Raw genomic sequence first — 56,256 nt, 5'->3', positions numbered from 1 at the left:
CTGTTGGGCCATCGGTTCGCCTCCGTAACTTGATTCACTATTCGACGAGCATCGCCCGCCGGCTTGCAAGGCGCGATCGTACCATTCCTGTCCCAAATTTACCGTGCGACAGGCCTTCCCCGGCATTTTTAGCATCCCGCAAACGCCCGCCCATCAAAGCGGCCGGCGCCCGGCCAACACGTGGCATGATCCCTTCACGCTCAAGCTGGCCGCCATTTGATCCGATAAGATGTTGTCCGGCCTCAAGCGTTGCCGAGCCCCGTTCTACTCACCCCACTCGTCCCACTCGTCCCACTAGTCACATTCACACGCGCAGACCAACATCATGTTCGAACTGTTCCTGACTCGTGTTTGTGCAGCCGATCTGACCGGGCAGGCTCTCCGTTGTTGCATGGCGGCGCTGGCAGTGTTGCCCGCACGGCTCGTGCCGTTCATCGTGCGCGCGTTTTCGCTATTCGTCATGGGAGGTGTTGCACTAGCCGGCATGGCCGTGCCGACCGGTAACACCTGTCGTCTCCCGGCAGCAGCGTCCTGATGCGGCGTGCACTCGGGAAGCCTCCCCCGCAAGCCGCGTTCGACGGCATCGCGCTCTATTCGCACTTCCAGCCGATCTACAGCTTGCCCCACCAGCGCCAGGTCGGCTATGAGGCTTTGTTGCGCGGCGTTGCATCGGCGGGCGACTTGCTGGCGCCGCTCGACCTGTTCGCGAAGGCGATTGTGGCGAGCTCGACCGGCGCACTCGACCGCCTGAGTCACGTCACCCATTTGCACAACGCCGCCAGATGGTTGCCCGGCCAGACCTGGCTGTTCCTGAACGTGACACCGGCAAATTTCATCGACCCCGGCTATGCGCGGCAACTCGCCGAACTCGCGCGTGAATCGGGCGTGCGGCCGGAAGAAATCGTGATCGAGCTGCTGGAGTCGGGTGGCAACGACGTCTGCGCGTTCGCCCATGCGACCCAGGCATTCCGGTCACAAGGCTTTCTGGTGGCAGTGGACGACTTCGGCGCCGGGCACTCGAATCTGGATCGGTTGCTGACCTTGCGGCCGGACATCGTGAAACTGGATCGCAGCCTCATCCACGCGCATCAGCCGGACTTGCGCGAGTCGGTCATGCCGAAGCTGGTGAGCCTGTTGCACGAGGCAGGCATGCTGGTGGTTGCCGAAGGCATCGAGAGCGAGGAGGACTTGCTGCTGGCGGCGCGCTCGGGTGTGGACTTCGTGCAGGGTTTCCTGTTTGGCCAGCCAGGTCCCGGGCGCTCGCCCGAGGAAGCCGCGACGCAGCAGATCGAAACCGTCTTCGATACCCTCGCCCACACGCGCCAGACCCGCGAGCTTGCCATCGACTTGCTGCTGATGCCGTATCGGACGCGCTTTGCGGAGGCGGCTGAACGAATGTGGGCCGGCGCGTTGCCGGAGCGTGCCTGCGAGGATCTGCGAGCGCTGCCATGCACGGTAAGTTGCTTTTTCCTCGATCAGGGCGGCCGCGAGTGTATCCCGATGATCGAAGGCGCCGGCACGGCCCCGATCGCTGCGCGCCTCGCCCCGCTGAGCAAACCGTCGATCGGCCGCTGGGACAACCGGCCGTATTTCGTCGATGCCCTCGCGCATCCGCAGCGGCTGATGGTGAGTGCTCCGTATTTATCGGCGACCGGGACCGGGCTCTGCGTGACGCTGTCCATCTTCATCATCTATCGCGGCGACCCGCTCGTGTTTGGCGCGGATCTGGACTGGGAGCGTCTCGCCGTATCGGCGGACGGATTGCTGCCGCCTTCAGCCTAGCTTGAGGTTGGCGCCGGGGTTGGCGTCGGCGTTGGCTTCGCGGCCAGCGTTCGCGCTAGATACTCGCCGCCGGCTTTCAACGCTGTCACGTTGCCGGGTTCGAAGGTCCAGTGACCCGCGGCATCGACAATGGATAGCTGCGCGCCCGGCCATACGTCGGCGAGGGCCTGCGCCTGATCGGCGGGGCACACCATGTCGAAGCGTCCATGAACAAGCGCGCACGGCAGATGCGCAATCCTGGCAATACGCGGCAACAACGGCTCCGGCGGCAACTCATGCGCCATGTAGTGATGCTCCAGCAGCGACATGGAGATCGCCGCGGCGTTGGCCTCGCGGGTGGCTTCGGGGGTCGCTGGCTCAGCTTGAGTCGGATCAGCCTGGGGCGCTTCGGGCATCGTGGCGTTGGTTTGCGCGACATCGGTTTGAGCTGCTATGACCGGGGCCTCGCCTTTCACGTCGCCTTTCGATTCGTCGTCTTTTGGTTGGTCCTTGAGCGTTTGGTCAGTGCCCTTTTTCGACGCCGGTTTGTTCACCACCGATAACGTCGCCTCGAAGCCCGACCACGCACGGGCGAGCTTGATGCCCGCGTCATCGAAACGAGCGAGCGGCGCGCCGGTCAGCGCCAGAATCTCGGCGACGCTGCGCGGGCGCTGGCCGCTCGCGGTCTCGATGGCATCCAGGAACGCCCGGTGTGCATCCGGAAACACGCGCTGTACGTCCCACAGGAACCAGTCGATGTCCTCCTTGCGCGCGAGGAAAATCCCGCGCAGCAAAAAGCCGAGACAGCGTTCGGGATGCGTCACGCCGTAGCTGAGCGCGAGCGTCGTGCCCCACGAGCCGCCGAACAGCGCCCATTTCTCGATGCCGAGCGCGACCCGGAGCTTCTCCATATCGTCGATAAGATCATTCGTGCCGTTGTGCTCTAGCTTGCCGAACGGCGTGGATTTGCCGCAGCCGCGTTGATCGAAGAAAACCATGCGCCACTTCGACGCATCGAGCACATCCGCCCACTTCAGGTTCATCGCACCGCCGGGACCGCCGTGGACGATCAGCATCACAGGGGCGTCCTTGGGACCTTGCGCACGCCAGTACATGGCGTGGCCATCGCCGACGTCCAGCATTCCGTCCTCGAACGCAGGCGCCGGCTCATCGACTGGCTTGGCACCCTCTCCATTCGTCAACTCGCCCTTCACTTCGCTGTTTGCTTCGTCCGTCATTGCAACTCCGTTAAAGAGAGACCGGTGCCTCTCTGATTGTCATCGGGCGGGTAGCATGGAGGCGCGCTCAGGGCTGCACCCGGGACCGTGCCCAGGACTGAGTTTGGGACATGAGCCGCCGCACACGCTATCCTTCGGGTTTCGCATGTCGCGCTCAAACGTCGGGCCGGTCACCGTACCCCAGGACGCTTTGCAACCCGCCGCACCCCTTTCGCCCCATTTTTACCATCATCCATTTTTTAATGCATCGAACCTTCGTCAAGTGGCTATTCGCGACCTACCTGCTTGGCAGCGGTACGGTGTGGTCGATCCTGATTCTGCCTCTGTTTCCGTTCGTCGGCCGCAGCGGGCGTTATTGGCTCGCCAAACAATGGTGCCGCGCGATGGTCAAAATGATGCGCGTGATCACGGGCGTATCGTGTTCAGTCGAAGGGCTGGAGAATCTGCCGAATGAGCCGTTCATCATGCTGTGCCGGCACGAGTCGACATGGGAAACGCTCGCATTCATGGCGCTGTTTCCGCGCCGCATCAGCTTCGTATTCAAGAGCGACCTCAAGCGCATCCCGTTCTTCGGCTGGGTGCTGAAGGGCCTGGACATGGTCAGCCTGGATCGCGGTTCGCCTCGTCAGGCGCATCAGGCCGTCACGCGCGAATGCGCCGAAAAGCTCGCGCTGGGCGACGTGGTGGTGATCTTTCCCGAAGGCACGCGAGTGGCGCACGACGCCCCGCTCAAGCTGGCATCGGGCGGCGTGAGGCTTGCGTGTTCCACGCAAGTGCCCGCCGTGCCGGTCGTGCACAACGCCGGCAAATACTGGCCGGCGAAAGGCTGGCCCGATCAACCCGGGCATATCCGCGTGATCGTGCTGCCGCCGTTGCCCGCCGATTGCGTGGTGCCTCAAGAGTTGAACCGGCTTGCGCAAGACCGGATGGAGAAGGAGCTGGCGCGGCTCGCCTGAGCCAAGCGCGGCTATGGGCAATGAGCGCGGTAAGTGCAGTAAGTGCAATAAGTGCGGTAACGCCGCCGGGCAGGCAAAACCGCAGCGCGCGGGATCAGAACGGGCGGCGGCGCTTCGCGGCGCACAGGCGGTCCACCGCTGACAACAACGCTTCCGTCTCGACGGGCTTCTGTAAATAACCGTCGTAGTGAACGAAAGCCGGCGGGTGCGGATGGCCCGAGATCATCAGGAAGGGAATGTGTGCGAAGGCCGAGTTGGTCTTCATGGTCTGGCACAACAACGCGCCGCCTAGCCCCGGCATCATCCAGTCGGATACCACGATATCCACGCTGTGCTCGCCCAATAATGCAAGCGCGCCGTTACCGTCGAACGCAGACAACACGTTGCAGTCCGCAGACTGCATGCACAAAGTCCAGGCTTCGAGGGTGGCGGGGTCGTCGTCGACGAGCAATACGGTTTTCATTTTGCTGGCGGCTTTGATGAGCGTCCCAGTGATTGAAGAGTTGCGGAGTCAGACAGCACGAAGCGAACTTTGGTTGCACGCAAATTCTGTTGCGCTTGCTTACAGTATGGTTGTTTGCAGCGCTCACACGGTGCTAGCGTGGTCCGCTTTGAGTAAGCTTCAAGCCGGCTTTTCGCGGCAGCATTGCGCGTGCCTTGAACGCTGCGTGGCCCAGCCTCGCCCACTTATATAGCTTTTGTCGCACGTATGCTAATGGGGTTTTGCCGATCCCACATTTGCGGTAACAAGTGCCTGCGGCAAGCCTCCATACAAGCTATTTCATACCGATACGAACCGCCTCGCGCTGCCTTCCGGCCTCCCGGATTGCATCGATCAGACTGTCCAGTGCAGGCGATCGCACGCGGTCATGACGGAGTATCAGGCCGATGGGTTCATCGGCGCTCGCGAAGGGCATTGGCAAGCGGGCAAGCAGCTTCAATTCGATGTCATGTTCAACCACGCTCGACGGGACGAACCATACCGCGTCGTTGTGCAATGCAAGAGCGCGCCCAAGCGACACCGACAAGGTTTCAATCAGCGAACTGAGCGCCTGCGCGCCGAACGCCGTCAACACGCTTTCAGCGGACTGGCGAATCAGTGTTCCAAACGGCGGTACGACCACCGGAAAGCGGGCAAGCACCGACGCCGTGATATTGCTTTCGTGCACGAGTGGGTGATCGCCGCGCACGACGACCGTCAACGGCTCACGGTACAACTGCTCGAAGGTCATCCCCACCATGGCTTCAGGTTCGGACAGACGGCCGATGACCAGGTCGGCATCGGCGGATTTCAGGCGTTCGAGCAACTGCGAGTTCGACCCGGTCCATACCCGCACGGAGACATCCGGCCAGTGCGCCCGAAACGCGACAAGCGTGGGCGGCAGCAACGCGGGCGCGACCGTCGGCAGGACGCCCAGCGCGACCGTGCCGGGCATCTCGACGCCATGCCGCGACAACTCATCCACGCCTTCCCGCAAAGCCCCTACGCAGGCTGCAGCGTGCGGCGCGAACAGTCGGCCTTCGCGCGTGGGCGCGGCGCCTCGGCGGCCGCGTTCGAACAGCCGGACGCCCAGAATGGATTCCAGCTCGCCTATAGTCTTCGATACCGCCGGCTGCGTGATCGAGAGGCTGTCGGCGGCGCGCTGCACACTGCCGAATTGCGTCACCGCCAGGAAGCACTGCAGATGGCGGAACTTGATCCGGCCGCTGGTCAGGTTGGCGAGCGGCATGACGGGCTTATTCAGCTTGTTCGGCGTCCCCGCCAAGACGGGCGAGACAGGATTTTTAGCCATGACGATCAGTTATGTCTGAATGCATAAAACGTCATTTTCCATAACTTCACGGCTTCGATAAAGTGTTGATTCACATTTTAAAAGTCGGAGACAGAAAAAGTGACTACCCCCGTGACTTCCCCCTCCCTCATCCTGACGCCGCGCGACTGGGATTCCCACCCGCCGTATTGCCACCCGGGCTACAAGTCCTCCGTGCTGCGCAGCCCGTCGCGCCCGCTGATCCCGCTGAAAGAGAACCTGAAGGACCGACGCGTGCCGGTATATGGCGCTGACGATCTCGGCAAGCTCGATCATGACCTCACGCGCAACGCGGCGAAGAACGGCGAGCCGCTGGGCGAACGCATCATCGTGACGGGGCGCGTGCTCGACGAAGGCGGCCGGCCGGTGCGCAATACGCTGGTTGAGATCTGGCAAGCGAACGCGGCTGGGCGTTATGTGCACAAAGCCGATCAGCACGCGGCTCCGCTCGACCCGAATTTCCTGGGCGCCGGCCGTTGCCTGACTGACAACGAAGGGCGGTATCGCTTTCTCACGATCAAGCCGGGCGCGTACCCGTGGGGCAATCATTCGAACGCCTGGCGTCCCAATCACATCCACTTCTCGCTGTTCGGCGACTACTTCGGCTCGCGTCTTGTCACGCAAATGTACTTCCCCGGCGACCCGCTGCTCGATCTCGATCCGATTTTCCAGGGCACGCCGGAACATGCGCGCAGCCGGATGATTTCGCGCTTTTCCATCGATACGACCGAGGAAAGCTATGCGCTCGGTTACGAGTTCGACATTGTGCTGCGCGGCGCAAACCAGACCCCGACGGAGGCTTGAACATGACCACCTACAAACAAACGCCGTCGCAAACGGTCGGACCGTATTTCGCTTATGGCCTGTGTCCCGAGCAGTACAACTTCGACCTGAAGAGCTTGTTCACGCCGTCGATTGCGGATCGGGAATCGGTGGGGCAGCACATCAGTATCGTGGGGCAAGTGTTCGACGGGGAAGAGAAAGTGGTCGGTGACGCGGTCATCGAGATGATTCAGGCCGATTCCATCGGCCGCTATGTGAGCACGCCGGAAGAGGCGCGCAAGTCGGGTTTTCGCGGTTTCGCGCGGGTGGGCACGGGAACGGACCCGGAGTTGCGCTTCGTCGTGGACACGGTCAAGCCGGGCAGCGCGGGGGGTGATTCGGCGCCGCATATTGATGTGATCGTGTTGATGCGCGGCATGTTGCTGCACGCCTATACGCGCATTTATTTCGACGATGAAGCCGAGGCCAATGCACGCGATGACGTCCTCGCGCAGGTTCCTGCCGAGCGGCGCGCAACGCTGGTCGCCAAGCGTGAAGCGGGCACGTCGAATACGATTTATCGCTTCGATATTCATCTGCAAGGACCGAAGGAAACCGTTTTCTTCGATCTTTGAGCGGTTGCTGGCAGCCAGGCAGAGCGTCCGGCGCGATGGTTTATGATGTCGGACGCTCGAACTTGCCTGTGATTACCTATGAAAGACGCTCAGTCCGCTAGTCCGCTGTATCTCAAACTTTTCGCCGAAACCGCGCAGATCGAATGGTCTGAACTGCAGCGGTTTTTTGCGCGCGGCGTGTTGTTGAAAGTGGCTCGCGATATTGATCTGGTGAGTGTGGCCGAAGCCGTTGCCAGCGATGACACGAAGCAGGTCACCGAGTGGTTGTCGGCCGGGTTGCTCGAGCGTGTGGAGCCCGCGGTGGCCGAGGATCTTGCTGCGCGGAATCCCGAACTGTGGGCTGTGGTGGTGTCGCCTTGGGTTTGCGTGCAGGAGCGTGGGTGAGGGTTTGCTGAAACACGCTCACCTCCCAACGCATTGAACAACGTCGCATCGAACCTGTAGACATCTTGCGTGATGCGGCAGCCGGCAATTATTGACCATCGCTGCTTGAACCCGTGGCGGATTCAAGCCCGCCCGATCCATCTCCGTCAGCACGGAATTCAGCGCGTGAGCAACTGCACTGAACGGCAAATACCAATGCGCAGGAAGACCCGTGACATCAGTCGCGAATACTCCGCGAAGCCGATCCAGTCGCGGCCAGATGCCCGGGAACCGATCACCGAGACGTTTCACATAATCGGCAAGCCGTCGAACGCTATCAAGATCAATGGGAAGTAAATGCGATGTCATCGTGATGGTTGCTCCCGTGGAACTTCATTCGCCGCTACAAGCTCCTGACCAACGAGATCGAACTTGAGGGGGACATTCGCCGATAACGATTTCCTCGGCACCACGCGGCGCCAGTCTCGATCGTTTTTCGGGTTGCGGAAGAATCCCACGATCGCTATGTATTCCGTGTCCGGCCGCATGGGTTGCGATAGGCTCGCAGCGCTACCGGGGTTGACGACTACTCCTGTTGTGTCTTGAAGGTCCGCGCTCAAAACAGCTCGCTCGTTTTTCAACAGGTCGTCATAGGACGCTCCATCGAACGATTTACGATCCTTTAGCTGATACACGCGAACGGCTATGAGCCGCTGCAACTGCGGAATCTGAGCAGCCACGCTTTCCGGTTCGAAGTCCTTCATTGACTTGAAGCCCAGCGCTACGCTCGATCCTGGGTTATCTCCTTCCAGGGCATTTTCCAGATCCACCTCAATCTTCGGATTCAGCTCAGCGAGAACCGCATCAAAGTTGCTCTTATTGACGTCGATCCTTTTCCTCTCGGCGAGTGCATCGCTCGCCTGTCCCGCGCTGTAGTCACCCATGACGAGAAGTTTGAGAGGCAGTTCAACTCGCTCCAGCGAGCCGCCAGTGTGCAGGTCCACGGAGATGGAAATTCGGGCCTTGGGAATTTCCCGTTCAAAGTTATCAGACATGACTTCGTGGCCCTGTATTTATGACTGTGCAGCCCGCGTATAACGCTAACCACGAACTAAGGAAAAGGAGAACGCGGACTACGCGAGCACGGCTGAAGTGATGAAACGTCTGGCCCTACTCGTCAAAACCCGCTTTGAATCGACGCATGGTTGTCTTTTATTACAACAGGCTATTCAAACGTTAGTCAACCGGTTAGGTATCCGATTCGATCTAAACGACCGATCAAATTTTTATAAAAAATAAAATCCCCTTTAAACTCAATGCACATGGGAAGACATGTGAAATTTCAACACCGACCAATTCCAACAAGGTCGTACAGGTACAGCGCCACCACCTGAAACGCAGTTTCAATTTAATCCGTTCGTTGTGCAGGCTATCTCTTTAATAGACGGAACCGCGTAGTTCGTGTTTAGAATGCTTCCCCCAATAAGCCAACAAAAAATTAATCGCTATGCGGACTTTCAAACCGCTCTGGCATGAAGGTCTGATACTCACGCCGCAGCATTTTCAACAGCAAGAACAGTGGCTTAATTTCTCGCACCGTCAGTTCGCCTCGCTCGCCGTGGCTGAACCACTCAGCGCGAACCCGACGGGGTTTCAATGCGCGCACTGCTGCGCGATACCGCTCTCGAAGTCTCACTGCTTTCGCAAGACACTACCGAGCATTCCGCCTTCGAGTTACGGAAACGCTGCCTGCAAGTTGTAGATGATTTCGATCGGGCGCTGCAAGCGAAGCAGTTTCCTCATGACGTGCGGGAAGACGCTGTTTATGCGCAATGCGGGCTGCTGGACGAGACCGCGTTGAGATGTCTACCAGAGGACGAGCGGTCGAAATGGGACGCTCAACCACTGCAGGTTGAACGTTTTGGGAATCATGACGCTGGCGAACGGATTTACGAACGAATTGCCGTTCGCGTCCGGGAGATGCCACCTAACGTAGCACTCCTGGAGTGCTACGCATCGGTCCTTGGCCTCGGGTTCCTCGGCCGCTACGCGCACGACAGTGAACACAAGCGCACTGAATTGGTGAACCTGCTGAACGAGCGCATCCTGAGAGCGCGGCCACAACGCGGTGGCTTCGTCATTGACACCGTTAGCGGCTCCCGCCTTGATTGGTTACGTCGGCTTTCGCCCTGGACCATCGCTGGAATCGTATCCGTCACAGCGGCCCTGGTCTGGTTCGTACTAGGGCAGTCGCTCGACATGCAATTGGCTAACCTACCCCGCCTCAAGCCATGACGAAATCCGGGCCTTCCCTTTACGACATGCTGCTTGGCCATATCAACGGCGACGCACTTGATGACCACGACGACAACACGCTCGAGATCCTGAGCGTACTGGAGAACCTCAGGCGCATCCTGAATACGCGCGCGGGAACGCTCAAACACCTTCCAAATTATGGGCTCCCCGATCTGACCACCGTCTACAGGAATCTGCCCGTGTCAGCGCATCAGCTCAAGGCCCAGATGGAAGCCACGTTGCTGATCTACGAGCCGCGCATCCGTTCAATAGACGTGGAATTGATGCCAGCGCAACCAGGGATGGTGGTCAGCTACGAAATGACCTGCCACCTGAAAAAGCGCGGTCTCGTGCGCTTTGGAACGCACTACCAGCCAGAAGGACGGACCCTTCTCGCGTGGCTGCCACCCACTACGAGCAACACTTAGGTCGCGCTGCTGCAGGCATCTTCATCCCGCCAGCGGCAGCGCTTGTGCTGCCTCAATGCATCTGGTCAATGCACCCAGTCATTCCAAAGCACGACCAAAATCGTCATCAGCGCCGGTCCGATAAACAATCCCACCAACCCGAACGTTTCCGCTCCACCCAGAATCCCGAACAGCACCAGTAAAAACGGCAATCTTGTCGCGCCGCCGATCAGCGCCGGCCGCACAGCGTGCTCGGCCACCAACACGACCACAAATCCGAACACTGCAACACAAGCCGCCGCTATCATCGCGCCCTGCGAAACCAGCCACAAGGCCGCTCCGACGAAAACAATCGGCGCACAAAACGGCAGCATCGCAGCGATGGCGGTCAGCATGCCAAGCAACGTGGCATGCGGCACACCGGTCACGGCATAGGCCACGCCAAGCAACGCACCCTCACCCAGACCCACCACCACCAGCCCGGTCACGGTGCTGCGAACCGATTCAGCCATACGCCGCGCGAGCGATGCACCGTCCGAACCGAACCCGCGTCTCGACGCTTCGAGCAACTGTTCACCGAGTTTCGACCCCGCCTTGAACAGGAAAAACAGCGTGACGAGCATGAAGGCGAACACGACCAGCCCGTGCGCCACCCGACCACCGAAGTGCCGGGTCATGGCGACCACCGTTGCGCTATGAAAATGCTTCGCCGCTGGCGATGAACCAAGCGGCGTAGCAAGATTGTCCTGCCACCATGCCGATATCTGTTTTGACCCCGCCGGCAGATGATTGACGAGATCAGGCATGGGAATGCCCGTGCTCAGCGATTCGTGGAACCAGCGGATCAGATCGCGGGCTTCGCTTCCCGCCTGTGCCGCGACCAAAATAAACGGCACCACGAATACCAGGCCGGTCACCACGGTCAAACTCACCGCGAGCCAGGTGCGATGCGCCTTGAACATCGGCCGTTGTTCCAGCCAGGTCAGCGCCGGCCATAACGCAATGGCGATCACCGCGGCCCACACCACCGCTGGAATGAAGTCGCGGATCATCCAGATCGCGACGGCGACGAGCACCGCGTAGAGCAACCCCGACGCGGTTCGTTGCAGACGCCGCGTGCGGTCCTTTTTGTCCGCAGAGGTTTGATCGCGTGGAATCATATAAAACGCCCTTGTTATTTCTTCTTTAAGTGAAAGCACACAAACCTACTTCAAACCAGTCTTTCCGAGTCTTCCAACTGGTGCCAACCCTGCATTGTAAGTCGGGCCGGTATCGGCCAGAATCAAGGCGAGAGCGCTTTCAACCGGCTTTCCAGGTGTTGTTCTAATTTCACACTCGGCCATTTCGGTTTCCCTATAATCGGAACCCGCCCAGGCATCCGTTCAAGAGACATGCAGTGAAAGCTATCCAAACGATTGTGAACGCGTGTGCAACCACGGCCTTGCTGGCCGGCTGCGCTTCCGGCCTGAATCGGTCAAAGGAAGAAGCACTCAACCAGAAGGTCGGCATCGTCGTCCATCCGGTGCGCGAGGGCGTGGAGCTGCGTCTTCAGGAATCAGCGCTATTCGACTTCGACGAGGCCTCCATGCGCCCCGAAAGTATCGCCGTGCTCAATCGTGCAGCCATTCTGCTCAAGCGCAGCACGCGCCCGATCATGGTCGAAGGGCACACGGACAACGTCGGCCCGTTCGACTACAACCAGACACTGTCCACGGCGCGTGCCAATGCCGTGGGCGATGCGCTAGTCGCACGCGGCGTTCCTGCCGCGCGGATCAAGACAAAAGGGATCGCATTCTTGCAACCGATCGCGACCAACGACACGCCCGAAGGGCGTGCGTTGAACCGGCGCGTGGAGATTATTGTGAAGACGGAAACTGAAGACACACTGCTGGGGAGTTTGAAAACGAAATAACGCGCAGCGTTATTTCGTGGGCTGCACTTCCATGACCAATAGCTGGGCGCCATCGGTAACCTGATCACCAACGCTAAACAGGATCTCGCCGACCGTGCCGCCCGCTGGCGCAACAATGGTGTGCTCCATCTTCATGGCTTCCATCACCAACAACGGCGCGCCCTTCTCGACCACCGCGCCCACGTCCACCAGCACCGCGATCACTTTGCCCGGCATCGGCGCCGTCAGGCGGCCTTCGCCATGCTCGGCATCGGCCGCATGAGCCAGCAGGTTCTGCCATTCGAACGCGAGCGACGCTCCGGCGTAGAACACGTGAAACACATCGCCGTCGATAAACACGCGCCCCTTGATCCGCTTATCGCCGATCAGCACGACAAATGCATGCGGCTCATCCCCATGCGACCAGTCAAACGTGAGGGTTTCGCCGAATAATTCGAGTTGTTTGTTATCGGCGCGGCCTGACGTTGAATCGCGTGTAAAAACGGCCAGAATTTCATCGTCCGAACCGACCAGACGCCAGTTCAACGCCTGCGTGTAACCGCCGCTCATGCGCCAATGAGACAACGCATCCCACGGCGACACGCCATGCGCCTCGCCGCCTTCACGCGTGAGCAGCGCGGCGCAAGCCAACGCGAGCGCCTGCGTTTTTGGCACTGTCGACGGCGCGAACAACGTATCGTGATGACGTTCGATCAGGCCCGTATCAAGATCGGCCGCCGAGAAGGGCTCACTGACAACAATCCGATGCAGGAACTCGATATTCGTCGATGGCCCCACCACCTCGCATTCTTTCAATGCCAGCGCCATGCGCAGCAGCGCATCGTCACGATCGCGGCCATGCACAATCAGCTTGGCGATCATCGGATCATAAAACGGGGTGATGGTATCGCCTTCACGCACGCCGCTATCAATGCGCACGTTGCCATTCAACTGGAATTCGACCGCTTCAGGCAAACGCATATGCTTGAGCGTTCCCGTCGATGGCAAGAATCCGCGCGATGGATTTTCCGCGTAAATACGCGCTTCGATCGCGTGGCCGCTCACCTTCAACTGATCCTGCAACAACGGCAACGGTTCACCACTCGCCACGCGTAGTTGCCACTCGACCAGATCGAGGCCCGTCACCATTTCGGTCACCGGATGTTCCACCTGCAGCCGCGTGTTCATCTCCATGAAATAGAACTGGCCGTCCCCGGTCATGATGAACTCGACCGTTCCCGCGCCCACGTAATTCACCGCGCGTGCGGCGGCGACCGCGGCTTCGCCCATGGCCTTACGCACCTCATCCGAGAGGCCAGGAGCCGGCGCTTCTTCCAGCACCTTTTGATGCCGGCGCTGGACCGAGCAATCGCGATCGAAGAGATACACAGCGTTGTTATGCTGATCTGCGAATACCTGGACTTCCACATGCCGCGGACGCAGCAGATATTTTTCGATCAACACACGATCGTTGCCAAAACTGCTCGCGGCTTCACGCTTGCATGACAAAAGCGCTGACGCGAAATCCGCGCTTTTCTCGACCACGCGCATACCCTTGCCGCCGCCGCCCGCGCTTGCTTTCAGCAGCACGGGGTAGCCAATGCCATCGGCTTCCTTTTGCAGCAGCGCAGGGTCCTGGCTGTCGCCGTGATAACCCGGCACCAACGGCACAGACGCCGATTGCATCAGCGCCTTGGCCGCCGCCTTCGATCCCATCGCGGAAATGGCCTCGACTGGCGGTCCTATGAACACCAGCCCGACTTTCTCGCAAGCCCGAGCAAAGTCCTCGTTCTCCGACAAGAACCCATACCCCGGATGCACGGCCTGCGCACCGGTTTCCAACGCGGCGTTGATGATCTTTTCAATCCGCAGATAACTCTCAGATGCAGCCGCACCACCCACGTGCACGGCTTCATCGCAGATGGCAACATGCTTCGCCTGGGCATCGGCGTCTGAATAAACAGCCACGCTGCCCACGCCTAATCGTTTGCAGGTTGCGGCCACACGGCACGCAATCTCGCCGCGATTCGCAATCAGTATTTTGTTGAACATGACGAAGCCTGAAAGTAGAGATCAGTTTGCAAGGGCGCGCTCTGCATGCTCACATCCGGAACACGCCGAAACGCGTGTCCTCGATAGGCGCATTCATGGAAGCCGCCAGCCCAAGCCCAAGCACATCGCGGGTCTGCGCCGGGTCGATCACGCCGTCGTCCCACAGGCGTGCGCTCGCGTAGTACGGATGCCCCTGTACTTCGTACTGCTCGCGAATCGGCGACTTGAAAGCCTCCTCCTCTTCCTTCGACCACGTGCCGCCCTTGCCCTCAATACCATCACGGCGCACCGTCGCGAGCACGGACGCCGCCTGCTCGCCACCCATCACGGAGATGCGCGCGTTCGGCCACATCCAGAGAAAACGGGGTGAATACGCGCGGCCGCACATGCCGTAATTTCCCGCACCAAACGAGCCGCCGATAATCACCGTGAACTTCGGCACCTTCGCCGTTGCAACGGCCGTCACCATCTTTGCGCCATTGCGCGCTATGCCCTCGTTTTCGTACTTGCGCCCGACCATGAAGCCCGTGATGTTCTGCAGGAACACGAGCGGAATCTTGCGCTGGCAGCACAGTTCAATGAAGTGCGTCCCCTTTAACGCGGACTCCGAAAAGAGAATGCCATTGTTCGCGATGATGCCAACCGGATGGCCCCAGATATGCGCAAATCCGCACACCAACGTCGTGCCATAACGAGCCTTGAATTCATCGAAAGCGGAGTCATCGACAATGCGCGCGATCACTTCGCGAATGTCGAACGGCTTGCGGGTGTCGGCGGGAATCACGCCGTAGAGACTATGCGGATCATGACGCGGCGGCAGCGGTTCCCGCAAAGCCACCGGCGATACCTTCACGCGATTCAGATTGCCGACAATGCTCCGAGCAATTCCCAGCGCATGCGCATCGTTTTGAGCGAGGTGATCGACGACGCCCGACAACCGTGTATGCACGTCACCGCCTCCAAGATCTTCCGCGCTGACCTCTTCGCCGGTTGCCGCTTTCACGAGCGGCGGACCGCCCAGAAAAATCGTGCCCTGGTTCTTCACGATGATCGATTCATCGCTCATTGCAGGCACGTATGCGCCGCCCGCGGTGCACGATCCCATTACCACTGCGATCTGCGAAATGCCCTTCGCCGACATGTTCGCCTGGTTATAAAAGATGCGGCCGAAGTGATCGCGATCGGGAAATACATCGTCCTGATTCGGGAGATTCGCGCCGCCCGAATCGACGAGATACACGCACGGCAAGCGGTTTTCTTCCGCAATCTCTTGCGCTCGAAGATGCTTCTTAACCGTCACCGGATAGTACGTGCCGCCCTTCACGGTTGCGTCGTTACAGACGATCACGCATTCTTGCCCCGCGATCCTGCCAATGCCCGTAATCACGCCGGCACCGGGGGCGTCGTCGTTGTACATGCCGTAGGCGGCCAGTTGGGACAACTCGAGAAACGGTGTGCCCGGATCAAGCAATTGCGCGATGCGATCGCGGGGCAGCAGTTTGCCGCGCGACATGTGTTTGTCGCGAGCAGCTTGTCCGCCGCCCAACGCAATCTTCTCGACCTTTTCCTTCAGATCCGCGACAAGCGCTTCAAGCGCCGCCGCGTTCGCGCGGAATTCGTCGCTGCGTGGATTCAGTTTCGATTCGATAATCGGCATAGGTTTGTCCGCTCGCTCAAGCTGTTTCAGCGAACAGTTCGCGGCCAATCAGCATGCGGCGAATTTCACTGGTACCTGCGCCGATTTCATACAGCTTCGCATCGCGCCACAGGCGACCGACCGGGTACTCGTTGATATAGCCATTGCCACCGAGAATCTGAATCGCTTCGCCGGCCATCCACGTCGCTTTTTCAGCCGTGTAGAGAATCACACCCGCGCAATCCTTGCGGACCTGGCGGCCATGACCTGCACCGAGCGTATCGAGTTGACGTCCCACCGCGTAGAGATACGCGCGGCACGCCTGCAAGGTCGTATAAAGATCGGCGACCTTGCCTTGAATCAGCTGGAATTCGCCGATCGCCTGACCGAACTGCTTGCGGTCGTGGATGTACGGCACGACCGCGTCCATGCACGCGACCATGATGCCCGTCGGGCCGCCCGCGAGCACCGCGCGCTCATAGTCGAGACCGCTCATCAGCACCTTTACGCCGCCGTTCAATGCCCCAAGAATATTTTCCTTGGGCACTTCCACGTTCTCGAACACGAGTTCGCCGGTATGCGACCCGCGCATACCGAGCTTGTCGAGCTTCTGCGCGACAGAAAAGCCCTTCATGCCCTTCTCGACGATAAACGCCGTAATACCCTTCGCGCCGGCTTCGATATCCGTCTTCGCATAGACCACAAGCGTGTCGCAATCCGGCCCGTTGGTGATCCACATCTTCGTGCCGTTGAGCACGTAGTGATCGCCCTTTTCATCGGCGCGCAGCTTCATGCTGACCACGTCCGATCCGGCGTTCGGCTCGCTCATTGCCAGCGCGCCGATGTGCTCGCCCGACACCAGCCCCGGCAGATATTTGCACTTCTGCGCTTCAGTGCCGTTGCGATGAATCTGGTTCACGCACAAGTTGGAATGCGCGCCATACGACAAGCCCACCGACGCCGACGCCCGCGAAATCTCTTCCATCGCGACCATGTGCGCCGTATAGCCCATGTTCGCGCCGCCGTACTCTTCAGAGACCGTCATGCCGAGCACGCCGAGATCGCCGAATTTCTTCCAGAGGTCCATGGGAAACTGATCGGTTTTATCGATCTCAGCGGCGCGCGGAGCAATCTCCTTCGCGGCGAAATTGGCGAGCGAGTCGCGCAACATGTCGATGTCTTCGCCCAGGGCGAAATTCAGACCGGGTACGTCGTTCATGCGGGTCTCCTTCTTCGGGGTATCGGCTTGGGGGCGGCAGCGTGGTGTCGACAGGATCAAATGATTGATCAAACTATGAGCCGCACTCACACTCGGTAATTTCCATGATGGATGGCAGTTTCACGCCGAATGGCACTTCCCGTCAATAGGGATTTGAGCTACGCTCACATCTGGTTCATCATCGCGTACGCCTTTCTATGTCCTCCACTCCTGTCACCGGAAATCGCCGCACGCCCGCCGGCGTCAAGTCGCAGCAACGCGTGAAGGACATTCTTCAGGCCGGCCGCGACGTTTTCGCCGAAAAGGGCTACGACGCCGCCACCAGCGCCGAAATCGCCCAGCGTGCGGGAATTTCAGAGGCAACGGTGTTCAGCTACTTCAGCGGTAAAAGGGAGTTGTGCGCGAGGGTGATCGCGGATTGGTATGACGAGATCATCGAGGCATTCGAATCCGGCCTGCCCCGCGACGGCAGCGTGCGCCAGCAGTTTGCGTTTATCGTGAGGACGCATTTGCGGCTGATGCTAGTGAACGGAACGGGGTTGTGCGCGCTGGTTTTATCGGAGGGGCGGACGAAACATCATGACCTCGGCGACGCGCTCACCGACCTTCAACGCCGCTATACCGCGCCGCTAATGAACGTGCTCGCACATGGTCAGACAGTAGGCCAGGTTCGGGCAGACTTGCCGTTGCGGCTGATGCGCTCGCTGGTCTTCGGACCTATGGAACACGTGTTGTGGGACGCGGCGCTGGCGAAGCGACATCTGAGTCAGGCTCAGATCGATACGACCGCCGATGAACTTATCGACGTGCTGTGGACGGCGCTACAGCCCCCCGCTGCCAGCCTGACCGCGCTTGCGCAGTTCAGACAGGAGGTGGAAGACGCATCGCGACGGTTTGAAGCGGCGGCGAGCCGGGAGAAATGAGCGTGCTGACACTCGCGGACGCGGGTCGCGCAGACAGTTAGTTGCAAATCTGCCTTAAAGAATAATCCACTATCCCCGCCCATTCGCAGGGCCAAAACCGCCAGACAGTTAGTTGCTATTTGATAAATCGACGCGCAATCCGAGCGAGCCAAGGCACGGTCACGGGCCGCAAAAGACGGGCGTCGTAACCGCCCATGCGGCGTTCGTTTTCGGTCAGGCACAAATCAATCATCGCCCTCGCCGATATCCCGCCGCCCACCGAATCACCCACGTTCGCCGGGAAATTCATGTCCTGCGCGGCGCCGCTGGTGTCAATTCCCCGCGCCAGCGAAATACGATCGCGAATCAGCGAGAACCACACGCTGGTGGTTTTCGCGAAGAACCAGGGCCGGCGGTACCACGGCAAGCTGCGCCGGTACCACGCCACCCAGTTCGCAAAGAACAGGATATGGCGCGCCTCTTCCTGAATCACCGGTTCGAAGGTTTCAACCAGTTCTTCGGGGAAATAACCCGACTTGCGCGCAGCTTCGAATAAGCCAAACGCAAAGAAGCTATCGATACATTCGCTGTAACCCGTGAGCATCCAAGCGCGCAACGCGTCCTTCGGGGCGGGATACGGCGGCTCGGGTGCGAGTTCAATGCCGTATGCCTGAACCAGCCGAGACAGTACGACCTTGTGGCGCGCCTCCTCGGCACCGTTCATGGTAATGGCTTCACGCAGCAATGGATCTTTGATGCTGGCCGCAAAAGTCGACACGCGAATCGACGCGCGGCCTTCGGTCTGCACCGCAATATCCCAGATAGGCAGCGACGTGACGCGCTTGAGCACGGCAGGCGCCAGCATCGGCCAGTCGATGACCGCGGGCTTGTAGGGATTGTGAGTCGTGAGCAGCATCTCGCAGAACATGCGCTTATGTTGTGCGGAGCCAATCTTGATCTGGCCAGTGGATCGATACGTCCAGTGACGCATCGCGTAGTCGGCTTCGGCAGGCGTGAGCGTGTCGGACATGGCGTAACGGAAGAAGGAATCGCGTTATGCAGATTTTGGCATAACGCGCGATCTTCTGCCGCGATGCCTGGTCAAGCGCACCGGACCATAACGAGATCACGCACAGAGGCGTGATCTATATCTCAATGCGAAATTTGTTCCAGCGCCAAGTCCCGTGTTTTCGGTCCCATCAAGCCGATAGCCAGCATCACCACCACCATCGCGCCGGCAATAAACATAAACACCCCGGTCGTGCCGAACGCCTTCAACACACCCGCGATGAAGAACGACGTGAAGATGGCCGAAAAGCGGCTCCACGAATACACGAAGCCGACCGCACGCGCCCGGATGCTGGTGGGGAAAAGCTCGGTCTGATACGCATGGAAGCTATACGACATGATGTTGCTGGCGAGCGTCAAGCCCACGCCCATGCAGACCAACAGCGCTGCGCCCGAGACTTGGCTGAACACCAGCCCGCACACCACGATCGCACCCGCCATCACAACAATCACGCTCTTGCGCTCGAATTTATCGGCCATGAACAAGCCGATGATCGGGCCGACCGGTGCGGCAAGCGCAATGATCGTCGAGTACATCAGGCTGGTCGTGATCGTGATGCCCTGGTGAATCAGGAGCGTCGGCACCCAGTTGGCGAAACCGTAGAAACCCACCGTCTGGAAGATGTTGAAGATGATCATCATGGTCGCGCGCTTGCCGTAGGGCGCGACCCACATGTCACGGAACGATCCGCGTGTGCTGACCGGCTCAGGCGCTGCGGGCGGCGGCAACTGCCGGCCATATTCTTTCTCGACCTTCGCCTCCAGCGCTGTCATCACCGCGTCCGCTTCCGCGAGCCGCCCTTTTTGCGCCAGCCAGCGCGGGCTCTCAGGCAACGCGCGCCGGATGAACCAAACGAACAGCGCGCCATGCGCACCGATCAATACGACCCAGCGCCAGCCATCGAAACCGAAGGGCTTGTTCGGCACCAGCGCATAGGAGAGGAATGCGACGACCGGCACGGCCGCGAAACCAACCGCTTGCTCGCACGCGAAAGCGCGGCCTCGAATGTGTTTGGGCACCAGTTCGGAGATGTACGTGCCGATGGTTACCAACTCCACGCCGATGCCCAACCCCGCCATGAAGCGCCAGAAGTTGAGGCCGCCGGCCGAGTCCTGGAACGCCATGATTACGTTCGCGGCCGTGTACCAGAGCAGCGAGTAAGTGAAGATGGCGCGACGCCCGAAACGATCGGCGAGAAAACCGCAAGCAATCGTGCCGATGAACAAGCCAAGGAACAGCGACGCGATGAAACTCGCGACACCCGTCATGCCGAACAGGCCGACGGTGGTAGACGTCAGAATGCCGCTCTTGACCAGCCCCGGCGCAACGTAGCCTGAGTACAGCAGATCGTAGAGTTCGAAGAAAAACCCGAGGCTCAGCAAGACGACGAGCGTCCACATTGAACGGGTCGCCGGCAGGCGATCGAGTCGCGCGGAAATCGTGCCCGCGCTTAGCGAATCCGATGCACGAACGAAGTGGTCATGATCAGTTCGGGATTGAGCGAGGTCCTGAGCAGTTGTCATCGATTTATGTCTCCTTGTCGTGGGCAGCTTATGCGGCCGCTTGTCGTGCCGATGCCGACCGGCGACGCGCCCGTTTCGTCGAGCGGCCGAGCCGCTTCCCCGGCGCGCATTTTAACGGCGTATCGGCAGATTTGTTACAGACATCGGAACATTCTTCTTGAGCGTCATTAACAATGATTCTTATGGCGGTTCCGGGTTAAGCTGCTGTGGGTTCAGGCCGGGGTGCCAGGTTCTGGGGTTGGCGGTCGGAGTCAATGCCGGGTTGCTGCGTTCGGCGTTGGTGGTCTGCGAGAGTTGGATATTCTCTTTATCGCTATTAGCCGCGCGCAGTGGCTAATAGCGATAAATAAATTAGCTAACCTAAGCAGATCGATAAGCCAGAAAGCAGCAACCCGGCATTGACCCCGACCGCTAATCCCAGCCGCAAGAACCGCAACCCCGTCCACCGGCGCGAGCAAAAACCACCTCTCACACTGGCCCGACGCCGTGCATCAGCAACGCCACCGCATGCCGCGCGATCTGATCGCGCCTGGGCGCACAACCGCCGCTCTCCTCAGCCCATGTATAAGTCACCGCCAGCGGCAACACTGTCAGTCCGAATACCGACACAAACAGCAGCGACGGCTCCAGGTGCGGGTTGAGCTTGCCCTCCTTCTGCCACTGCGCAATCCGTGCGATCGATGCCTTCTTATTGGCATCGCCGAAACGCTCGGCAATGCGCTGGCGCAGCAATCCCCCTTCGCTGATCACCTCACGTACCCATAGCGTCGCAAACCACGGATGCCGCTCCGCCACAGCAACAAGACCCTCGGCGAATGCGCGCAATGCCTCCGCGGGCTCCGCGTCCGAATCGGCGAACGCCCGCCCAAGTTCAGCACGCAACGGCACGAATCGCTCATCGATCAACACATCCAGCAGTTGATCGCGCGTCTTGAAATAGTAATGAACCATGGCCGGCGTCACGCCCGCCTCTCGCGCGATCGCGCCGAGCGTGGTCTCCATGATTCCCTGACGCGCAAATAAAACCAGCGCGACGTCCAGAAGAAGCGCCCGCGGCTCGCCATGCTGCACGCCGGTCGGCCGCCCGGGCCGGCGGCCAGCCTTCGGCGACTCGACGGGGACGGAAGATTCGGAATGTTCAGAAGGATCGGTTACATCTTTAGTCATAGCGGCAATTGACCCCGGGAATGGCGTCGCCTAATATTAACTCCAACATTAATTTATCTCATCGGGCGGCTGAATGGAATCCCTGCAACCCTCTGTCTCACTTGCCGCCGTTGAAGAGCGACCTCCAATCCGGCTGCTCTTCACGGCGCTGCTGCTCGTCATGCTGCTCGGCGCGCTCGACCAGACTATCGTTTCCACGGCGCTGCCAACCATCGTAGGCGAGCTGGGCGGGCTCGAAAGCCTGTCGTGGGTCGTGACGTCATACTTGCTGACGTCGACTATCGTGGTGCCGCTGTACGGAAAATTCGGCGATCTGTTCGGCCGCAAAGTCGTCATTCAGGCGTCAATCCTCATCTTTCTTGCCGGCTCCATCCTGTGCGGCGTCGCGCAGGACATGACCCAGCTGATCGTGTTGCGCGCATTGCAGGGGCTCGGCGGCGGCGGTTTGATGGTCGTGACCATGGCCGCCATTGCCGACGTCATTCCACCCGCCGAACGCGGGCGCTACCAGGGCTTGTTCGGCGGCGTATTCGGACTCGCGACGGTCGTCGGACCGCTGCTGGGCGGGTTCATTGTCGAACATCTCTCTTGGCGCTGGATCTTCTACATCAACGTGCCGCTGGGCGTATTGGCGCTGATCGTGATCGGGCTCGTGTTCAAACCGCACGTGGCGCATGTGAAGCATAAAATCGATTACATGGGCGCCGCGTTCTTAGCTGCATCGCTCACTTGTATCATCCTTTTTACCAGCCAGGGCGGCACGCTGCTGCCGTGGAGCTCCCCGCAGCTTTGGTTCACGCTCGCGCTTGGATTCATTACGCTGGGCGGTTTTATCTACGAAGAGCGGCTCGCCGATGAACCAATTATGCCGCTTGAGCTGTTCAGGGAACGCACCTTCGTGCTGAGCGGGCTGATCGGTTTCATCGTCGGATTTTCGCTGTTCGGCGCCATCACCTTCCTGCCGCTGTATCTGCAAGTGGCGAAGGGGTCGACACCGTCGCAAGCCGGCCTGCAAGTCCTGCCGATGATGGCCGGCATATTGTCCAGCTCCATCATCAGTGGCCGTGTGATCAGCAAGATCGGCAAATACCGCTGGTTCCCGATCTGCGGCACCGCGCTGGTCGCCTGCGGCATGTTCCTGATGTCCACGCTGCAACTGGCCACCCCGCTTCACACCATGTACCTGTTCATGCTGCTGCTCGGACTGGGGCTCGGCATGGTCATGCAGGTGCTGGTGCTTGCCGTGCAGAACGCGGTGCCGTTCAAGAACATTGGCGTGGCGACGTCCGGCGCGACCCTGTTCCGGTCGATCGGCGGTTCTGTCGGGGTCGCGACGTTCGGCGCAATCTTCACGAACAATCTGCAATCGCGTCTGGCGGACGCCATGCCGCCGGGCGCCGAGTTACCGCATTCAATGCGGCCAACGATGGTCCAGCATCTTCCCGCCGCTTTCCGCGATACCTATCTCAATGCGTTCGCGGGCTCGATGCATGTGGTGTTTCTCGTGGCCGGTACGGTTGTGCTGCTTGCGTTCGCGTTGTCCTGGTTCATGCAGGACAAGCCGCTTCGCAGCAAGTGAGGGCGATGGGATCGAGTGCGTCAGCAGCGCTTTGGTTTAAGCTGACGCACTTTAACTTTGGAATGCCCGCGCAATGAAGCTTACGCACATCGTGATCGCCTCGACCCTCAGCACCTTCGCTTTTATCTCCACCGCCGCATTGGCGGACACTTATCACTTCGGCGAGGGACAGTCGTCCGTGTCGGGCGCCAGCAGCGCTTCGCGGCACGCGGCGCCACCCAAACATAAAAAGCACAAGAAGACGCGGCGTGCCGCCGACCAGGGTACGCATTCGAATCCGTAAGAGAAGAGCCTGGGCAGCATACGTCGCGTGCCGTCTTCGTCAAGCGCGTTTCAGCGCGTCAGCAGCTGGCGAACGCCAAGCGCCACGATCAACCCGCCGCAGACACGGTCGATCCATGCCCGGTAACCGCGATAGCCTGACGCAATCCCCGCGTGTGACAGGACGAGTGCGACGAAGCCGTACCACGTCGTTGCGACCACGGCGACCATGGCAAGCATTGCCGCGAACGTGACTGGCGACATATGCGCGGGCGTGGCGGAAGCAAAGATGGCGGCGAAAAACGCTACTGACTTCGGGTTCGTGATGTTGGTGGCGAAGCCTTGCACAAATGCTTTGCGCAGTCCGCCGGGCACGCTCACGGCGGCCATGCCCGACTCGCCGGCTCGCGCCTTGACGATCAGCCGGCAGCCGAACCACATGAGATACGCCGCGCCGCCAATCTTCACGACAAGCGCCATCCACGGAAATGCGGCGAACACGATTCCCACGCCGAGAATGGCGCAAGTCGCCCAGAACAGGCTGACCAGGACGATGCCCGCGACGACCGCCAGAGCCTCGGAGCGTGTCGATGAGGCCGCCTTGTGCGCAACCGCGACAAAATTCGGCCCGGGAATAACCACGCCTGCAATGTAGACAGACAAAACAGCCAAGACTGCGGATGAATCGACCACGCCGTCGCTCCCTCATAGATCGACGCGCGGGAAGGCGGCGTCGGTTGACGCATTATCGCTGAGGTCCGTTCACGCGATTTGAAACCCCTGCTGACGACTCCGTCTTGCCAGCCGCGCTACATGGCCTGCATGACTGGATTCGACCTGAGGCCCAAGTCACCCTCACAATGGCATCGCACAAAAATTAATTCAGTTGTCTGTACAAGCTGAAATGCCTAGACACACAAGGCTTTTGAGATTCGCTATCGGGACTTCCACCAACTCCCTTATTTTTTTGGCTTGGTAACCTGCTGCGGTTCTATAGCGGACACAATCTGCAGAATGTAAGCTGTCCGGCGTCGAGGGGCCTCACGCCGGACGAACCCGGGTACCGACCTATCCGGATGTACTGACCACCTATGGAGTAAAAACAGTGAAAAAACTGCTCGCGGCTTTGACGATTTCCTTGCTCGCCGTCACATCGATCACCTCCGTCACCGCCAATGCGAAGGATTACTCGACCATCCGTTTCGGCGTCGACGCCTCTTATGCCCCGTTCGAATCGAAAGGTCCGGATGGCAAGCTGGTCGGCTTCGATATCGACCTCGGCAATGAAATTTGCGCACGCCTGCATGCGAAGTGCGTATGGGTGGAAAACGATTTCGACGGCATGATCCCGGCCTTGAAGGCGAAGAAGTTCGACGGCGTGTTGTCGTCGATGTCCATGACGCCGCAACGCGCCGAACAAATTGCGTTCTCGAGCAAGCTGTTCAACACGCCGACCCGCCTGATCGCCAAGAAGGGCAGCGGCATTCTGCCGACACCTGAAGGCCTGAAGGGCAAGACGGTGGGTGTGGAACAAGGCACGATCCAGGAAACCTACGCCAAGACCTATTGGGCGCCGAAGGGTGTAACGGTTACGCCGTACCAGAACCAGGACGGCGTCTACGCCGACCTGCAAGCTGGACGCCTGGATGCAGCACTGCAAGATGCCGTGCAAGCGGACGTGGGCTTCCTGAAGACGCCGCGCGGTGCGGGTTACGAGTTCGTGGGTAAGGATCTGGTCGATCCGACAATCCTCGGCAACGGTGCGGGTATTGGCCTGCGCAAGGAAGACACCGACCTGAAAGCACAGATCGACAAGGCAATCGCCTCGATCATCAAGGACGGTACGTACAAGAAGCTTGAGAAGAAGTACTTCGACTTCGACGTGTACGGCAGCTAAGCAGCCCCTGAGCCTGAGTCCGGAACGCGTTCCGGGCACAGCTTGAAAGCTTGAGAAAACGGGCTCCGCGGTAAACGCGGAGCCCGTTTTGTTTTCGGCGTCTTTTTCGCGTCTTTCGCTCCCGGCGCGGCAATGCTGTGGTTTTCAGCTAAGATCGAGCGTCTGGGGCAGGCGGCGCCGCAGGTACTCGCAGGTAATAGCCGGCTCCCCCGGCACGCTGCAACCCGGAGGCCGTCGCGAACGCCCCGTCCAACTCTCCTGAACACGCCGACATTTTTCCCAAGCTCGACGCGTTTCCAGCGCGCCGTGCACCGACAATCATGCAAACCAAAACGCACACCCTGATTTCGCCGTCGATCGGCACCACCCGCAATATCTTGAGTTTTCACTACGGTCCGGGGGGCGGCGAAAAGATCTATATCCAGTCCTCGCTCCATGCCGACGAACTTCCCGGCATGCTGGTCGCCTGGCGTCTGCGGCGCCATTTGGCCGAGTTCGAAGCGGCGGGCAAGCTGCGCGGCGAAGTGGTGATCGTGCCGGTATCGAACCCGATCGGGTTGAACCAGAACATGCATGGCACGCTGCTCGGGCGTTTCGAGCTGAACAGCGGCCACAACTTCAATCGCAATTTCCACGACCTGGCCGCGCTGATCGCACCGCGTATAGAAGGCCGGCTGTCCGGGGACATCAGTGCGAACAAGCTTGCCGTGCGCCGCGCCATGCGCGAAGCGCTTGACGAGCAAAAACCGCAAACCGAGCTTGAGTCGCAACGCCTTGCATTGCAGAAGCTCTCTTACGATGCCGATGTCGTGCTCGACCTGCATTGCGACCTCGACGCGGCGCTGCACCTCTACACCAACCCGGATATCTGGGACGAAGTCGAGCCGCTTGCGCGATATCTGGATTCGAAGGCGTCGCTGCTGGCGTTGAATTCGGTGGGCAACCCGTTCGACGAGATTCACAGTTTCTGCTGGTCGGATCTGCGGGCCAAGTTTGGTGACCGTTTCCCAGTGCCGAATGGCGGCATTTCGGTGACGGTGGAACTGCGCAGCCAGCACGACGTCTCTTATGAATTCGCCGATGCTGACGCGCAGGGCATCATCAATTACCTGATTCATCGTGGCGTGATCGATGCGGCCGCGCCCGCCATGCCGGCGCTTGCCTATCCGGCAACGCCGCTTGCCGGTGCCGAGCCAATTGTTGCTCCTGCGAGCGGCGTGCTGGTGTTTCGCGCGAAGGTCGGGGCGCTGGTCAAAGCCGGCGATGCAATAGCCGATGTGGTCGATCCGCTGACGGACACCGTTACGCCATTGAATTGCACGACCACCGGTGTGTTGTATGCGCGGCAGATTGCACGGTTTGCCACCGCGGGGATGGAGGTGGCTCGGGTCGCTAGTGCGACCGCTTACAGGACGGGGTCGTTGTTGTCGGCGTAAGGTCAAAACCACAAGCAAAAGGGCTACCAACCTCGGTAGCCCCAAAAAATCCAACACCCCTTTAAAACCTTAAAAAACAGCAGCGGGTCCTGCGGCCACCCCATCGAATGATGGTCCTCGGGGCCACCGGTCCGCTTGCCGCCTAAGCAGCCTGTGCAATCAGGCTTTCTGTGCGCGGCTGTAACATCGCCGCGTGTTCGAGCACCGTCGGTTCCGGCACTTCGTTAGTCGATATCATGCTCAACTCCGCCAGCGCGGTCTCCAGGCTCGCCTGACGGGCGGCCGCCGCTTTCTTGGTCTTCCCCGCGCGTGACGGCGGCTGGCAGGCCCCGCACACCACGTTTTCTTGCAAATCATGTTTGTGCGCGATGAACTTTCCAGTGCAGCGGCAGCATTTCGTGAGCTGCAGCATGCCCGCATCGAAAAAGCGCACAAGGGTCCAGGCCCGCGTTAAATCAAGTACCGCCTCGACATCGCTATTCCTGCAATGTTCGAGATACAACCGATACCCCTTCGTCAGGGCATCGAGGTGCGAGCAACCCGCTTCTTTCTTCAGGAACGCATACGTGTTGTAGAAGAGCGAAGCATGGATGTTCGCAAGCCATGTCATATACCAGTCAGCCGAAAAAGGCAGCATGCCCTTCGGCGGCGATACGCCCTTCACCTCGCGATACAACCGGATCATCCGGTCACGCGACAGTGTCAGTTCACTTTCGAGCACCTGCATCCGCGCCCCGAGTTCGATCAATGCGATCGCGCGGAAAACTTCTTGTGCATCTTCGGTGAGGCTCTTCTTAAGCATGGCGCGCTCTCGTGCTTAGAGGAACTGTTCTGCTGGCTGACCGGCCAGCAAGATGGCTGCGTGCGTCGGCGCAATATCCGCATGCTTCGCGGGCGACGTGAGAGCGGCCAGCATGGTGTGATCGTTGAAACGGAAAAAACACAGCAACTGGTCTGAAGCCGCCAGTTTGACAACCTGCGCGAGCGTCAGCCCGGACAGAAGGTCGGCGAGTTCCTTAGACAAACCGAGTCGAAACATCCCGATAGCACGGTCCTCTCGCAACATGCGCTGCGCGAGCATGATGTACGACAAGTTGATTTCTCGAATCGAGTCCAGCGTTTCGCGACCGTTCATGATTTTCCTGCGTTCGATATAAACCCCGAGTACCCTGCCGGCATTTTTTGCCAGCTATCTTTTTTGCCTAGCCAAACGTTTGTTCTGTCGGCTACGTTTAAACTTTGTTTCAGCGAGTTACATCTTGTAACAACACTGTGAAACGGATTGTAAGTACCACGCAGCGGGAAATCAAGAACATCTCAATAATAAATTTCCATAAAACAACAGAGAGAAACGGTAACTTTTTCCCGAAGTTGTAACAAGAAAGTGTGACCGGTTTTTGGCGGCTATTTTGACGCGAGCCGGGCCGTGTCATTCGACAGAGGTTTTGCTTGGCGATTGATTTATTAGGGAAAAAACGGATGAAGCGGATAGCCGGTTGACATGCCCGACGAATTAATCGGATTGCGATGAATGGAGAAGTTGTAACAGGAGGTCAGTCGGTCCGCTGAATTGCCGCGAAGGAAAACCCTCGGGTAAAAGCTGCCGATTTGCTTTCACTTTTAATGCAGAAATTTGACGAATGGGACATCCGAATGGCCGCCGGATGGAACATGTTTCATCAAGTTGTAACAGCATTGCTCAAACTATGAAAAGTGACGCATCAATAGAGAACCCTTCTTCCAACCCACCGCTCGTCCGCGTCGATCGTTCATGCGGAAGACGGGCGGTGGGCCGCCGGTTTCGCACCGCTAGCGTTGCGGTATGCCGTCGCGCCATTCAATCCAGTGCGTTGCAATCTCCTGCACCAGCGGATTCCCCGCCCGATACAAATTTTCAATAGCCGGTGCAAAACCGCCTTGAGCGGCGTAATTGAGGAGATTATCGGAGGCTGATTGCCCGTCATAGGGCCGATCAAAATCCGAACCCGCACGCACGGCTGCCACCCGGTTCAAATCCACCCGATGCACACTCGCCGCACGCGACAACGCCTCGTAGGTCGCATTGTCTTCCTGCTGCGTCGTGCAATACACCCCCTTGCCGTCAGTCACGAGCTTCGTCCAGTCACGCGCCCGCTCGCCAATATCCTTCCCCGACCACCACGTATCGCTCGCCAGCGTGTCGCACTGGATCACCTTGGGCGGCTGGTTCGCCGGCGCATAGTTGAACTTGGCGCGCGCGGCCTGCGCTTCGGGGCTATCGGCGAGCATCACGTTCTTCGACAACGCATAAGCCGCATCGGCCAGATCCGGATTCAGCCGGAACACCTCGGTCTTGTAATCGAGCGGTGGTTTATCGGCCGGGCCTTTCGTATTGATGCCGAGATAACCGCTCGGCCAGCTATCCGGCTTTTCGCGCGCATCGAGCTCCCATTGAATGCCAAAGTCGACGAGATATTTTGCCCACGCAGCCGACCCGATCGTGCCTTGCATCGGGTCAATGCCCGCGATCCCCGCGATCATGAAATAGGTACGGCGCAGATCGAATTTATCGGAGAACGTGAGCGCCATCAGCGAAGCGGCGGCATTCGCATGACCCATGCCGGTGGTCATCACGCAGACCTGCTGCCGGTTGCAGTTCACAACGGGATAATCCGGCGAGAGTCCGGCTACATGCATGGCCTTCCAGGGGCCGAGCTTGTCGAGCCAAACCTGGCCTTCGGGACCGAACATGGAAACGATCATGACCTTGACGGGCTGGCTGCGGCCGGTGCCATTGCCGCTATGGGCGCCATCCGGGCCCTGCGCAAACGTTGGCTCACAAGCGCTGAACAAGAGCGCCGCCATCGCGGCCGCCAGGCTCAATGCGGGGATTCGTGAGGGGATGTGAGTAGGGATCTGGGTGACGACGCAGGTGCGGGTAGAACGAAGGAGCAGGTCGAGCGAGGAACGGACGATCGATTTCATCTGGGCGGCACCGTAAGTGGAAGGAGAACGCGAGGTGAAACACACGCCCGTCTCGTCAGTACCACCCGCCGGACGCTCGTGCGTGAGCGCATTATAGAAGGGCGACGGACGCTGCCGTAAGGAACATAAAATGCTCCGGTAACAGCCATCAAGCACTAGTCTTGCTGTTTCGCTTATTCGTTGTTTGTTCGTTGTTAAATCCCCTTGCCTGCAAGGCTCCCATGCCAGACACCGCCGCTTCACGAATGATCGATGCGTTTCACGCCAGCCATGTTGAGGACCATCAGCACATCGAGATGTGGCTCGAGGCGACCGGCGACTGCGCCGTCGCGCTCGAGGCATTGTGGTCTGAGGGGGAACATCATCGGGGACATGCACGCACGGCCATGGACCGGCTGATCGCGCTGGCGGACAGGCACGGGGTCATGCTTTCACTCGTGCCACGGCCGCTCACGCAGAAAGGCGAAGGCCCCGCCGTGCCCTCCGTTGATCACGGCGCACCCGATAGCGCCGCGCTGGAAGCGTTTTATGGCCGGCTGGGCTTCGAACGCTCAGGGGGCAAATTCGAAGGCGCGCCGGTGATGGTGCGCTCGCCGCGTTGATCGGCATGGGCGTTAGCATTGGCATTCACGTTGGCGTTCGCATTCGCATCGCTTGAAGAATCGTCACGCTGATCCCCCTTCAACGCCGCAGCCAACTCACCCGCATCACCGCCCTTCACGATCACGAAACTGCGCTGCGGATTCGCGATTTCAATGCCGCGTTCCGTGAAGCGGTCTAGAATGCGCCGATTGAATTCACGCTGCACCCCCCAGCGTGCGCTATCGCGGCACTGGATCTGGCCGGCGAGCGTGACCGTCGAACCATCTACAGCGTCCACGCCCCACAGGCTGAAGTCGGAGAGGATGCCGTCCTTGAACGCATCGTCTTCACGCAGCGATGCCCCGATCTCCTTGAGCGTATCCGCTGCCAGGTTCACGTCCTGTCCAAGTGCAATGCTCACGCGTACAGCAGCATTGCCAATGCCGCGATTCGTGTTGTTCACCGTCGATACCGAACTGAACGGCACGGTAAAGAGCGAGCCGTCGCTGCCCCGCAAACGCACCGTGCGGATCGACAGATATTCGACCGTCCCCGATACCCCCGCGAGCGTGACCCAGTCGCCCACTTGCATCGCGTTCTCCATCAACAAGAAGATGCCGGTGATCAAATCCTGCACGAGCTTTTGCGACCCGAAGCCAAGCGCCACGCCGAAGATACTCGCGCTCGCGAGCAGCGGCGCGGTGTTTACGCCGATCTCGCTTAGTCCGGTCAACACAACGACCATCGCGATCACGATGAAGAGCGCGCTGCGCATCATTGGCAGCAGCGTTCGAAGGCGTGCGGCCCGCAAACGGTCACCGCTCGTGGTCCAGTTTTCCAGCCGCTGTTCGACCATCACGTTGGCGCCCTCCCACACGATCACGGCGAACGCGGCGGCAACCCCGATGGTGATGAGCGCGGATGCAAGCCGATGCCCCACTCCGCCCGACGAGAACAGCGTCAGGACGTGAAGCCCCCAGACCTGCAGCAGCGTCAGCAAGGTGACCACAACGATTACTGTCTGCACTGCGCGCCGCAACAGCGGGTAATAGCGGTAAGCATGCTGATGCGCGATCGACTTGTTCGACAAGTCGTCGTCTCCGCCCGCCGTATGAAAAATGCGGCCGAGCGCACCGAACGCGACAATGGCAACCACGCGCGCCGCCACCAGCACGAGCACCGAGATGCCGAACAGATGAAATAGCGTGCGATACCCGTTGCGTACATCGAGCGCCCAGACGAACCACAGCGCCAGCACGAAAAACACCGCGAGGCCGGCCCAGACATCAGCGACCCAATTGCCCAGCAGTACGAACGACCGCCGTCCCTTGACGCTCTCGCGAATCCAGGCAGCAACCGGCACGCGGCACTTGAGAATTACGAGAGCAATCAGGACATGCACGACCAGCGCGACCGCCTTGAGGATCGCGTCGTGGGCGGTGTCGGTCATGCCCAGCGGCTCCGCTGCCTCGGCGAGCGCCGAGCCGGCGCCCGCCACGCACACAATGCGCACCAGCCAGTCGTGCGCGAAGCGCGCGGCGTCGTCGCTAATCTGGATCAGGCGCAAGCCTGGCGCGCGGGGCGCGATGAAGAAACCACTCGCGATCACAATGCCGCGGCACACCACGTACACGTCGATCAACGCGCCGACGGAACGGCCCTGCGGCGTGCTGTCGTCGATGAAAATGGACATCAGCACCGCCGCCACCACCATGAACACGATCAGCGGCGCCAACGCGAGCAAGCTGTGAAGAATGGCGCTTGGCAGCCGTTGCAACAGCGTCCAGTGACGCGCTGCATGGCGCACCCCGCGGGCGGTATCGGTCTTGCGTTCAGCGACCTCGATGGCCGCCTCGTTGCCCGAGCGCTCGGCCACGGCTTCAGCGTGCACCGCCGCCCGCTCGTCCTTCGCAAGTTCGGGCTGGGCGGCATCGACATCAACGATCCCGCGGGCCGCGATCCGCGCGCGCAGCCGGCGCAGCCATCGTGAGATCAGGTATTCCAGCAGCAGTGCGGGCAACAACGAGATAGAGATCGACCAGATCACCCGACCGAGCAGATCGCGACCGCTGGCGGTTGCGGTGCGCTGGCTCCACCACTGCATGACCGAGCCGTAGTCGAGCAGCGCCGTCATGGAACGGCGCAAGCCGCCACTGAGTTCCACGACCCAGTAACCCGCTTCATGCGAAATCTGCGATGCCAGCCCGTTGCTCGTGAGGGACTTCGCCAGTACGCTCGCCGCGCCCGAAGCACCGCTTGCAGCCGATGCGGTGGCCGGCGCCGAGCTGCCTGAGGCGGCCTGCACAGGCGTAGAGAGCGCTCCAGCGGCCGCGACTGCCCGCAGGGTGTCCTCGACCTGGCTGCGGCGTGCGGGGTCGTTCAGCACGGCTAGCGCGGCGCGCGCCTGTTCGGGGGTCAGCGTGACGGTTGATGCATTGGAGGCTGGCCTGGCTGCGCTGGAGGCCGCATTTGCGACAGATACAAACGTGCTGCTCAGGACGCTCAGAACAAAGAGAAAGATGACGAGAACAATTTTGCGCATAGGCGAGGATGAGGAACTCGGTTAGGGAAAACCGCCACGGATGCGCCCGGCCTGCAGCGCGATTGAACCTGCGGTGATCACTTTCAAGCTGGAATGGTTCGTGCATCAAACATCAGATCAAAACCACCGGATTCAGGCATGCACGTCCAAAATACGCGAACTATGCGATCCAGGCGAGTTGCCCTTTCCGTCGCCGCCGTGTTGTTGTCGGCGACCGGACTGCTGGTAGCACTTCTTGCGCCCGGGCGGGTATCTGCTGCCCAGCACGACGCAAACGCCGAGCGAGCCGCCAAGCCCATTGCGCCCTCGGCTGCCGCGGTTACCAAGCACGTAGACAGCGGCATGCCGTTGGACGAGGGCACCACGCTGCTTCCCGCCAGCGGCGACACCCAGCTTCCCGCAACACCCGATACCCCGCGACCGCACTACGTTCGTCCACCGGCGCATCTGCCTTGATTCCAGGGTCTTCCCAACGTCGTGCATATTAGTGGAAGCCGTGTTGGAAAGCTTATTACGCCCGTTCAGGCGCGCGCCTCGGCCACGCGGGGAATATCCGGCTCGAAGAAGACCCAGCGTGCTTCGGGAAACGCGCGCTGCAGGTCCGCTTCGATCACATTGATTGCATCGACCATTGCGCGGCCGCTGTCGTAGTCCACCATTTCCGCTTGCACGGCCACCACGATCTGCTTGCCCCATTGCAGCGTAATCAGGTTGATCACGCGGACAATTTCCGGGCGCGCGCGCAAGTGCGCATCGATTGCCCGGCGCACTTCCGGACTCGCCGATTCCCCGACGATCATCGACTTCACTTCACGGGCGACCAGGTACGCAATCACCATGAGCAGCACGCCAATGCCAATTGACCCGGCTGCGTCGTAGACAGGATTGCCGGTAACCATGGTCATCAGCACGGCGCAGAACGCAATGGCGAGACCCGCAAGCGCGGCGACATCTTCGCCCGTGACCACGATCAATTCGGACTCGCGCGTCTCGCGAAACCATCTCCAGAGAGACTTATTTCCTGATGTCTTGCGAATCTCGCGCAACGCGCCAGCCAAGGAAAACGACTCGAGCACGACCGATATTCCCAGTACGATAAGCGCGACAATCGGGTTACTGACCGCTTCGTGCCGGGCGATCCGGTGCACACCTTCATACACCGAAAACGCGCCGCCGACGAAGAACAGCAGAAGCGCGACGAGCATGGAATAGAAGTAGATCTCGCGGCCCGAGCCGAGCGGATGCAACACGTCGGCGGGAGCCTGTGAACGCTTGAGGCCGAACAGCAACAGGAGCTGATTGCCACAGTCGGCAGTCGAGTGGATGGCTTCGGCAAACATGGAGCCGGAGCCGGTGAACGCGGCCGCCCCAAACTTGCAGACGGCAATGCCAAAGTTGGCTGCGAGCGCGTAGAAAATGGCTTTCGGCGATTCTTCTTTCATCGTGCTCCTGGCGGAAGTGGGTCAGCGACGCTCTGGGGAATCTGACTGCGCACGCACGCGCTAGACGACTTCCACGCGGCCTTCGCCATCGATCATTTCTCCGATCACTGCAGCCTGATCGAAGCCGTCCGCGCGGAAGATGGCGAGCACTTCGTCAACCGCCTCGGGCGCACACGACACCAACAAGCCGCCCGAAGTCTGCGGATCGGTGAGCAGATTTCGGGCCACATCGTGCAATGACGACGCCAGCGTGATGTCGTGCCCGTATGCGGTCCAGTTGCGCCCGGACGCCCCGGTGACCACGCCCGCTTTCGCGAACGCTTCCACGCCGGGCAACCACGGCAAGTCGGCGTATCGCAGGCGTGCTGTCAGTCCAGCACCGCGGCTCAGCTCCAGCGTGTGGCCCAACAAGCCGAAGCCGGTCACGTCGGTGAGCGCGTGCACGGCGTCGAGTACGGCGAGATCCGCGCCCGGGCGGTTCAGCTTGGTCGTGGCGGCGATCATTGCGGCGTAGCCGGCGGTATCGAGTTGATCCTTCTTCAGCGCCGCCGACAACACGCCCACGCCGAGCGGCTTGCCGAGGATCAGCACGTCGCCTGGGCGAGCCGAGGCGTTACGCTTCACGCGCTTCGGATGCACGATGCCGATTGCCGCCAGGCCATAAATAGGCTCGACGGAATCAATGGAATGCCCACCCGCGACGGGGATGCCCGCCTCGGCGCAGATCGACTCGCCGCCCTTCAGCACGGCCGCGATCACCTCGTGCGGCAGCACGTTGATTGGCATGCCAACGAGCGCGAGCGCGAGGATTGGTTTGCCGCCCATGGCATAGACATCGGAGAGTGCGTTGGTCGCGGCGATACGGCCGAAGTCGAACGGGTCATCCACGATCGGCATGAAGAAGTCGGTGGTGGCGACAATCGCCTGCTCGTCGTTCAAACGATAAACCGCCGCGTCGTCGGCGGTGTCGTTGCCTACCAGCAAGTCGGGAAAGAACGGCAACGGCACGTTGCGTTTCAACAGGTCGGCGAGAACGCCCGGCGCGATCTTGCAGCCACAGCCGCCACCGTGGGACAGGCTGGTCAATCGGGGCGACGGGGTTGCGTTCAGCTTGATGTCAGTCATTCGCGGTCATCCGGCAAAGTTGCATGTAACCAACATTATGGTGGTTCCAGCGTCCGGGCGTGGCAATTACGGTCGAGCTTACCGCCCTTGTCACCACGGCGCGTAGTCCGTGCCGATGTGGAAAGGCTTCATGCGGGCTTCATGCAGGCTTCATGCGGGCTATCACTTGGTACACTTCGGGTCACGGTCTGATGCCGCCCTTCAACGCTACTTATCAACCGCCCTGTGCCCTCTCTCGCATGAAATCTTTACCTCTTGTTCTCGGCTTGATCCTCTGTGCATCGCTGTATCAACTCAGTCACGCTCAGGAATCGCCTGATCCCTCGCAGGAAGACTACGCTTACCTAACCCGCATGCACGTCCCTCAACCGGTGATCCGCTGCGTGGCAGCGTTCGACCGATGGGTCGCGTTGACGCCCAAGTACGACACGTTCATTGTTCCCGACCGGCGTGTGCTAAGTGCAAAGATCGATAACGACACCACTATCTTCAGCCCGGTCAACCCCATTCCCGTAGACGAAGTGATCGCCATGCGCGCCTTTGCCAAAGTTCGCGGAGGGTCGCAATGGACGCGCGTAGACAGCCGTTGCGGCGTGCGCGACGGCCGCGTGGTCGGCGTTTCGCTCAGCCCAAATGTAAGGCCCAAGATCGTTCGGTAACAGCGCCTGGGGGACACGCCTTCGTAGCCTTTGCCGAATATTTCAACACACACTTTTCCTTACAAACGCAAACGGCTTGTCATTTAGCTAATCGCTAAATTGATTTCACGGATTTCACTTGGAGAAACCGATGAAACGATTAGCGATTCTAGTCACGCTCGCAGTACTCCTCGGCAGCACCCTTGGTGGTTGTATCGTCGTGCCGGACGGTGGATACCACCATCACGACTACTACGGCGGCCGCTACTAAGCCCGGCTACCAAGTCCGCTCTAAGCCGTGGAATAAACCGAATAACAGCGCGAAGGAAACCAACATGTTGACAGTCAAAAAAGGCTTGGCAGCCGCATCGCTTGCGGTGGCGGCAGCAATGAGTCTCGGCTTCACGAACACCGCATCCGCCGACGACCACTTCCAACCCGGCTACGTTCATGTCGATAGCCGCGGCTGGCACGGCGACCGGTATTACGACGGGCATCGCTACTGGGAACGTCGTGAGTGGGAGCGCCATCACGCACACCACTATGACGGCCCTCCGCATCGCTACTATTGATCGGTCGGGAAGGCGTTAGAAACGAAAAAGCCAGGGACGTCCCTGGCTTTTTCGTTTCCTGCCGCGTCTAAGCAACTGCTGCAATGCGGCGCTTCGAAGCTTGATCACGCACCTGCAGTCTCGCGCCATTTGCGGGTGTCGCGTAATGGCGGCGCACCGAACAGGCGGCTGTACTCGCGGCTGAATTGCGACGCGCTCTCGTACCCCACGCGGTGCGCCGCTGTCGCTGCATCGGTCATGTCGATCAGCATCAGGCGGCGCGCTTCCTGAAGCCGCAACTGCTTCTGGTATTGCAGCGGGCTCATTGCCGTGACGGCTTTGAAATGATGGTGCAGCGACGAGACGCTCATATGCACGTCGCGCGCGATCGACTCCACGCGTAAAGGCTGATCGAAGTGCTGGCGCAGCAGCATGATCGCTTTCGCGATGCGCTGTGTCTGACTGTCCTGCAGCGCGATCTGACGCAAGCGTGCGCCGGGACCGTTCATCAACAACCGATACAGGATCTCGCGCTTGACCAGCGGCGCGAGAATCGGAATGTCCTCGGGTGTGTCGAGCAGGCGCAGCAAGCGCAATACGGCGTCGAGCATCGATGTGCCGAGCCGGTTGACATACAGCCCGCGCGAGGCGTCCGCGGGTGTGGACGGCGGCAGGCTTTCGTCGCGAATCAACTTCGTGATTTCCTCGACATCGAGATCAAGCCGCATGCCCAGATACGGGTTGTCCTCGGTCGCGCCCGTCACCTGCCCCATCACCGGCAGATCCACCGATGAAACCAGATAGTGCATGGGGTCATAGACGTACAGTTCGTCGCCTACCATGATCCGCTTCGACCCTTGCGCGATCACGCCAAGCGCCGGCGTCTGGATGCCGTGGCTCGGGCCGCCGCAATGCACGACCCGGTGCAGGAACAAACCGTGCACCGCCGTCTGGCACGTGCCGGTGGTGTCTGCCGTGAAGCGGTCCAGTAACGCGACCAGATCGAGCCGGGCGTGATCAAGGCCCGGGTCAAGCGGCGCAGATGCCACGCCGTTGACAGCGTGATTAGCGTGGTTCGGAGGATCGATGGCGGAATCCGCCGTCTCATTCAGGGCCATGATTCGCAGATAGTGAGTTTGCGCGGCTGCTACCCGGGAACCGGCCACAGTCTTGCAAGGATGGAAAGAGTTGCCGTCAGCCTGCTGCTACCACTGCGCGCTACGACCAACCCACGGCCAGGCGCGCACTGCCGGCGAATGGCACTCAGCTTACTCGCGCCCGCGTGTTTTCGCCCAGCGATACGCGCGGCGTTTGCAGGATCGGGCAATGATCCGACAGGATCAGGCTAGCCGGGCGCAGCGGCACAGGCAGATACTGCTTCATCGCGGCGTTGCTGAAACACCGAACGGGCGTTCGGTCGTTGCGCCGTGAAGCGGTTTGCGCGAGTCGCGCTGACCGCTAGTTCAGGATGAATTCTAAGGAACCCAGCATGCGCAACAAAAAATTCGGCAATACCGGCTTGTTCGTTTCAGAATTGTGCCTCGGTACGATGACGTTCGGCGAAGGTGGCATGTGGACCAATATTGGCGGCCTGCAACAGGCGGACGCGGACACGCTTGTCGGCCGGGCGCTGGATGCGGGCATCAACTTCATCGATACCGCCGACATCTACGCCGACGGCACGTCGGAGATCATGACCGGCCAGGCGCTCAAGAACCTGAAAGTGCCGCGCGAAAACGTAGTGGTCGCCAGCAAGATCCACGGCGAAACCGGCACGAAAGGCATCAATTCGCGCGGTGCGTCGCGGTATCACATCATTGACGGTGTGAAGGCGAGCTTGAAACGCCTGCAACTCGATCACATCGATTTGTATCAGCTACATGGCTTCGATACCGCCACGCCAATCGAAGAAGCGCTGCGCGCACTCGACAACCTCGTGCAGCACGGCCATGTCCGGTACATCGGTGTATCGAACTGGGCGGCGTGGCAGATCGCCAAGGCGCTTGGCATTTCGGAGCGGCTCGGCCTCGCGCGTTTCGAGTCGCTGCAGGCGTATTACACGATTGCCGGGCGCGACCTGGAACGTGAAATCGTGCCGATGCTCAAGAGCGAAAACCTGGGCCTGATGGTCTGGAGTCCGCTTGCGGGCGGTTTGCTGAGCGGCAAATACAAGCGCGACGGCAGTACGACAGAACCGGGCCGGCGCACGAATTTCTCGTTTCCGCCGGTGGACATGGACCGCGCGTTCGACTGCATCGACGCCATGACTCAGATGGCCGAAGCCAAGGGCGTGACCGTGGCGCAAATCGCACTCGCGTGGCTGCTGCACCAGAAGGTGGTGACGAGCGTGATTATTGGGGCGAAGCGGATCGGGCAACTCGACGACAACATTGCAGCGACGCAAGTGAAGCTGAATGACGACGAACTCGCCGCACTCGATGAAGTCAGCCAACTCGCCCAGGAATATCCGGGCTGGATGTTCGCGCGTCAGGGCGAATATCGCTTGAACCAGCTGCGGGAATCGAGCGCCGGCTAGTAGTTTGATTGGTTGATTAGCTAACGACAGGTTGAAACGGCAAGGTCATGAGTACCGCCTCCTGATACTTGCCGTCAATTTTTAGCGAACGCGGTTCACGCGCGTACTCAACGAATCCCGCCGAGCGATACAGTCGTTGCGCCGCTTCGTTATGCGGCGCAACCGTCAATTGAACCTCTTCCACGACCGTGCGTGCGTGGCTCAAGACGGCTTGAACAAGCGCCAGCGCCATTCCTGTGCCGCGAGCAGCCGGGCAAACGTACATGCCCATCAGCACGCCCTTGTGCCGCAGTTTCGCGCCTTGCGGCACCATCAATCCTGCCACACCCGCCAATTCGCTGTTGTCGCTTAAAAAACCGCCGAACACGGCGGCACTCTCGATCCGTTGCTGGAACCACGCGAGCGATTGCTCGGCTTCGTCTTCCCACGCCGACCCGAAACCATCGGGGTGCCGGGCGAGACCTTCTAGCCTGATGTCGCGATAAGCACTGGCGTCGGCGGCAGTGAGACGGCGGAGGGTGAATGGCATGGGCATGGGCGTAGTTACCTTGAGCGGCGTGAACGGCATGTTGTGATTGCTGGCGCGAAAGCACCAGTTTCGCACGCACGGCGCGTCCGCTCCAAGCCGGATAGCCCAACCCTCCCGCATTAGTCCGGGATTCGAACCCCGGTTGACTGGTCGCGCAACCTCGCCCGAAAAACCGCTTGGCGGGGCAAGACCTTTATCTTCATCTCAGATATAGCCTATCCACGTTATCGCGTTGCGCGATACCCGGCAGTGCGCAAAACTGTGTCCACAAAATTAACACGCATTCAGGAGACATTCATGCGTACACAAGTCGGCATTATTGGTGCGGGTCCTGCGGGCCTTCTGCTCTCCCATCTTCTCCATCTTCGCGGTATTGAATCGGTCGTGCTCGAGGCACGCAGCCGAGGCGATATCGAATCCACTATTCGTGCAGGCGTTCTCGAACAAGGGACGATGGATCTACTGAACGAAGCCGGGCTCGGCGCGCGCATGCTGGCCGAAGGTTCGGTCCATCACGGCTTCGAACTCGCGTTCGAAGGGCAACGCCGGCGCATTGCTCTGACCGAACTCACCGGCCACTCGATCACGGTCTACGCGCAGCACGAAGTCATCAAGGATCTGGTCGCGGCCCGCGTTGCGGCCGACGGGGCGTTGAAATTCGGCGTGAGTGACGTGTCGCTGCACGATTTCGACGATGCCCCCGGTTCTACCCGGCCGCGCATCCGTTACAGGCACGAAGGGTTCGAGCACGAGCTGGAGTGCGACTTCATCATCGGTTGCGACGGCTCGCAAGGGGTTGCGCGAGGCTCAATGCCCCAGGCAATGAGGCATGACTATCAGCGTATTTATCCGTTCGGCTGGTTCGGGATCCTGGTCGAAGCGCCGCCTTCCGCGCACGAGTTGATTTACGCGCGTCACGACCGCGGTTTCGCGCTTGTCAGCACCCGTTCGCCGAACGTGCAGCGCATGTACTTCCAATGCGACCCGAAGGACTCCGTCGATGCCTGGTCCGACGACCGCATCTGGTCCGAGCTTCACGCACGCGTGGACACGCTGGACGGTTGGCAGATCACCGAGGGGCGGATCTTCCAGAAAAACATTGTCGGCATGCGCAGCTTTGTCTCCACACCGATGCAATCCGGCAAGCTGTTCCTAGCCGGCGACGCCGCGCACATTGTGCCGCCCACCGGCGCAAAAGGCATGAACCTGGCGGTGTCCGACGTTCGTGTCCTGACCGCCGCCTTGCAAGCGTTCTACGAGGAAGGCGCGAGCGACAAACTGGATCGCTACACCGAAACTGCCCTGAAGCGTGTCTGGCGCGCAGAGCATTTCTCGTGGTGGATGACCCGGATGCTGCACAAGCTCGATGACACCTCGCCCTTCGAACAACGCCTGCAGGTGGCTGAACTCGAACACGTGACCACGTCGCACGCCGCCGCCACGGCGCTGGCCGAAAACTACGTCGGCAGCGTCGCGGTTTAGGTGGGTGGGCGGCGGCGTAACCGAGTGGCGGAGTGCCAAGCGGCCAAACGATGGCTACAGCGTTCGCCGCGCGGTTAAAGCACTGCCACCACTCGTATATCGCCTTCGATCGACGGCACGACCTGCCCGCCCACGCGCCGAAAGGTTATTGACACGGTCTTGTCCCCAACCCGCAGGTCACCGATCTCGAGCCAGTCGATACCGTCCGGCAACTGCGGCCGGTCGATACGCACTTCCTGGTGCTCGGCGTCGATCGTCACTCCGAGACAGGCCTCGAGGATCATGAACGGCGATCCAGCCGCCCAGGCTTGCGGCAAGCACGCGACCGGGTAGCCGATCGGCCGCTCGCCACGTTGCCGGGTGAAGCCGCAGAATAGCTCGGGAAGGCGCATATCGAACGTGACGGCCGCTTCGAACAATGCCTGCAACAAACGCACTGCACCGCCGCGGTCACCGTAGCGCGCGAGTCCGCGAGCGCACATGGCGCTGTCGTGCGGCCACACGGAGCCGTTGTGGTACGACATAGGATTGAAACGCGGCTGACCTGCTGCCAGCGTGCGGACGCCCCAGCCAGTGTTGAACAAGGTCGACTCAAGCTGGCGCGCGACTGCTTCACCGCGGCTGCGCTCGACGAGGTCAAAAGCGAGCAAGTGCCCCGCATTCGAAGCCAACACCTTGCACAGCTCGCCCTTTCCATCGAGCGCAATGCCGTAGAACTCCGACTCGGGCATCCAGAACATTGTCTCCACGCGTTCGCGGATGTTTTGCGCGCGCTGCTCGTAAGCCAGCGCCTGCTCGGGCGCGTTGCGTTGCCTTGAGAAGCGGGCCATGGTGGCAAACGCGGTGGATGCATAAGCCTGGACTTCGACCAGCGAGATCGGTCCGATCGGGAAACTACCGTCGGCATGAAACACGGAGTCGCCGCTGTCTTTCCAGCCCTGGTTGGCAAGGCCCGCTTCCGTTGCGCGCTGGTAGCTCAGCAAGCCGAATTCGTTCTTGTCGCAATGACCCGCGATCCATTGCGAGGCCAGTTGCAGCGCGGGCCACAATTCGTCGATCAGCCCCATGTCGCCTGTTCGTTCAGCGTATGCACCCGCCAGCGCAACGAACAGCGGTGTGCTGTCGACCCCGCCGTAGTACATCGCAAACGGCACTTCGCCCGTCGCAGCCATTTCGCTATTGCGGGTCTCGTGCATGATCTTGCCCACTTCCGCATCGCGAAATGCAGAGTCCTCGCGCGCCTGATGCGCCGCGAGAAAACGCAGCACGCCGCGGGCAAGCGACGGATCGATCCACAACATTTGCAGCGAAGTAATGATGGCGTCGCGCCCGAAAGCCGTGGAAAACCACGGAATACCCGCGTACGGATACGGTCCCGTTTCGAGATCAGTCGTCAGCAAACCGAGATCGGCGAGCGAACGATCGATCCATTCGCTGAACAACGGGTTGCTCGAGCGCACACGCGCCACTGAACGCCGCCGATCGCGCATGCGTCGATGGGCATCGACAAGTGCCTCGCGAATCGCCGGCCGCCCCGATTCCGGCGCACATTCGGCGCCTTCCTCGGCGATCTTCTTGCTCTCCGCACTGGCATCGCTCAACGCATGTGTGACCGCCGTGATCGACAAGTAGATCGACATGGCCGTTTCCGACTGGATCAGCAGTACGTAATCCGCGCGATTGACCGAGAGCGAATGCGGCGCAGGCGAAAACTGGATGCGCGCGGTCCGCTCGACTTCGTCCAGGCCCGTATAGCGCAACACGACTTCGCCATCTTCAATGCACGGCTCGCGCATTTCTCCGCGTTTCGGACGGGTGGACCCACGCACTTCGAACATGTCGTGGAAGTCGGCGGCGAAGTTGATCGAAAGCGGCACGGTGGCCGGTTCCGTGCCGTAGTTGGTCAACACAATGGCTTCGTGCAGCACGTGCCGCGACAACACCCGGCGGCGCTCGACGTGGATCACGCCCTCGGGTGTGGTCGCCCCGCCGATGAGCGGCAGCGGCCGGTTGGTCAGATGCGCGGTAAACACGGCGTTGTCGCTCGACACGCTGCCGGACAGGAGCGACGGCGAGCGTCCGCCGAAGGTCAGGCGCAACTGTGACAGCACGCGTGTGTCGTTCACGAAAAGACCGTCGTCATTGCCGCGGATATCGCCATTCGCGTCGTTGACCACGAAGGTATTGCCGGCCTTGAGCACGAATTGACGCTCGTTCGCGTAGTTCGTATGTTCAGTTGCGATAAATGCGCCGTCCGTGTTTGCAACGGGCGTCGACGGAGGAACCTCGCGAACGCCGGCCGTACTGCGGATTGGATCGGGCATGTCGTCATGAGCGGGGCCATGGGCAGCTTCGCGAGCGATATCACTGGCCTGTCGGTCGCTGAGCGCCTGCTTTGCTTGCTGTTGTTCCTTCGTTTCCATTACACCTTCCTGAAAGAGTTGCCTGGACACCCGGCCGATTGTACGGCCAGCGCCTGCGAATCAAATTTTGCGGACCGGATTTGCGCACAGGAAGCAAGCGCACCGCGGACCCGCTATCATCGACCGTTTTTCGACCGACGCTCATCCAACCGGTTCTCCTCGCCGCATGTCTTTTCCGCACATCGACTTACTGTATTCAGCATCCGGCCTCGGCGTCGGCTTCCTCGTTGGCCTGACCGGCGTAGGCGGCGGCTCCCTGATGACGCCGCTGCTCGTGCTCCTGTTTGGCATCCACCCGGCCACCGCGGTCGGCACGGACCTGCTCTACGCAGCTGCGACCAAGGCAACCGGCACGCTGGTCCACGGCATCAAGGGGTCCGTGGACTGGCGCATCACCGGCCGGCTGGCGGCGGGAAGCATCCCTGCGGCGGCGATCACCCTGGTCCTGCTCCACCGGTACGGGTTGAATACACCCGCCGCCGCCCGGGTGATCCAGCTCGTGCTGGGCTCCGCGCTGCTGGTTACCGCTGTCTCGCTCGTATTCCGTCCGCAGCTCGCGCGCCTGGCCTACAAGACCGGGATGGCCCGTGAGGCAAAAGGAAAACCACCGGCTGCGAGCCGTGAAACCCGCCGAGTGGCCTGGACCGTGCTCACCGGCGCAATCCTGGGCGTGCTGGTGTCGATCACCTCGGTCGGCGCGGGCGCCATTGGCGTGACCGTTCTGTTGCTGCTCTACCCGCGCTTGCCGACCGCGCGGATAGTCGGGTCGGATATTGCGCACGCGGTTCCGCTCACGCTGATTGCGGGGACCGGCCACTGGCTGCTCGGTTCCGTCGACCTGGGCCTGCTACTGTCCCTGCTCGTGGGTTCGTTACCAGGGATCGTGCTGGGCAGCATGCTTTCCTCCCGGGCGCCGGAGGTGCTGCTGCGCAACGTGCTGGCCGCCACGCTGGTGATTGTCGGCGTGAAACTGGTGCTCAGTTGATTCTCGGGCAGTTCGATATTAGTCGCCCAGCGTGACGCTTTCCAGTCGACCGAACGGCATACGCCCCTCGGGCCGAGCTGTTTTCTGGGCGCATAGGCCGTTCGGTCAGCTATCGGGAACCACGCGTTTGCGGGCAAGATTCAGGTAGACGAAAGAGGACGAAGCAACGCACAGCCGCTTTTCGCCATAGGTGGCGAGGTCGCGTCTCGTGCTCGTGCATCGCTTTGACTCGCGGGTTTGATTCAAAATAGGCAGCCGCAAGATTGAGTCACATTGTCGAGTCACATTATTTAGCTACCTCTTTATTTAGATACATCAATATGCACATTGATGAGCCGCCAGACACAGACATTCAGGAGCTGCGATGAGCCACACTGACGATCCCCGCGACGAACAACTACAACCCGCGTCCGACCTGCCCCACGATCCCGTGCGCCGTCGCCTGCTTGTGGCTGGGGTTGGCCTGGCTGGCCTCACCGGATTGTCCCTGAGCGGCTGTAATCTCTTCGATTCGCGCCCCGCTACGCCCAAGACGGCTGCTGACATCGCGCTCGACAAAACGCTGCAGGCGCAGGTCCGTCACATTGTTGTGATCTACGCGGAAAATCGCAGCTTCAGCAATCTCTGGGCTAACTATCCTGGCGTGCAATATCCGCTGGAAGGCGTGCCTGCGTCGCGCTACGTCCAGCTGGACCGCGACGGGCGCACGCCCATGCCTGTCCTGCCGAAAATCTGGGGCGGCCTCGTGCCGCAAGCGCAGGAAGTGGACGGCAAGCGCTACATGATTTCGGAAAAACAGATCGACGGCGTGCCGAACGGGCCGTTCCATCTTGTTGACGCACAGGGGCAACCGCTGCCGAACGGCGTCATCACGCGCGACCTCGTGCACCGTTTCTATCAGAACCAGATGCAGATCAACGCGGGGCGCAACGACCAGTTCGCCGCATGGGGTGATTCCGGCGGCCTGGTCATGGGGCATTACCGCAACTCGGCTGATTCGCTGAAGCTCTGGAACATCGCCCGGCAAAACGTGCTGTGCGACAACTTCTTCATGGCCGCATTCGGCGGTTCCTGGCTCAATCACATCTTCCTGATTTCAGCACAGACCCCGTTTTATCCGGATGCGCACAACAGCCCGGCGAAAAAGCTCCTGTCAGTCCTGGACGGTGACGATCCGCTGGGCACGCGCCTGAAACTCGCGGCCGATTCACCGGCATCGGCACTCGACGGCCCCCCGTCCTTTGTCAATGACGGCGCACTCACAGCGGACGGCTACGCGGTCAACACAATGGCGCCGCCCTATCAGCCTAGCAACGTCCGCCCGGCGGAAGGCGGCGATCCGACGCTGGCAGACCCGTCGAATTATCGCGTGATGCCGCCGCAGACTTACGCCACCATCGGTGACCGGTTATCGGATAAAGGCGTGGACTGGGCGTGGTATAGCGGCGGCTGGGACTATGCGCTCACGCATCGCGACACCGGCATGGTTCCCGATTTCCAGTATCACCACCAACCGTTTAATTATTTCCGCAGCTTCGCGCCGGGCACGCAGGCGCGCACGCGACACTTGCGCGACGCCGGTCTGGGCGACGATCCGTCGACCAACAAACTGATCGCGGATATTGACGCGGGGCGACTGCCTGCTGTGACGTTCTACAAGCCGCAAGGCAATCTGAACATGCATGCGGGTTACGCCGATGTTGAATCGGGTGACCGGCATCTCGCCAACATAGTTGGTCGAATCCAGCGCGGACCGCAATGGGAAAGCACGGTCGTCATCATCACGCACGACGAGAACGGCGGCTGGTGGGATCACGTGCCGCCGCCGAAAGGGGATCGATGGGGACCGGGGTCGCGCGTTCCGGCCCTGGTGATCGCGCCGTTCGCGAAGAAGGGGGTCGTCGACCACACGGTCTACGACACAAACTCCATACTGCGCTTCATCACGCGCGTCCACGACCTGGTGCCACTCGACGGCGTTGTGGCGCGGGACCGGGCATTCGCGGCACACGGCGAAGCGTCGCTAGGGGACATGACGGCTACGCTCGATCTCGCCTGAGCCACGCACGCTGGAGTTGCAGATGCCCCGAGCCGCGAAAACTTGATTGGTCAATGTGAGTTGGTAAGGCATCAGCCTTCAATAACGTCTCGCGAACGGCGCCGCGTCCAACGAATGACGGCGGCGCATAGAGAAGCCACTCCATCACGGCGCACAGTAATTATGAAACGCGCGAACCGTCCATCTGGCCTGCGCGGGCATCGGCGGCATCGGACGCTTCCTGTCGCCATTCGCGCCGCGAGCGCAGCATCTTGCGCACCGCGAGCCGCGCCATCTTGAGATAGCCAAATGGCCGGGGATCAGCCAGCATGCTCAACGCCCGGGCGTAGTCGAGCGTCAGGCCCGGGGTCCAGGCCATGGTGGCGGCGCGCTTGCGGATCTGCGCGGCGACCCACAGCTCCGGCGTGACGATCAGGCGCAGAAACGCGCGCCAACCCGTATCGCGGCCATGAAAGGTGCCCACCGATCCTTCAAGCGCCGCTTCCAGCGCCTTGGAGACCGTGCTGGAACAATTCCGGTAGGTCAGGTTATACGTCTGATCCTGCCGATATTTCTCCCAGAACGCCTTCAACCGATCCGGCCGGTAATTGCGAATACGCACGCGGATTGTAGATTCGCACCATGCCTTCGATTCCGTTGCGTAATCCGGCTGAAATGTTCCCGGCACGTTGTTCTCACGGGTCGCGCGCAAGATGCGTCCGAACTCGTCCGGCGAACGGTCAATTTCCACGCCCGGATACAGGCTGATGTAAATGCCCTCGGGTGACTCAAGCGCCGCGTGGCCCGTCGAGATGACGCCATTCGCATCGACGGCGGCAATGTAGCGGTCCACGATCAACCGCCGGTTGGCCTGCGCCCGCGCGGACCCAACCGGCGTCCACACATGCACGGTGAGCGCTTTTTCATCGGCTGCGGGAGGCCCGTCCCATTCGAACGGGCCGTCGGCCTCGGTCGCCGCCGCTCCCGCAGCGGCCTTTGCCGTAGCGGATTTTTCAGCGAGAGTGGGATCGGCAATCACGTCATCGGAGAGCGCCAGCGCTTTCTCGTTTTCCGGCGGCAGGCTTTCCATGCGGCGTACGCGAAAGGCGATCCACAGCATGTTCCAGCCCCCGAACGCGAGTCCGAGTCCGATCGCGTAAGGCGCCGTGCCAACATAGTGGGTCGGATACGGTTCGAAGAAAAAGACAGCGAGCAGGATTTCGACAATAGCCAACGCCAGCACGATCCTCCATCGGCTATAACGCACCAAGACAGCCGACACGCTCTGCAGCAAACCATCGGCGAGAAAAAGGGTGCCGAAGATCATCGACAGAACGAAGTTGCCGTGATGATTGCCCGCCATGATCAGCAGCGCGGCGAGCGTGAACGCGCCACCTTTCACGTAACGTAGCGTGCGCTGGCCGCCCACACCCATACGGGCAACAGCGAGGGTCGCAAGACCCTCGACCAGAAGCAGCCAGGCGAAGACGTGGATGGGAAAATACAGGACGCCGTCGAGGGCATCGATAAACACCAACACCCCGATCACCAGCCAGATGCCGCCCGCCACGGCCAGCGTAAGCCAACGGCGGCGCAGGTAGTCCACGCCCAGCAGAAACAGCACGAGTTGGATCATGACGTCACCTGTGAGGACGCGACCCCGCCATGATAAAAGCGCTGCCGCTTTACGCCAACGGGAACCGAACGCCTGTGCGTTCGGCCCGATCCTTCACTCACCAATAACTCAAAACCAACTCAAGCCGGTTCCACCCAGGCACGCGCTGCGATTTCCAGCAGATAACCATAATGCAGCGCGCCCACGGGAACGACCGCCCGCGCGGGTTTCCAGTCGCCGAAATGGCGTGCGTAGATCTCGTTGAAGGTTTTCCAGTGCTCCACGCCAACCAGGTAGACCGTCACTTCGATCACATCCTTCAAGCCCGCGCCGGCCGCCGCCAGCACCGTGCTGACATTGTCCAGCGCCTGCTGGGCCTGTTGTTCGAACGGCAAGTCCCCCGTATGTGTGCCGTCGGGACGCATCGGCAACTGGCCCGACACGCAAACGAGATTACCTACGCGGGTGGCGTGGCTGTAGTGGCCTGCGGGAATCGGAAGACTTGGCGCGTTGATGAGTTCGATGGGCATATAAATGTTTACGAATTGTTCGCGAATTGGGAAAGATTGGACAAGCGTAACCGGCAGCATACGTCGCGAGCGTCAAAGCACCAACCGTCCTGCGATGAAATCGAGGAAGGCTTTCGCCCGTCCCGCCATTGATGCGCTCTGGTAGAACACTGCGCTGATAGGTTGCCTGACATCGAGCAGAACGGGGTCCATCACGGTTTGCAGGCGCCCACTGGCCACGTCGGCGCTGGTCATGTACGCAGCGAGGCAGACGACTCCGCCACCGGCCAGCGCGAGTTGCCGCATGGTCTCGCCACTCGATGCGGCGATTTCCGGCACGATCCGAAAGCGCGCGCTAGCGTCCCGGTTTTCGGTGTCGTCATCGATCAAGGGCCAGTCGTTCAGACTTTCGGGCGCTGTAAAACCGATCAGCCGATGCCGCCGCAATTCAGCCACCGTGCGCGGCTCCCCGCGTTGCGCGAGATACGCGGGACTCGCCAGGATGCGCAGCCGGCTGCTGCCGAGCGAGCGCGCGTGCAGCGTGGAATCCTGCAGTGCGCCGATCCGGATCGCGATATCCACGCGCTGTTCCATCAAGTCGACAATCCGCTCATTGCTGCTCAGTTCCAGCACGATCTCCGGATACGCCGCGGCGAACGCTTGCACATGCGGCACGATGCAATGCAGCACAAACGGCGACGCAGCATCTACCCGCAGCCGCCCCGCCGGCCGCTCACGCTGGCGAGCGATTGACTCCTCCGCATCTTCCATTGCGGCAAGTATCGCGCGGGCGCGCACGAGGAAAAGTTCACCTTCGTCGGTGAGTTGCAGACGGCGCGTGGTCCGTCGGACGAGCGTGGCGTCGAGTTTGTGCTCTAGCCGCGTCAACGCCCGGCTTACACCAGAAACAGTTTGCTGCAATGCCTCGGCCGCCGCCGTGATCGAGCCGCTGTCGATCACGGTCACGAGTGCCAGCAGTTCTTCAGTGGTCGTTTTCATCTATTCATTGTTGACTTTGAATCAAGATTGATTTGAGACTAACACTGTTTTTGCGAAAGTCGAAGACGGGGATACTGCATGCATCGACTCAATCCATAGGATTTACAGGAGAACAGACATGAAGATTTTTGTAACTGGCGCAGGCGGTTTTATCGGCGGTTCGATTGCGGCGCGTCTGGTTCGCGAAGGCCATCAGGTCAGCGGTCTCATCCGCCGCCCGGAACAGGCGGACGAACTCAAAACGCTCGGCATTGAACCCGTGATCGGCAGCCTCGACGACCGGGCGCTCTTGATCGCGCAGGCGAAAGCGGCCGATGGCGTCATCAACGCCGCCAGCAGCGACCATCGCGGCGCGGTCGAGGCGCTGATCGAAGGGCTCGAAGGCTCGAACAAACCGCTGCTGCACACGAGCGGCTCAAGCATTGTTGGCGATGCGTCCGGCGGCGAAGGAACGGACACGATCTACTACGAGGACACGCTGCCCGAACCGACCGCCGATAAAGCCGCGCGAGTGGCCATCGATAACCTCGTTCTCGACGCAGCCAAACGCGGCGTGCGCGCTTCGGTGCTGTGCAACACGCTGATCTACGGCCACGGCGCAATGGTGAACGCGAAAAGCGTGCAGTTGCCGCGTTTGCTGGCTCAGGCGAAAAAGAGCGGCATCGTGCGGCACGTGGGGCCGGGACGCAATATCTGGTCGAATGTGCATATCGACGATGTCGCCGACCTGTACGCTCGTGCGCTTGAAAAATCGCCGGCCGGTACGTTCTATTTCGTCGAAAGCGGTGAAGCAGCTTTCCGCGATATGACGACGGCAATGGCCAAAGTACTCGGCCTCGGCGCGCCGCAAGACTGGCCGCTCGAGGAAGCCAAGAAGGAATGGGGTTACGAAATGGCGTCGTACGGATTGGGATCGAATAGCCGGGTGCGTGGCAAACACGCGCGGGAATTGCTGGGCTGGGAGCCCAAGCGGACGTCGGTGACCGACTGGATCAGCAACGAGATGGTGCAGGCGAGCTAACCCGGATGCTCTGACGGCTAGTTGGTCGGCCGGTATTTTCAAGCCGCGCGAACGGGGTTTAAGCCTCGCCCGCGCGCTGTTCTGAAGAAGCCTCCGCGCCCCTGTCGCACGCTCACTTCAACGCTTGCACAAACTCCTCGATCGCGCCCGTCGGCATGCCCGATTGCACAGCGGCGTCGTGGATTTGCTGCCACGTGGTGGGATCGATGGGAATGCCGTTCGCAATGAGATCGGCCCGCCGCGCCTGTTCCGGCTCACCCGGCACCATGATCCTGTCCGTACCGGCTGCAAGCGGAGACGCCTTCACCCATTCGACGAACGCGTCGGCTTCGGCCTGCGCGTTGGGGGCATCGAAGGCATTCGGGTCCACGATCACCGATGTCATGCAATTGATGATCGCGTTGGTCGTGTCCAACGTGTCTGCGTGTGTGGTGAAGCCGCCTGATAGCGCGCCGCCGAAAATCTCGCACATCGCAGCGAGGCCGTATCCTTTGTGCGCGCCCATCGCCGTGAGCGAACCGAACGGTGCTTCGTGCATGACCTTCGGTTCGATGGTCGGCACGCCCGCGTGGTCGATCAGATAACCCGGCGCAACCTTCACGCCCTTGTTATAGGCCACGCGCGTCTTGCCGTAGGCAATCCCCGCCGTCGCAAAGTCGAGCACCAGCGGCGTGTTGCCTTCGCGCGGAAACGCGGCGCAGAAAGGGTTTGTGCCGAAACGCCGGTCAATGCCGCCAAACGGCGCAACCAGCGGGTCCCCCGCCACATTGACGAAGTGAAACGACACCAGACCGGCCGCCGCGCACTGTTCAGCCCAATGCCCGATGCGTCCAATGTGATGGGCATTGCGCAAACCAACCGCGCACACGCCTAGCTTTTTCGCCCGCTCGATGCCGTGCTCCATCGCTTCATATGCCACGACCTGGCCGAACCCCTTGGCGCCGTCGATAGTCAGCACCGCGCCGACATCGCGGATAACTTCAGCGTGCGTATTGAGCTTCAACTCGTTGTCCGCGAGCGATGCCATATAACGCGGAATCATGCCGACGCCGTGTGAATCGTGCCCCGACAGATTCGCCATCACCAGATGATCGGCTACCAGTTGCGCTTCACGTGGCGTACTGCCGGCGTGGGTCCATATCGCGCTGACATACGCGTGCAAGATATCCCGGGCGATGCGCGATTCGCGGGTGGTTTCAGTGCTCATGCGACTGCGTCTCCTGAATATAAGAACAACCGCGCGCTGAGTTAACTGACGCAACGGTTCATCACCATACCGTACAAATAAAACGGCGCGCAAAAGCTGCGCGCCGTCTGAAAATCAGAGTTGACCACCGGCCATCAAGGCGTCGCCGCGATCACTTCAGCTACCGTCGCCGTGAGTTTCTTGGCAAAAGGCACATGCAGGAATTCATTGGGCCCGTGCGCGTTCGATCTCGGTCCCAGCACGCCGCATACCATGAACTGAGAGCGCGGAAAGCCTTCCTGCAATGTGTTCATCAGCGGAATGGTACCGCCCTGACCCAGGAACGCGACATCCGCGCCGAAATGCCTGCGTGAAGCGTCATTCAGTGCATCGCCCAGCCACGGCGATAGTTCGGGCGCGCTCCAGCCGGTCGCTTCGCCGCGCTCGGGCTTGAACGTGACCTTCGCGTTGTAGGGCGGATCGGCTTCGAGCATGGCCTTGAGTTCCGCAAGCGCCTTCGTGGCTTCGACCAGCGGCGGCAGACGCAGCGACAACTTGAACGCGGTACGCGGGCGCAGCACGTTGCCCGCATTGATCAGCGACGGCAGCCCTTCCGCCCCGGTCACGGCTAGCGACGGCCGCCAGGTGGAATCGAGCAGCGCTTCACGCGGGTCAGTTGTGACAGGCAACACCGTGCCGCCATTCTGGCCGCAGGTCCATGGGAGCTTTTTCCATACGTCGTCGCCGAGAATGCGTGCCGTTGCTTCCGCTTCGCTCAGCCGGCGCGGCGGGATATCGCAATGAAAACCCTTCGGCAGCAGGTTGCCCGTGCTCGAATCTTCGAGCCGCTCCAGCAGCCCGCGCATGATGCGAAACGTGGACGGCGCAATGCCGCCGTTCGTGCCCGAGTGAATGCCTTCGTCGAGCACCTGCACTTCCAGGTCGCCCGCAACCAGACCGCGCAGCGACGTGGTCAGCCAGAGCTGATCGTAGTTACCCGCCCCGGAATCGAGGCAGATCACGAGGCTCACGTTGCCGAGCCGGTCACGCAGCGCGTCAATGTAAGGCAGCAAGTCATAGCTGCCCGATTCTTCACACGTTTCGATAATGCCAACACAGCGCGGCCGTTCGATGCCTTGCGCGTCCAGCGCGGCGATCGCGCTGATCGACGAGTACGTGGCGTAACCGTCGTCCGCGCCGCCGCGTCCGTAGAGCTTGCCGTCTTCGTATTTGGGCGACCAGGGTCCAAGATCCCGACGCCAGCCGTCAAACTCGGGCTGTTTGTCGAGATGACCGTAGAGAACGATGGTGTCGCTGCTGTTCGATCGCGTAGCCGGTGCTTCGAAAAAGATCACGGGCGTGCGATTGGGCAAGCGGATGATTTCTACTGTCAGGCCGCGCACGGGTTGCCGTTCGGCCCATTGCGCAGCGTCCGTAATGACGCGTTCGATGAATCCGTTGCTTGCCCAGTCGCGGTCGAACATCGGGCTTTTGGCGGGCACCGCGATGTAGTCGGTGAGCGCGGGGAGGATTTCGTCGTCCCACTTCCGGTCGATGAATTCGCGCAATGCCTGACGGTCGATTTGGTCGATGCGCTGGATTTCTTGAGTAAGATCGTCTGAGATCATGACGGGCGTCCCGGCCGTTTAAATGCCAATGATAGCCGTGTTTAGCGGCAATTCGAATGCACAGTTTCTCACGTGCGACGCATCGGGCGTACTGGTTTTCGCCTTTAGCAGCGAGCGCGGCAGGCGTTTCGCAAGCTTGAAAAATGACACACACGTGCGAGAGGAACGCGACGCTGGAACGGCGGAAAAAGCGCTATGAGCGACGTCCCGGTATGCTTATGACCCGATCAAAATCAGGAGCCTCATCATGTCCGTTTCAATGTACCGCGCGACCGTTCCGGTTTTCATCCGCAGCCTCGACGTGCTCGCGTCCCTGCTCGACAAAGCCGCCGCCCACGCGAAAGAAAAGGGCTTGAGCGACACCGACGTAACGAGCGCACGGCTATTCGACGACATGCTGCCGTTCGCGGCTCAGATCCAGCGCGCAAGCGATACATCGAAGGCATCGGCGCAACGTTTGTCCGGCGTCGCGGCGCCCAGTTTCGACGATACCGAAACGACCTTCGCGGAACTGCGGGAGCGCATTGTGAAGACGACGGCGTATCTGAAAGGGATTGATGCCGGGACGTTCGAAGCCGCTGAAACGCGTGTTGTGACCATCAAGCAAAAGGACTTCGAGCTGAAATTCAGCGGCCAGGACTATTTGTTCCAGTTCGGGCTGCCGAACTTCTATTTCCATATTGTCACGGCTTACGACATCCTCCGGCACCTCGGGGTACCGGTCGGAAAGCTTGACTTCCTTGGCCCGCTCCAGAAGGCGTAATCGTTCGACGCCTGACCCGCGCCGAACGCTGAAAATCGACCGCCGCCCGGTTCAGATCCGCGCGGCGATCTGCTTCTGCCAGCTAGTCAGGATACGTCGCGCGAGCTCGTTATAATCGCCGCCGAAGTGGTGATCCCCAGTGGTCTTCACCACTTCTATTCCTGTCTGCGTCAGCGCGGGACACAACGTATCTTTCTCGGCCGCGCCGTAGATGCACTGCACCATCGACGGCGGCAGCTTCGCGAGTTCAGGCCGCACTTGCAGCGCATTCTTGCTCGCCGGCATGCCGAGCCAGCCCGTGACGCGAATCTGGAAATCGGCGTCGGGCGCAAAGCCCATTAGCGATACAAACGACACCTTCGCGCGCACCGAATCCGGCAGCCGGTTATAGGCGAACGGCATCACGTCCGCGCCGAACGAATAGCCGATCAGCGCGACGTGCTCCGAGTGCCAGCGCGCGCTGTAAGCCTGGATCACGCGCGCGAGGTCGTGGGCAGTCTGTTCGGGCGTCTTCGCGCTCCAGAAATAACGCAGGCTGTCGATACCGATCACCGACACCCCATCCCTCTGCAACGACTCCGCGACGGTTTTGTCGAGATCGCGCCAGCCGCCATCGCCGGAAATCACGATGGCAAGCAGGTTTGTCGGGTGCGCGGCGGGCAGTTCTATGAGCGGCAAATCCGATACGTCTTCGTCGCGCATTTGCTCGACCTTGAGATGCGGCGTGGCGAGTGCGAGCAGCGCGTCGGCCTGCGAGGCACTGGTGGGCTGCGTGGTCTTACCGAAGAAACCGGGCAGGCCCTTCGCGTGCGTGATGGTGGGATCGGGCGGGCACAGGTTGAAACGCGCGTCCAGTTCGGGATCGGGATTCAGCGCGAGCGCGCCCGCGACCGTATTGTCTGGCGCTTGCGCCAGGATCTTCGTGGCCAGCACGCCGCCCTGCCCGGTGCCCATCAGGATCGGCGCGAAATAACGGCTGGATTGCACCTCGCGTTCAAGTTGATGGCTCACCGACTCGGCATCCCCGACCAGGTTGTGGCAAGTCTCCTTCAGCAACGGCAATTTCGCCGCGTAGCGCGCCGTGTCCACGCCAACCACCATTGCGCCGTTTTTGGCCAACGCATCGGCGGTCTGCGTGTCGGCAGGAGTCCAGTTTTTATCGGAGAAAAGCACGACGAAACCGCGCATCGGGCCGGCGGGTTTCGTGAAAGTCACGTCGCCATAACGACCGCCCGGCAAGGTGGTGGCGTGCGCCATTGAAGCCATTGAAACCGACAGCGCGGACAACAGAGAAACAACCGCGAACTTCTTGAAAAATGTCATGAACGCCAGCCTCCCGCCAGCAACGAGAGATCTGCTAGCGTAAAAAATACGCCTACCGAGCCGGATGCCGCAAGATAACGCGGTTCCCAACGCGGCTGGAACTTGCTCTTGAAACCGCGCAAGCCCCGGAAATTATAGAAACGCCCGCCGAACCGCCAGACCAATCCAGCCAGCCGATGCCACGGCGAAGCAAGCGGTGTTGGCTGCATGCCGGACAAAGGTGCAATGCCCAGGCTCAAGGTCTGGAACCCGGCCTGCTTCAAATGGAGCGCGAGCTTGGTGAACAAATATTCCATCGCGTACGGCGACGCGTCGGGTTGATGTCGCATCACGCCGACTGTGGCTTCGGTGTTCAGATCAGTCGTCATGAACGTGACGAACGCCACCGGCTTGCCTTCCTGGCGCACCAGCAACACCGACTGCGCGGCGAGGTAATCGTCGGTGAAAGCCGCAACCGAGAAGCTCTTTTCGCGCGCCTCACGGCTTCCGAGCCATGCATCGGAAATCTCGCGCAG

53 protein-coding genes (2 of these 53 cut by a window edge) are annotated in these 56,256 nt (G+C 60.6%); 24 read left to right on the top strand and 29 right to left on the bottom strand.

Annotation, left to right across the window (positions count from 1 at the left end; all coding sequences use genetic code 11):
- Nucleotides 1–12, bottom strand: the 5' end (the start) of a protein-coding gene (locus SBC1_RS29005) for a hypothetical protein (protein ID WP_031357205.1). Its footprint begins 411 nt before the window's first position; only the first 12 of its 423 coding nucleotides appear in the window; the start codon lies at nt 10–12; its stop codon lies off the left edge, out of view.
- Between the two features lie 313 nt (nt 13–325).
- Between SBC1_RS29005 and SBC1_RS29000 the strand changes: the two genes are divergently transcribed.
- Together SBC1_RS29000 and SBC1_RS28995 are read left to right on the top strand one after the other, a co-directional pair.
- On the top strand, nt 326–535 hold the full coding sequence (locus tag SBC1_RS29000) for a hypothetical protein (RefSeq protein ID WP_165102960.1): 210 nt from the start codon (nt 326–328) through the stop codon (nt 533–535).
- Entirely contained in the window at nt 535–1,782 is a 1,248-nt protein-coding gene (locus SBC1_RS28995; protein WP_165102956.1) for an EAL domain-containing protein, read from the top strand. The genes SBC1_RS29000 and SBC1_RS28995 overlap by 1 nt, the downstream gene beginning before the upstream one ends.
- On the opposite strand, the gene SBC1_RS28990 is transcribed toward SBC1_RS28995, so the two are convergent.
- Nucleotides 1,779–2,999, bottom strand: a complete 1,221-nt coding sequence (locus SBC1_RS28990) for an alpha/beta fold hydrolase (protein WP_165102953.1) — start codon at nt 2,997–2,999, stop codon at nt 1,779–1,781. The two genes, SBC1_RS28995 and SBC1_RS28990, sit on opposite strands and share 4 nt — an antisense overlap.
- A gap of 242 nt (nt 3,000–3,241) precedes the next feature.
- Here SBC1_RS28990 and SBC1_RS28985 point away from each other — a divergent pair, with 242 nt between their 5' ends.
- Entirely contained in the window at nt 3,242–3,955 is a 714-nt protein-coding gene (locus SBC1_RS28985; RefSeq protein ID WP_165102950.1) for a 1-acyl-sn-glycerol-3-phosphate acyltransferase, read from the top strand.
- Nucleotides 3,956–4,049: 94 nt separating this feature from the next.
- Here the strand turns inward: SBC1_RS28985 and SBC1_RS28980 are convergent, their stop codons facing one another.
- Together SBC1_RS28980 and pcaQ are read right to left on the bottom strand one after the other, a co-directional pair.
- Nucleotides 4,050–4,418, bottom strand: coding sequence for a PleD family two-component system response regulator (locus SBC1_RS28980; protein ID WP_165102947.1), 369 nt, complete (start codon nt 4,416–4,418; stop codon nt 4,050–4,052).
- Between the two features lie 313 nt (nt 4,419–4,731).
- Entirely contained in the window at nt 4,732–5,685 is a 954-nt protein-coding gene (gene pcaQ / locus SBC1_RS28975) for a pca operon transcription factor PcaQ (protein WP_165104874.1), read from the bottom strand.
- Nucleotides 5,686–5,859: 174 nt separating this feature from the next.
- Between pcaQ and pcaH the strand changes: the two genes are divergently transcribed.
- The 3 genes from pcaH to SBC1_RS28960 all read left to right on the top strand — a co-directional run bounded on the left by pcaH (nt 5,860) and on the right by SBC1_RS28960 (nt 7,547).
- Nucleotides 5,860–6,570: a protocatechuate 3,4-dioxygenase subunit beta gene (gene pcaH / locus SBC1_RS28970; protein ID WP_165104873.1), complete on the top strand. Its 711-nt coding sequence runs from the start codon at nt 5,860–5,862 to the stop codon at nt 6,568–6,570.
- A 2-nt stretch (nt 6,571–6,572) separates the two neighbouring features.
- A complete protein-coding gene (gene pcaG, locus SBC1_RS28965; RefSeq protein WP_165102944.1) occupies nt 6,573–7,163 on the top strand; it encodes a protocatechuate 3,4-dioxygenase subunit alpha in 591 nt (196 codons plus the stop codon).
- Between the two features lie 78 nt (nt 7,164–7,241).
- Nucleotides 7,242–7,547, top strand: a complete 306-nt coding sequence (locus SBC1_RS28960) for a DUF2288 domain-containing protein (RefSeq protein WP_165102941.1) — start codon at nt 7,242–7,244, stop codon at nt 7,545–7,547.
- Between the two features lie 344 nt (nt 7,548–7,891).
- Here SBC1_RS28960 and tssB read toward each other — a convergent pair whose 3' ends face one another.
- Nucleotides 7,892–8,581 carry a type VI secretion system contractile sheath small subunit gene (gene tssB, locus SBC1_RS28955; protein WP_165102938.1) on the bottom strand — a complete coding sequence of 230 codons (690 nt, stop codon included), beginning with the start codon at nt 8,579–8,581 and terminating at the stop codon, nt 7,892–7,894.
- Between the two features lie 601 nt (nt 8,582–9,182).
- On the opposite strand from tssB, the gene SBC1_RS28950 reads away from it, so the two are divergent.
- Together SBC1_RS28950 and tssE are read left to right on the top strand one after the other, a co-directional pair.
- Nucleotides 9,183–9,821 carry a DotU family type IV/VI secretion system protein gene (locus tag SBC1_RS28950; protein WP_165102934.1) on the top strand — a complete coding sequence of 213 codons (639 nt, stop codon included), beginning with the start codon at nt 9,183–9,185 and terminating at the stop codon, nt 9,819–9,821.
- A complete protein-coding gene (tssE, locus tag SBC1_RS28945) occupies nt 9,818–10,249 on the top strand; it encodes a type VI secretion system baseplate subunit TssE (RefSeq protein ID WP_165102931.1) in 432 nt (143 codons plus the stop codon). Before SBC1_RS28950 ends, tssE begins: the two co-directional genes overlap by 4 nt.
- 65 nt (nt 10,250–10,314) lie before the next feature.
- On the opposite strand, the gene SBC1_RS28940 is transcribed toward tssE, so the two are convergent.
- Nucleotides 10,315–11,388 carry an AI-2E family transporter gene (locus tag SBC1_RS28940; protein ID WP_165102928.1) on the bottom strand — a complete coding sequence of 358 codons (1,074 nt, stop codon included), beginning with the start codon at nt 11,386–11,388 and terminating at the stop codon, nt 10,315–10,317.
- A gap of 236 nt (nt 11,389–11,624) precedes the next feature.
- Between SBC1_RS28940 and SBC1_RS28935 the strand changes: the two genes are divergently transcribed.
- Nucleotides 11,625–12,140, top strand: a complete 516-nt coding sequence (locus tag SBC1_RS28935; RefSeq protein ID WP_370469694.1) for an OmpA family protein — start codon at nt 11,625–11,627, stop codon at nt 12,138–12,140.
- A 9-nt stretch (nt 12,141–12,149) separates the two neighbouring features.
- On the opposite strand, the gene SBC1_RS28930 is transcribed toward SBC1_RS28935, so the two are convergent.
- Genes SBC1_RS28930 through SBC1_RS28920 form a run of 3 tightly spaced genes read right to left on the bottom strand, consistent with a single transcriptional unit; the run spans nt 12,150 to nt 17,026 of the window.
- Entirely contained in the window at nt 12,150–14,171 is a 2,022-nt protein-coding gene (locus SBC1_RS28930; protein ID WP_165102925.1) for an acetyl/propionyl/methylcrotonyl-CoA carboxylase subunit alpha, read from the bottom strand.
- A 49-nt stretch (nt 14,172–14,220) separates the two neighbouring features.
- A complete protein-coding gene (locus SBC1_RS28925) occupies nt 14,221–15,828 on the bottom strand; it encodes a carboxyl transferase domain-containing protein (RefSeq protein WP_165102922.1) in 1,608 nt (535 codons plus the stop codon).
- Between the two features lie 16 nt (nt 15,829–15,844).
- Nucleotides 15,845–17,026 carry an isovaleryl-CoA dehydrogenase gene (locus SBC1_RS28920; protein WP_165102919.1) on the bottom strand — a complete coding sequence of 394 codons (1,182 nt, stop codon included), beginning with the start codon at nt 17,024–17,026 and terminating at the stop codon, nt 15,845–15,847.
- Nucleotides 17,027–17,223: 197 nt separating this feature from the next.
- Here SBC1_RS28920 and SBC1_RS28915 point away from each other — a divergent pair, with 197 nt between their 5' ends.
- A complete protein-coding gene (locus tag SBC1_RS28915) occupies nt 17,224–17,949 on the top strand; it encodes a TetR/AcrR family transcriptional regulator (RefSeq protein WP_165102915.1) in 726 nt (241 codons plus the stop codon).
- Between the two features lie 115 nt (nt 17,950–18,064).
- On the opposite strand, the gene SBC1_RS28910 is transcribed toward SBC1_RS28915, so the two are convergent.
- From SBC1_RS28910 to SBC1_RS28900, 3 genes are all read right to left on the bottom strand, one after another.
- Nucleotides 18,065–18,958, bottom strand: coding sequence for a ferritin-like domain-containing protein (locus SBC1_RS28910; protein WP_165102912.1), 894 nt, complete (start codon nt 18,956–18,958; stop codon nt 18,065–18,067).
- 122 nt (nt 18,959–19,080) lie between these two features.
- Nucleotides 19,081–20,520, bottom strand: a complete 1,440-nt coding sequence (locus SBC1_RS28905) for an MFS transporter (protein ID WP_165102909.1) — start codon at nt 20,518–20,520, stop codon at nt 19,081–19,083.
- 468 nt (nt 20,521–20,988) lie between these two features.
- The gene (locus SBC1_RS28900) at nt 20,989–21,687 is read right to left on the bottom strand and encodes a TetR/AcrR family transcriptional regulator (RefSeq protein WP_165102906.1); all 699 of its coding nucleotides are present in this window, start codon (nt 21,685–21,687) and stop codon (nt 20,989–20,991) included.
- 73 nt (nt 21,688–21,760) lie between these two features.
- Here SBC1_RS28900 and SBC1_RS28895 point away from each other — a divergent pair, with 73 nt between their 5' ends.
- A complete protein-coding gene (locus SBC1_RS28895; protein WP_165102903.1) occupies nt 21,761–23,266 on the top strand; it encodes an MDR family MFS transporter in 1,506 nt (501 codons plus the stop codon).
- 73 nt (nt 23,267–23,339) lie between these two features.
- The gene (locus tag SBC1_RS28890; RefSeq protein WP_165102900.1) at nt 23,340–23,549 is read left to right on the top strand and encodes a hypothetical protein; all 210 of its coding nucleotides are present in this window, start codon (nt 23,340–23,342) and stop codon (nt 23,547–23,549) included.
- A gap of 50 nt (nt 23,550–23,599) precedes the next feature.
- Here SBC1_RS28890 and SBC1_RS28885 read toward each other — a convergent pair whose 3' ends face one another.
- Nucleotides 23,600–24,220 (bottom strand): LysE family translocator, encoded by a 621-nt coding sequence (locus tag SBC1_RS28885; protein WP_165102897.1) that lies wholly within the window; start codon nt 24,218–24,220, stop codon nt 23,600–23,602.
- A 412-nt stretch (nt 24,221–24,632) separates the two neighbouring features.
- On the opposite strand from SBC1_RS28885, the gene SBC1_RS28880 reads away from it, so the two are divergent.
- Nucleotides 24,633–25,424 (top strand): ABC transporter substrate-binding protein, encoded by a 792-nt coding sequence (locus SBC1_RS28880; protein ID WP_165102894.1) that lies wholly within the window; start codon nt 24,633–24,635, stop codon nt 25,422–25,424.
- Nucleotides 25,425–25,744: 320 nt separating this feature from the next.
- Complete coding sequence (locus tag SBC1_RS28875; RefSeq protein WP_165102891.1) at nt 25,745–26,860, top strand: succinylglutamate desuccinylase/aspartoacylase family protein; 1,116 nt, start codon at nt 25,745–25,747, stop codon at nt 26,858–26,860.
- Nucleotides 26,861–27,002: 142 nt separating this feature from the next.
- On the opposite strand, the gene flhC is transcribed toward SBC1_RS28875, so the two are convergent.
- From flhC to SBC1_RS28860, 3 genes are all read right to left on the bottom strand, one after another.
- Nucleotides 27,003–27,662 (bottom strand): flagellar transcriptional regulator FlhC, encoded by a 660-nt coding sequence (flhC, locus tag SBC1_RS28870; RefSeq protein WP_165102888.1) that lies wholly within the window; start codon nt 27,660–27,662, stop codon nt 27,003–27,005.
- A gap of 15 nt (nt 27,663–27,677) precedes the next feature.
- Nucleotides 27,678–27,995: a flagellar transcriptional regulator FlhD gene (flhD, locus tag SBC1_RS28865; RefSeq protein WP_047845882.1), complete on the bottom strand. Its 318-nt coding sequence runs from the start codon at nt 27,993–27,995 to the stop codon at nt 27,678–27,680.
- Between the two features lie 674 nt (nt 27,996–28,669).
- The gene (locus tag SBC1_RS28860; RefSeq protein WP_165104871.1) at nt 28,670–29,704 is read right to left on the bottom strand and encodes a purine nucleoside permease; all 1,035 of its coding nucleotides are present in this window, start codon (nt 29,702–29,704) and stop codon (nt 28,670–28,672) included.
- A 341-nt stretch (nt 29,705–30,045) separates the two neighbouring features.
- Here SBC1_RS28860 and SBC1_RS28855 point away from each other — a divergent pair, with 341 nt between their 5' ends.
- Nucleotides 30,046–30,426: a hypothetical protein gene (locus tag SBC1_RS28855; protein ID WP_165102885.1), complete on the top strand. Its 381-nt coding sequence runs from the start codon at nt 30,046–30,048 to the stop codon at nt 30,424–30,426.
- On the opposite strand, the gene SBC1_RS28850 is transcribed toward SBC1_RS28855, so the two are convergent.
- Complete coding sequence (locus SBC1_RS28850) at nt 30,351–32,948, bottom strand: mechanosensitive ion channel family protein (protein WP_165102882.1); 2,598 nt, start codon at nt 32,946–32,948, stop codon at nt 30,351–30,353. The two genes, SBC1_RS28855 and SBC1_RS28850, sit on opposite strands and share 76 nt — an antisense overlap.
- A 138-nt stretch (nt 32,949–33,086) precedes the next feature.
- Between SBC1_RS28850 and SBC1_RS28845 the strand changes: the two genes are divergently transcribed.
- A complete protein-coding gene (locus tag SBC1_RS28845) occupies nt 33,087–33,404 on the top strand; it encodes a hypothetical protein (protein ID WP_165102879.1) in 318 nt (105 codons plus the stop codon).
- Nucleotides 33,405–33,469: 65 nt separating this feature from the next.
- On the opposite strand, the gene SBC1_RS28840 is transcribed toward SBC1_RS28845, so the two are convergent.
- Together SBC1_RS28840 and selD are read right to left on the bottom strand one after the other, a co-directional pair.
- Nucleotides 33,470–34,390, bottom strand: coding sequence for a cation diffusion facilitator family transporter (locus SBC1_RS28840; RefSeq protein ID WP_165102876.1), 921 nt, complete (start codon nt 34,388–34,390; stop codon nt 33,470–33,472).
- Between the two features lie 60 nt (nt 34,391–34,450).
- Nucleotides 34,451–35,515, bottom strand: a complete 1,065-nt coding sequence (gene selD / locus SBC1_RS28835) for a selenide, water dikinase SelD (RefSeq protein ID WP_165102868.1) — start codon at nt 35,513–35,515, stop codon at nt 34,451–34,453.
- A 239-nt stretch (nt 35,516–35,754) separates the two neighbouring features.
- Between selD and SBC1_RS28830 the strand changes: the two genes are divergently transcribed.
- Complete coding sequence (locus SBC1_RS28830; protein ID WP_165102865.1) at nt 35,755–36,174, top strand: BspC domain-containing protein; 420 nt, start codon at nt 35,755–35,757, stop codon at nt 36,172–36,174.
- A 314-nt stretch (nt 36,175–36,488) separates the two neighbouring features.
- Nucleotides 36,489–36,725, top strand: a complete 237-nt coding sequence (locus tag SBC1_RS28825) for a hypothetical protein (protein ID WP_165102862.1) — start codon at nt 36,489–36,491, stop codon at nt 36,723–36,725.
- Nucleotides 36,726–36,829: 104 nt separating this feature from the next.
- Here SBC1_RS28825 and SBC1_RS28820 read toward each other — a convergent pair whose 3' ends face one another.
- Nucleotides 36,830–37,822 carry an AraC family transcriptional regulator gene (locus tag SBC1_RS28820; protein ID WP_165102859.1) on the bottom strand — a complete coding sequence of 331 codons (993 nt, stop codon included), beginning with the start codon at nt 37,820–37,822 and terminating at the stop codon, nt 36,830–36,832.
- A gap of 371 nt (nt 37,823–38,193) precedes the next feature.
- Between SBC1_RS28820 and SBC1_RS28815 the strand changes: the two genes are divergently transcribed.
- The gene (locus tag SBC1_RS28815; RefSeq protein ID WP_165102855.1) at nt 38,194–39,240 is read left to right on the top strand and encodes an aldo/keto reductase; all 1,047 of its coding nucleotides are present in this window, start codon (nt 38,194–38,196) and stop codon (nt 39,238–39,240) included.
- 16 nt (nt 39,241–39,256) lie between these two features.
- On the opposite strand, the gene SBC1_RS28810 is transcribed toward SBC1_RS28815, so the two are convergent.
- The gene (locus SBC1_RS28810) at nt 39,257–39,808 is read right to left on the bottom strand and encodes a GNAT family N-acetyltransferase (RefSeq protein WP_241202356.1); all 552 of its coding nucleotides are present in this window, start codon (nt 39,806–39,808) and stop codon (nt 39,257–39,259) included.
- A gap of 258 nt (nt 39,809–40,066) precedes the next feature.
- On the opposite strand from SBC1_RS28810, the gene SBC1_RS28805 reads away from it, so the two are divergent.
- Entirely contained in the window at nt 40,067–41,251 is a 1,185-nt protein-coding gene (locus SBC1_RS28805) for a 4-hydroxybenzoate 3-monooxygenase (protein WP_165102850.1), read from the top strand.
- A gap of 74 nt (nt 41,252–41,325) precedes the next feature.
- Here SBC1_RS28805 and SBC1_RS28800 read toward each other — a convergent pair whose 3' ends face one another.
- A complete protein-coding gene (locus SBC1_RS28800) occupies nt 41,326–43,674 on the bottom strand; it encodes an amylo-alpha-1,6-glucosidase (protein WP_241202355.1) in 2,349 nt (782 codons plus the stop codon).
- A 166-nt stretch (nt 43,675–43,840) separates the two neighbouring features.
- Between SBC1_RS28800 and SBC1_RS28795 the strand changes: the two genes are divergently transcribed.
- Nucleotides 43,841–44,659 carry a sulfite exporter TauE/SafE family protein gene (locus SBC1_RS28795; RefSeq protein WP_165102845.1) on the top strand — a complete coding sequence of 273 codons (819 nt, stop codon included), beginning with the start codon at nt 43,841–43,843 and terminating at the stop codon, nt 44,657–44,659.
- 364 nt (nt 44,660–45,023) lie between these two features.
- Complete coding sequence (locus SBC1_RS28790; RefSeq protein WP_165102842.1) at nt 45,024–46,718, top strand: acid phosphatase; 1,695 nt, start codon at nt 45,024–45,026, stop codon at nt 46,716–46,718.
- Nucleotides 46,719–46,878: 160 nt separating this feature from the next.
- On the opposite strand, the gene SBC1_RS28785 is transcribed toward SBC1_RS28790, so the two are convergent.
- From SBC1_RS28785 to SBC1_RS28775, 3 genes are all read right to left on the bottom strand, one after another.
- Nucleotides 46,879–48,333: an HdeD family acid-resistance protein gene (locus SBC1_RS28785; protein WP_165102839.1), complete on the bottom strand. Its 1,455-nt coding sequence runs from the start codon at nt 48,331–48,333 to the stop codon at nt 46,879–46,881.
- A 119-nt stretch (nt 48,334–48,452) separates the two neighbouring features.
- A complete protein-coding gene (locus SBC1_RS28780) occupies nt 48,453–48,842 on the bottom strand; it encodes a RidA family protein (RefSeq protein ID WP_370469693.1) in 390 nt (129 codons plus the stop codon).
- A gap of 72 nt (nt 48,843–48,914) precedes the next feature.
- A complete protein-coding gene (locus tag SBC1_RS28775; RefSeq protein WP_165102836.1) occupies nt 48,915–49,820 on the bottom strand; it encodes a LysR family transcriptional regulator in 906 nt (301 codons plus the stop codon).
- 118 nt (nt 49,821–49,938) lie between these two features.
- Here SBC1_RS28775 and SBC1_RS28770 point away from each other — a divergent pair, with 118 nt between their 5' ends.
- Nucleotides 49,939–50,841, top strand: coding sequence for an NAD-dependent epimerase/dehydratase family protein (locus SBC1_RS28770; RefSeq protein WP_165102833.1), 903 nt, complete (start codon nt 49,939–49,941; stop codon nt 50,839–50,841).
- 112 nt (nt 50,842–50,953) lie between these two features.
- On the opposite strand, the gene SBC1_RS28765 is transcribed toward SBC1_RS28770, so the two are convergent.
- Both SBC1_RS28765 and SBC1_RS28760 read right to left on the bottom strand, forming a co-directional pair.
- Nucleotides 50,954–52,048 (bottom strand): malate/lactate/ureidoglycolate dehydrogenase, encoded by a 1,095-nt coding sequence (locus SBC1_RS28765; protein ID WP_165102828.1) that lies wholly within the window; start codon nt 52,046–52,048, stop codon nt 50,954–50,956.
- A 134-nt stretch (nt 52,049–52,182) separates the two neighbouring features.
- Complete coding sequence (locus SBC1_RS28760; protein ID WP_165102823.1) at nt 52,183–53,655, bottom strand: M20 family metallopeptidase; 1,473 nt, start codon at nt 53,653–53,655, stop codon at nt 52,183–52,185.
- Nucleotides 53,656–53,902: 247 nt separating this feature from the next.
- Here SBC1_RS28760 and SBC1_RS28755 point away from each other — a divergent pair, with 247 nt between their 5' ends.
- Nucleotides 53,903–54,418: a DUF1993 family protein gene (locus SBC1_RS28755; protein WP_165102820.1), complete on the top strand. Its 516-nt coding sequence runs from the start codon at nt 53,903–53,905 to the stop codon at nt 54,416–54,418.
- A gap of 51 nt (nt 54,419–54,469) precedes the next feature.
- On the opposite strand, the gene SBC1_RS28750 is transcribed toward SBC1_RS28755, so the two are convergent.
- Both SBC1_RS28750 and mprF read right to left on the bottom strand, forming a co-directional pair.
- Entirely contained in the window at nt 54,470–55,741 is a 1,272-nt protein-coding gene (locus SBC1_RS28750; RefSeq protein ID WP_370469692.1) for a virulence factor family protein, read from the bottom strand.
- Nucleotides 55,738–56,256: the 3' end of a bifunctional lysylphosphatidylglycerol flippase/synthetase MprF gene (mprF, locus tag SBC1_RS28745; protein ID WP_165102817.1), read on the bottom strand. It continues 2,076 nt past the right edge of the window; the window shows 519 of its 2,595 coding nt (coding positions 2,077–2,595); its start codon lies off the right edge, out of view — the gene reads right to left on this strand; it ends in the stop codon at nt 55,738–55,740. Before mprF ends, SBC1_RS28750 begins: the two co-directional genes overlap by 4 nt.

The sequence above is a fragment of the Caballeronia sp. SBC1 genome, from assembly GCF_011493005.1.
Lineage (GTDB): Bacteria > Pseudomonadota > Gammaproteobacteria > Burkholderiales > Burkholderiaceae > Caballeronia.
Note: the sequence above shows the minus strand (reverse complement) of the source record. Positions and strands in the feature narration are given on the sequence as shown.

What these genes read in the sequence shown, in the direction of transcription:
- SBC1_RS29000 (WP_165102960.1), top strand. Translation starts at nt 326, where the DNA reads ATGTTCGAACTGTTCCTGACTCGTGTTTGTGCAGCCGATCTGACCGGG.
- SBC1_RS28995 (WP_165102956.1), top strand. Translation starts at nt 535, where the DNA reads ATGCGGCGTGCACTCGGGAAGCCTCCCCCGCAAGCCGCGTTCGACGGC.
- SBC1_RS28990 (WP_165102953.1), bottom strand. Translation starts at nt 2,999, where the DNA reads ATGACGGACGAAGCAAACAGCGAAGTGAAGGGCGAGTTGACGAATGGA.
- SBC1_RS28985 (WP_165102950.1), top strand. Translation starts at nt 3,242, where the DNA reads ATGCATCGAACCTTCGTCAAGTGGCTATTCGCGACCTACCTGCTTGGC.
- SBC1_RS28980 (WP_165102947.1), bottom strand. Translation starts at nt 4,418, where the DNA reads ATGAAAACCGTATTGCTCGTCGACGACGACCCCGCCACCCTCGAAGCC.
- pcaQ (WP_165104874.1), bottom strand. Translation starts at nt 5,685, where the DNA reads ATGCCGCTCGCCAACCTGACCAGCGGCCGGATCAAGTTCCGCCATCTG.
- pcaG (WP_165102944.1), top strand. Translation starts at nt 6,573, where the DNA reads ATGACCACCTACAAACAAACGCCGTCGCAAACGGTCGGACCGTATTTC.
- SBC1_RS28960 (WP_165102941.1), top strand. Translation starts at nt 7,242, where the DNA reads ATGAAAGACGCTCAGTCCGCTAGTCCGCTGTATCTCAAACTTTTCGCC.
- tssB (WP_165102938.1), bottom strand. Translation starts at nt 8,581, where the DNA reads ATGTCTGATAACTTTGAACGGGAAATTCCCAAGGCCCGAATTTCCATC.
- SBC1_RS28950 (WP_165102934.1), top strand. Translation starts at nt 9,183, where the DNA reads ATGCGCGCACTGCTGCGCGATACCGCTCTCGAAGTCTCACTGCTTTCG.
- tssE (WP_165102931.1), top strand. Translation starts at nt 9,818, where the DNA reads ATGACGAAATCCGGGCCTTCCCTTTACGACATGCTGCTTGGCCATATC.
- SBC1_RS28940 (WP_165102928.1), bottom strand. Translation starts at nt 11,388, where the DNA reads ATGATTCCACGCGATCAAACCTCTGCGGACAAAAAGGACCGCACGCGG.
- SBC1_RS28930 (WP_165102925.1), bottom strand. Translation starts at nt 14,171, where the DNA reads ATGTTCAACAAAATACTGATTGCGAATCGCGGCGAGATTGCGTGCCGT.
- SBC1_RS28925 (WP_165102922.1), bottom strand. Translation starts at nt 15,828, where the DNA reads ATGCCGATTATCGAATCGAAACTGAATCCACGCAGCGACGAATTCCGC.
- SBC1_RS28920 (WP_165102919.1), bottom strand. Translation starts at nt 17,026, where the DNA reads ATGAACGACGTACCCGGTCTGAATTTCGCCCTGGGCGAAGACATCGAC.
- SBC1_RS28915 (WP_165102915.1), top strand. Translation starts at nt 17,224, where the DNA reads ATGTCCTCCACTCCTGTCACCGGAAATCGCCGCACGCCCGCCGGCGTC.
- SBC1_RS28910 (WP_165102912.1), bottom strand. Translation starts at nt 18,958, where the DNA reads ATGTCCGACACGCTCACGCCTGCCGAAGCCGACTACGCGATGCGTCAC.
- SBC1_RS28905 (WP_165102909.1), bottom strand. Translation starts at nt 20,520, where the DNA reads ATGACAACTGCTCAGGACCTCGCTCAATCCCGAACTGATCATGACCAC.
- SBC1_RS28900 (WP_165102906.1), bottom strand. Translation starts at nt 21,687, where the DNA reads ATGACTAAAGATGTAACCGATCCTTCTGAACATTCCGAATCTTCCGTC.
- SBC1_RS28895 (WP_165102903.1), top strand. Translation starts at nt 21,761, where the DNA reads ATGGAATCCCTGCAACCCTCTGTCTCACTTGCCGCCGTTGAAGAGCGA.
- SBC1_RS28890 (WP_165102900.1), top strand. Translation starts at nt 23,340, where the DNA reads ATGAAGCTTACGCACATCGTGATCGCCTCGACCCTCAGCACCTTCGCT.
- SBC1_RS28875 (WP_165102891.1), top strand. Translation starts at nt 25,745, where the DNA reads ATGCAAACCAAAACGCACACCCTGATTTCGCCGTCGATCGGCACCACC.
- flhC (WP_165102888.1), bottom strand. Translation starts at nt 27,662, where the DNA reads ATGCTTAAGAAGAGCCTCACCGAAGATGCACAAGAAGTTTTCCGCGCG.
- flhD (WP_047845882.1), bottom strand. Translation starts at nt 27,995, where the DNA reads ATGAACGGTCGCGAAACGCTGGACTCGATTCGAGAAATCAACTTGTCG.
- SBC1_RS28860 (WP_165104871.1), bottom strand. Translation starts at nt 29,704, where the DNA reads ATGGCGGCGCTCTTGTTCAGCGCTTGTGAGCCAACGTTTGCGCAGGGC.
- SBC1_RS28855 (WP_165102885.1), top strand. Translation starts at nt 30,046, where the DNA reads ATGCCAGACACCGCCGCTTCACGAATGATCGATGCGTTTCACGCCAGC.
- SBC1_RS28850 (WP_165102882.1), bottom strand. Translation starts at nt 32,948, where the DNA reads ATGCGCAAAATTGTTCTCGTCATCTTTCTCTTTGTTCTGAGCGTCCTG.
- SBC1_RS28845 (WP_165102879.1), top strand. Translation starts at nt 33,087, where the DNA reads ATGCACGTCCAAAATACGCGAACTATGCGATCCAGGCGAGTTGCCCTT.
- SBC1_RS28840 (WP_165102876.1), bottom strand. Translation starts at nt 34,390, where the DNA reads ATGAAAGAAGAATCGCCGAAAGCCATTTTCTACGCGCTCGCAGCCAAC.
- selD (WP_165102868.1), bottom strand. Translation starts at nt 35,515, where the DNA reads ATGACTGACATCAAGCTGAACGCAACCCCGTCGCCCCGATTGACCAGC.
- SBC1_RS28830 (WP_165102865.1), top strand. Translation starts at nt 35,755, where the DNA reads ATGAAATCTTTACCTCTTGTTCTCGGCTTGATCCTCTGTGCATCGCTG.
- SBC1_RS28825 (WP_165102862.1), top strand. Translation starts at nt 36,489, where the DNA reads ATGTTGACAGTCAAAAAAGGCTTGGCAGCCGCATCGCTTGCGGTGGCG.
- SBC1_RS28820 (WP_165102859.1), bottom strand. Translation starts at nt 37,822, where the DNA reads ATGGCCCTGAATGAGACGGCGGATTCCGCCATCGATCCTCCGAACCAC.
- SBC1_RS28815 (WP_165102855.1), top strand. Translation starts at nt 38,194, where the DNA reads ATGCGCAACAAAAAATTCGGCAATACCGGCTTGTTCGTTTCAGAATTG.
- SBC1_RS28810 (WP_241202356.1), bottom strand. Translation starts at nt 39,808, where the DNA reads ATGCCGTTCACGCCGCTCAAGGTAACTACGCCCATGCCCATGCCATTC.
- SBC1_RS28805 (WP_165102850.1), top strand. Translation starts at nt 40,067, where the DNA reads ATGCGTACACAAGTCGGCATTATTGGTGCGGGTCCTGCGGGCCTTCTG.
- SBC1_RS28800 (WP_241202355.1), bottom strand. Translation starts at nt 43,674, where the DNA reads ATGGAAACGAAGGAACAACAGCAAGCAAAGCAGGCGCTCAGCGACCGA.
- SBC1_RS28795 (WP_165102845.1), top strand. Translation starts at nt 43,841, where the DNA reads ATGTCTTTTCCGCACATCGACTTACTGTATTCAGCATCCGGCCTCGGC.
- SBC1_RS28790 (WP_165102842.1), top strand. Translation starts at nt 45,024, where the DNA reads ATGAGCCACACTGACGATCCCCGCGACGAACAACTACAACCCGCGTCC.
- SBC1_RS28785 (WP_165102839.1), bottom strand. Translation starts at nt 48,333, where the DNA reads ATGATCCAACTCGTGCTGTTTCTGCTGGGCGTGGACTACCTGCGCCGC.
- SBC1_RS28780 (WP_370469693.1), bottom strand. Translation starts at nt 48,842, where the DNA reads ATGCCCATCGAACTCATCAACGCGCCAAGTCTTCCGATTCCCGCAGGC.
- SBC1_RS28775 (WP_165102836.1), bottom strand. Translation starts at nt 49,820, where the DNA reads ATGAAAACGACCACTGAAGAACTGCTGGCACTCGTGACCGTGATCGAC.
- SBC1_RS28770 (WP_165102833.1), top strand. Translation starts at nt 49,939, where the DNA reads ATGAAGATTTTTGTAACTGGCGCAGGCGGTTTTATCGGCGGTTCGATT.
- SBC1_RS28765 (WP_165102828.1), bottom strand. Translation starts at nt 52,048, where the DNA reads ATGAGCACTGAAACCACCCGCGAATCGCGCATCGCCCGGGATATCTTG.
- SBC1_RS28760 (WP_165102823.1), bottom strand. Translation starts at nt 53,655, where the DNA reads ATGATCTCAGACGATCTTACTCAAGAAATCCAGCGCATCGACCAAATC.
- SBC1_RS28755 (WP_165102820.1), top strand. Translation starts at nt 53,903, where the DNA reads ATGTCCGTTTCAATGTACCGCGCGACCGTTCCGGTTTTCATCCGCAGC.
- SBC1_RS28750 (WP_370469692.1), bottom strand. Translation starts at nt 55,741, where the DNA reads ATGACATTTTTCAAGAAGTTCGCGGTTGTTTCTCTGTTGTCCGCGCTG.